The sequence below is a fragment of the Streptomyces sp. NPDC006487 genome, assembly GCF_042870555.1.
Lineage (GTDB): Bacteria > Actinomycetota > Actinomycetes > Streptomycetales > Streptomycetaceae > Streptomyces.
The window spans coordinates 111,745-165,336 of the sequence record NZ_JBIAHN010000002.1 but is presented as its reverse complement, the minus strand read 5'-3'; the positions used below and the strand labels follow the sequence as shown (position 1 = coordinate 165,336).

Here is a 53,592-nt window from a genome sequence, read left to right as displayed (position 1 = left end):
AACGGCCTGTCACCGTGATGGCCTTGTCCCTGCAGGCCATCCACCTGCTCAGCGAACCACCCGGCCCGGCCACACTGGTGCTGCCCGGCGGACTGCCCCGCGCCGCCGAGGGAGCCCTCGTCGGGCCCCTCACCCTCGCCTCCCTGGCAGCCCTGCGCTTCGACACCGCCGTCATCGGCTGCTGTGGACTGAGCGCGGCCGACGGCCTGACCGCCTACGACCTCGACGACGCCGCAGTGAAAAAGGCGAGCATCGCGGTGGCCCGCCGCACCATCGTCGCCGCGGACGGCGGCAAGATCGGCCGCACCGCCTTCGCCTACGTCGGCCCCTCCACGCTCCTGCACACCCTCGTCACCGACACCACCGCACCCGCCGGCGAGGCGACCGCACTCGAAGACGCCGGCATCATCGTCAAAACTGCCTAAACACGTGTATGTGCAACAACTGGGCCAGTCAAAGCGGTCGGGGGCGGTGGCGTATTCCTCCGTGAGGGAGAGGGTCGGGCCGCCGCCTCGAGGGCAGCCCGACCCGTTCCGTGACTGTCTGTCAGTCCTTGTGCCCGAGCCGTACGTCCCGCTCGGTGCGCCCGCCGCCCGCGACTTGGAGGACCGTCGCCACCGGCGGATAGCCGGCCGCGATGACCGTGTACTCGCCCGACGGCAGGTCGATGAACCGGAAGGTCCCGTCCGAACCGGTGGTCAGGGTGTCCACCACGTTGCCGTCCGCGTCGAGCAGAGTGACCCTGGCATCTTCGACCGGCCTTCCCGCGCCGGCACGCACCGTGCCGCGCAGGACCGCGCCTCCCGCGAGCTCCACGTCCTGGCGGGTCTCGCGGGAGGCCTGCACGCTCACCGGCAGTGCGGCCGGCCGGAACGCCGGGGCGCTCGCGGCCAGGGTGTACTCTCCCGCCACCAGCTCCGAGATGACGTACCTGCCCTCCTGGCCGGTCCGGGTGGAGGAAACCACCTCGCCCCGGACGTCGGTGAGGGTGACGGCCGCGTCGCGGACCGGGGTGCCGTCGGCCGTGAGGACCGCCCCGGACAGCCGCCCGGCGCCGCCGAGCACCACGTCCAGCTCGACCGGCCGCTCGCCCACGGTCACGCTGACCGCCTGCGGCTGATGGCCGCCGGCCGCCGCGATCAGGACGTACGAACCGGGGCCGCGCACGCTCAGCGCATAGCGTCCGTCGGTTCCGCTGGCGCCCCGGCCGACTTGGTGGCCGCTCACGTCGATCAGAGTTAGGGCGGCGCTGGGGACGGCGCTGCCGTCGGGGTGCTGGACGGTTCCGCAGACCGGCAGCCCGCCGGGCTGGGAGGCGTCCGCCGAGGTCCGCGCGGCGGGGACCTCACCGGGGAGCGGCTGCGGGAGGGCCTCGGAGAGCGGCGAATCGGCTGCGGGGGCGTTGTGGGACACCAGCGGTTTCTCCTTGAGGAAGCAGGCGATGAGCAGGCCGAGGGCGAGCACCGGCACGAGGTAGAGGAAGATCCGGGGCATCGCCTCGGCGTAGGCCGCGACGTACGCGTCCCTGACGGTCGGGGGCAGTGAGTGCACCAGCTGCGGGGTGATGGCGGAGGGGTCCGGGAGCCCGTCGCCGGCGGGCAGCCGGTCGGCGAGGGCATCGGTCAGCCGGCCGGCGAAGACCGTGCCGAAGACGGCGGCGCCGACGCTGCCGCCCATCTGCCGGAAGTAGTTGTTGGCGCTGGTGGCGGTGCCGAGGTCAGTGGGCCGCACCGAGTTCTGCACGGCGAGGACCAGCACCGGCAGCACCAGCCCGATGCCGACGCCGAGGACGGCCATCCACAGGCTGTACGCGAGCTGGGTGGTCCCGGTCTCCAGCCGGGACAGCAGCCCCATGCCGAGGGTGGACAGCGCCCCGCCGAGGACCGGGTAGACCTTGTAGCGGCCGGTCCTGCTGATCAGTTGGCCGGAGACGATGGAGGCGACGACGACCCCGCCCATCATCGGCAGCATCAGCAGCCCGGACTCGGTGGCGGTGGCGCCCTCGACCATCTGGAGGTAAGTAGGGAGATAACTGGCGGCGCCGAACAGCGCGATGCCGACGACAGCGCCGACCAGAGCGGTTACCGCGAAGACCGGGTCGCGGAACAGCCGCAGCGGGATGATCGGTTCGGCCGCGTGGTGCTCGGCGACCACGAAGAGGAGGGACGTTCCGGCAGCGCCGACGGCGAGCCCCAGGATCATCCGGGAGCCCCACGCGTACTCGGTGCCGCCCCAGCTGGTCAGCAGTACCAGGCAGGTCGAGGCCGCGGCGAGGAGCACGGCGCCGATCACGTCGAGCCGGGGCCGGACCGCGGGCTTGGGGAGCTTCAGCACGACGGCGATGACAGCCATGGTGATCAGCCCGAACGGGACGTTGATGTAGAAGCACCAGCGCCACGATGCGTGGTCCGTGAAGAACCCGCCGAGCAGGGGTCCGGCGACGGATGCGAGGCCGAAGGCCGCGCCGATCAGCCCCATGAAGCGGCCGCGCTGCCGGGGCGGCACGATGTCCGCGATGATCGCCTGAACACCGATCATGAGTCCGCCGGCGCCGATGCCCTGGACCGCGCGGAAGGCGATGAGCTCGTTCATGGTGCGCGACCAGCCGGCCAGTGCGGAACCGATGATGAAGACCACGATGGCGAACTGGAAGACGCTCTTGCGGCCGAAGAGGTCGCCGAGTTTGCCGTAGAGCGGCAGGCCGATGGTGGAGGTGAGCAGATAGGCCGTGATGGCCCATGACATGCGGTCCAGGCCCTGGAGTTCCCCGACGATCTTCGGCAGGGCCGTGGCGACGATCATCTGTTCCAGCGCGGCGAGCAGCAGCGCCAGCATCAGCCCGAAGAACACCAGCCGCACCCGGCGCGGGCTGAACTCTTCGACAGTCGCACCTACTTCGGCGGTGGGTGGTGGCCCGCTCGAGGTGCCCCGGCCGGCCGGCGCGGGACGGCTCTCTTTCTCGAAGCGGACCGGAGCCGGCCGCGGGGCGGCCTGCTCGTCCGTCACCAGAGTGATACCGCCCACGTACTGCTCCCTTCGTTGCCCCAGGCAATCGCACCTGTGCCGCCCTTTTCTCGCATTCGGCAACAACGGGAGCAAACGCGCGGATTGACGTGCCGGACCTGCCCGACGGGCATACGGGCCGGTGAGAGGGGGCGTGGGGAACAATCGGCCGGCACGGAGAACCACTCGAACCGGTGAGGGTGCGGACCGGCCCGTGACCGGGCCCTCGCGGCCCGATCCCGGCGAGCCGGCCACGCACCCGACATGCGTGCCACGGCGGCTGCCGGCCCGTGCGGAACAGACGCTGTCCTTCAACCGACTTGAGCTGTTCTGAGCCCCCGCCGGCGTCAGAGCGGTGGGACCAGACGGTTGTCGTGGGCGAAGACCACGGCCTGGATCCGGTCGCGGAGTTCGAGCTTGGTCAGGATCCGCCCGAGATGGGACTTCACGGTCGCCTCCGCGAGGTACAGCGCGGCCGCGATCTCGGCGTTGGACAGGCCGCGGCCGACCTCGACGAGCACCTCGCGCTCCCGGGCGCTCAGCCGGTCCATCCGCTCGTCGCGGACGGTGGTGCCCCCGTCGGCCAGGTGCGGACGGAAGGTCTCCAGCAGGCGCCGGGTGATCCGCGGGGAGAGCACCGCATCGCCCGTCGCGACGTTGCGGATCGCCGTGAGCAGCTCCTCGGGCCGGGTGTTCTTCAACAGGAAGCCCGAGGCCCCGGCGCCGAGACCGGCGAAGGCGTATGCGTCCAGGTCGAAGGTGGTCAGGATCAGCACTCTGCTCTGCGGGGAGCACTCGACGACTTGACGGGTCGCCTCGATCCCGTCCGTCCCGGGCATCCGGACGTCCATCAGTACGACGTCGGGCCGCAGCTCACGGGAGAGGCGGACCGCCTGGGCCCCGTCCGCGGCCTCGCCGACCGGCACCATGTCGGGCTGGGCCTCCAGGAACGTGCCAAAGGCCATCCGGAGCAGCGCCTCGTCGTCGGCGATCAGGATGCGGATGGTCATGGGGCGCTCGTCTCGCCGCTGTTGAGCAGGAGCCGGGTCCGCACACCCCAGCCGCCGCTCGGAAGCGGTCCGGCCTGAAGCGTCCCCCCGTAGGCGGCTGCGCGCTCGCGCATGCCGGGGATGCCGTGGCCGGACGGGGCGGCGGCGGGAAGCGCAGGCCGGGGGCCGCTGTCGGTGACCTCCACGCCGACGCTTCCGGCCGAACACTCGACCAGGACCGTCGCGCGGGTGCCGGCGGGGGTGTGCTTGAGGGTGTTGGTCAATGCTTCCTGCACCAAGCGGTAGACGGTGAGTTGTGCGGTGGCCGGCACAGGGGCATCGCCGCCGCGGACCTCCAGGCCGGTCGGCAGCCCGGCGGCGGCCATCTGGTCGGCGAGCGCCTCCAGCTGGGCGATGCCGGGCAGTGGGTGGCGCTCGGCGTCCGGCTCGTCGGACCGCAGGACGCCCAGCGAGCGCCGCATGTCGGTGAGGGCCTGCCGGCCCGTCTCGGAGATCTGCAGCATCGCGGCGGTGGCCCGGTCCGGCGACCTGTGCTGTGCGTAGACGGCGGCGTCGGTGAGCGCGACCATGACGGACAGGTTGTGGGTGACGATGTCGTGCATCTCGCGGGTGATCCGGGCCCGCTCCTCGGCGACGGCCAGCCGTGCCTGCTGCTCCTGGTGCAGCGCCAGCCGTTCGGCCCGTTCCCGTACGGAGGCGAGGTAGGCCCGGCTGGTCCGCACGTTCACCCCGAGGACGGCGGCGGCGACGACCGTCGCGGACAGCGCGACGAACGGGGTCGGGAACGCGCCGTCCGGTACCCAGCGCAGGCAGGCCAGCACGGCTCCGGCCTCCACGACGGCACCGGCGAGGAGCGTGCCGCGGCGGCCTGTGTGCGTGGCCGCCGTGTAGAGGGCCACCAGCAGGGCGATGTCCGCGAGCAGTTGGACGTCCATCAGCCACTGGACGAAGGCCGCGGCCGCCACGGCGCCGAACACCGCGAGCGGGGCCCGGCGCCGCCACAGCAGGGGGAGCACCAGGGCGGCGGTGAGCCCCGCGGCCACGGGCAGCTCCCGCGCCGGGTAGGCGGTCACGACGTTGAGGAGGAGGAGGACCGGCAGCGCCGCGTCCCACACCAAGGGCGGTATCCGGTCCCGGTGGCGCACCGTCACACCCACCCGTCGATCGGTCGTCGTGGCGGTCCGACCGGGACCGTCAGCGCGTACAGCCGGAGCCTAGGCCGCGGGGGCGGCGGCGCGCATGGGCCCACGGTCGGACCGCATCCTGCCGAGGTACGACCGGGGGAGGAGGCCACCCCCTCCCACGGTCGCAGAGCGGCCGCGTGTGGGGCGTGAGGGGTTGCCACTCCGGTCGCACCGAGGCCCGCCCGGGTTGCCACCGGAGTGGCAACCGGCGGCTACCCGGGACCGATGCGGCGGCGCCGACCCGGCGTCGAGCATGACCGGGTGACCGAAACCATCACGGGGCTGTCGATGTCCCTTCCGGAAGTCCTCGTCCTGCTGGGTGCCCTCGCGCTGGTGGCGGCGCGCTGGATCCCCTCGGCCGCCCGCCGGCCCGTCACCATCGGGGCGGGGGCGGTGCTCCTGGCGTCCGCGACCGCGCTGGGCGTGGTGGGGATCCGCTGGCAGCTGCTGCCGGTTCTGGCCGGCGCCGCCCTGGCGTCGGCGTTCGCCGTCCCGCCCCTGCTGCGACGCCGTACCGGCCGACCGGCGTGGCGGGCCCGCTGGTGGCTGGCCCTGCCGGGATCGCTGGCCTGCGCCGGCCTGATCGCCATCGGACCGGTGGCGGCCTGGGCCCTGCCCGTGCCCGAGTTCCCCGAGCCGTCGGGCGACTTCGCGGTCGGCACCCGGGTGGTGCAGTGGACCGACCCGCTCCGCCCCGAAAGCTTCACCGCCGATCCGGACGACCGGCGCACGGTCGTTGCCCAGCTCTGGTACCCCGCGCAGAAGAGCCCCTCCGGCACGCAGAGGGCCCAGTATCTGGGACGCACGGAGCAGGAGGCGCGCACCGTCGCCGAGGCCCTCGCCGGCGGGGTCGGCCTGCCCGGCTTCCTGGTCGACGGCGTCCCGCGGGCTCGCAGCCATGCGGTCGTCGACGCCCCGGTGGCCGGTGGGGGAGAACGGTTCCCGGTCGTCCTGTTCTCCCCGGGGTCGGGCGGGGTGCGGACCCAGAACACCGCCTGGGCGGAGGAGCTGGCCAGCCACGGCTACCTGGTCGCCGCCCTCGATCACCCGTACGACTCCGCCGTCGTCGTCCTCGCGGACGGCAGCACGATCCGTGCCACGACCGCCTCCAGCGGGGACCGGGACCGTGACGAGGAGCTGGCGGCGGGCTGGACCGCCGTCCGAGCCGCCGACCTCGGCTTCGCTCTCACCCGGCTGGAACGTCTGGACCGGGTCGAGACGGCCGACCCGCTGACCGGAGGCCTGGACACCGGCCGCGTCGCGGTGGCCGGCCACTCCCTGGGCGGTGCCGCCGCCCTGCAGGCGGCCCGGCAGGACCGCCGGTTCGGCGCCGTCGTCGACCTGGACGGCTACCCCCACGGCCCCACCGCGCCCGCCCTCGAGCAGCCGGTGCTCGCCCTCACCCAGGAGATCACCGCCGGCACCGACCCGCGCTACCTGCCCCGCCTCACGGACGCCCTCGAGCACAGCACCACGACGAGCTACCGGCTTGCCGTCCCCGGCGCCGGGCACCTCACCTTCATGGACGGGCCGCTCTACCTGCCACCGGTGCCCTCGATCGTCGGCACCCTGGGCCGCACCGACAGCCCGCGCGTCGTCGCCGGAGCCACCCTCGCCTTCCTGGACGCCGTCCTGCGAGGCCATCCCGGCGACCCGACCGAAACCCTCCGGGCCTACGGGACGGTCTTCACCGTCTCACCACCAGGGGCTCGGGGAACTGCGGGGCCGACCCCGTGATGGGCCGAGCAGGCGCGTAAGAAGGTGTTGGGTCATCGGGTGATCACTCACCCCAGCGCTGGAGCCCCGGCAGCATCGAAGGCGCCGTGAACCGCATCAAGAAGATCAGAAGGCAGTTCTACGGTCGAGCCGGGTTCGCGCTCCCACGCAAGATGATCCTGCGTCAGTAACGCGGCACTCGCATACGTAGACGTTGATGCCGCAGGTGTCCAGACGTGTGGGGTTGAACGCCTCGGATTCCCATAGCCGGTGGGGCTCGGTGTTCTCGGTGGTCCGGTCTTCTTCGGGAAGCCACGACCGTGCTGCTGACAGGCTGGGATGTGTCAAGGGGGGTGGCTGCCCGTCCGTTCGGGGGCTGGGCGCAATGATCTTGGGTCGGTGTCCTGGCAAAGTCGTTGTCAAGCGACTGACCGGCTCACACCGGTCGGGCCACGACCAGGGGGAAATCACATGTACCGCAAGCGCATCGCCGCCGCAGTCCTGCTCGCCGCGACGACCATCGGGGCGTTCGTACCCGTGGCGGCGGCCCGGCCACTCGACCCGGTCCAGCGGCAGCTGAACCTCCTCGTGGACAGTGACAAGGTACCGGGCGCCCTGGCGTACGACGGCAGGACGACGCGTACCGCCGGTGTCGCGGACCTCGAGTCGGGCCGGCCCATGCCCGACGAGCAGGGGCGGATCCGGTTGGCCAGCAACACCAAGGCGTTCACCGCGGCAGCGGTGATGCGCCTGGTGGCGGACGGTCGGATACGACTGGACGACCGCGCCGGCCGCCATGTCCCGCAACTCGCGGCACACACCATCACCATCCGACAGCTGCTCAAGCAGACCAGCGGACTACCGGAGTACGCCACACTGGTCGACTGGACCCGCCCGGGCACCCCCGAGGACTACCTGGCCCTCGCACTGGGGGAGAAGCCGGCCTTCGCACCCGGCACCGGCTGGGGGTACTCCAACACCAACTACCTCGCGCTCGGCATGGTCATCGACAAGGCTTCGGGTATCGGGTTCCGCACGTACATCGAGCGCACGATCCTGCGCCCCCTCCACTTGAACGACACCTACTGGCCCGCACCCGGCGAGCTGGCCCTGCGCGGACCGCACGCCCGCAACTACGGCATCCACCCCGCCGCCCCGGAGGCCGGCCGGATGGATCTGACCGAGCTCCCCGGGTATGAGTTCGGGGCGTCCGGTGGCCTCGTCTCCACGCCCAAGGACCTCAACACCTTCTGGGACGCACTGTTCGGCGGCCGCCTCCTGCCCGACTGGGCCTTGCGGCAGATGACCCGGGACACCACCGCGGTCGGTGGTCGCGACGTCTACCCGGCGGGTAGCCGCTACGGCTACGGCATCGCCTCGATCCCCCTCAGCTGCGGCGGCGTCTACTGGGGCCACGGCGGCGACCTCCCCGGCAACTCGGTGGGCGGGGGACGCGCCACGGCAGGCCGCGGCACGGTGACCGTCTACACCACGACCTGGGCGGCCGAGGGCGGAAGTCTGCGTCACCTCCAAGGGGCGGTGGACGCGGCCCTGTGCGCCAAGCGCCCCTGACCGCCGGCCGAATCCACGGCCGCCGCTCTCCACCGGATCCGTGGGAGAGCGGCGGGCTCGGCGTCGGCCGGCGGTCAGGCAGGGCGATGCAGGTGGCATCGGTGCCGGGCAGGGTCAGGGATATCGCCGCGCAGAGGTCTACGTCGCCCACACTCTCGGTCATGGCGGCCGCCCGCGTCGACCTTCGACGTACGGACGCCGCGGCCGCCCGCCGAGCCTCCGCAGCCGACGGACACCCCGGCCCGGTCGCGGGGGCGCGCAAAGCGTCTGAGGGCGATAGCACGGGGTAGTCGCCGAAAGACGGCACCACCAAAGGAGGACGAGATGACGGCCCACGAGCATTCCGCCGTCGGCCGGCCGGGATTCCATGAGCCAGCACCAACGAAACGGAGTGATCGCCGATGCGCACCACAGCGGCACGGGTGATGGGCGTGGCCACCCTCGGGTACGGCGTGGCGGTCGCCTGCCGACCCAAAGTGCTGGCCCGCCCCTGCGGCCTGGCCGAACAGGGCTCCTCCGCACTGCTGATCCGCGCCCTCGGCGTCCGCGACGCCGTCATCGGCGCGGCCATGGTCGCGGTCCCCGCAGGCAGCGCGCTGCGCACGGCCGTACTGTGCCGGGTCGCCATCGACGCGGGGGACGCACTGCTCTTCGGTACCTTCCTGCCCCACCGGACCGAGCGCGCCAAGGCGGCCTCGGCCGCGCTGGCCTGGGCGGCCCTCTGCGGCTGGACCCTGACCGGCGGCGGAGGTCCGGCGGCGCCGCTCGTACAGGACGCGGCCAACGTCGCCGTACGCGCCGCCCAGTCCGCCACGCGCGCCGAACTCTGACAGGGGCGAATGAGAAACCGATCTGACCGACTACGAGGTCGAGGCCACCGACGGCCATATCGGCAAGGCCGACAAGCACTCCGGCGAGGTCACGGAACCGGTGGCCCCTTCGGAACCGGTGGCCCCTTCGGCGGCCGCATGGTCGGACCGGAACTCGCCGCCTGACCCGGCATCCGAACGGTCCCCGACTCGACGAGTCGGGGACCATTCCCATTCCGGTACGGGGGCGGCAGCCAAGGACCGCGCATCTTTCGGTCGTCGCGGGCCAGAAGGCATCCATGAGACGAAGCTGCGGTTCCTCCGTGCGCGGTGTCAGACCGCTCCTGCTCCTTCCCGTGCAGGCGGCCCTGATGGTCGGGCTGGGACGGCTGGTCACCGGGCCGGCGGCCGGACACTGGCCGCTGTCGGCGGAGGCCTCGATCGGCAGGGACCTGGTGGAGGGCCGGGACCCGGCCACGTCCGGAGTCGCGGAGTTGTTCTCCGTACTCGCAGGCACGCAGGCCGTCGTCGGCGCGACCCTGATCTGCATCGTCGCCCTGCTCGTCCTCCCGCGCGCCGCACTGCGCACCGAGGCGCTGTTCCTCGGCGTCGCGGTGGCCGCGCAGTCGGCGGTGTTCGTGGTGGTGACGGCCTTCGTGGACCGCCCGCGGCCCGCGGTTCCCCACGAGGACGCCGCGCCGCCCACGTCGAGCTTCCCTTCCGGTCACGTCGGCGCTTCCCTCGCGCTCTACGGGGGACTGGCGGTGATCGCCGCGCTGCGCATGCGCGGCCCGTGGCGCCGCGCGGTGACGGGCATCCTGCTGCTGATCCCGCCGGCCGTAGGACTGTCGCGGATGTACCGCGGCATGCACTACCCCAGCGATGTGGCGGGCGGCCTGCTCAACGGCACTTTGACCCTGCTGATCACCGGGTTCGCGCTGTTGTACGGGCGACAGTCCGCCGCGGAGCCCGAAGGCACGGAGCGGCCCGCCCGGGAGGTGCCCGCCCCGCGCGGCACCGGTGGTGCGGTCCTCGTCGTGCGCCACCCGCACGGCTGCCCGGATGAGCTCGCGGACCGGCTGGCCGCCGTCCTGCGCGAACACGGCCACCGGGAGCTCCGGTGGATCCTGACCTCCGCCGAGCTCCCCTGCGGCACCCTGGCGGAGGAGCTGCGCACCGTACGCCCCGCCCTCGTGGTGGTCTGCGGAGGCGACGGCACCCTGCGCGCCTGCGCCGAGATCCTGGCGGGCACCCGGATCCCGCTGGCCGTCGCACCCTGCGGCACCGGAAACCTCCTCGCCCGCAACCTCGGCCTTTCGACGGATCCGGCCGCCGCCCTGGCCGAGTCCCTGTCCGGCGAGAGCTTCGGCATCGACGTCGGCCGGGTCTGCGGCGATGGGCTCGAGCCGATGAGGTTCACGGTCATGGCAGGCGCCGGATTCGACGCCGCGATGGTCAGGGACGCCTCCCCGCGGCTCAAGTCACGGATGGGCTGGGCCGCGTACGTCCTTTCGGCCCTGCGGCACCTGCGCGATCCCGGCGTGCGCCTCACCGTCCGCGTCGACGGGGGCCGCCGGCTGCGGCGCCGGGCCCGGATGGTCGTCATCGGGAACGTCGGGACGCTGCAGGGCGGCCTGCCCCTCCTGCCGGCGGCGCGGCCGGACAGCGGACGCCTGGAAGTGGTGCTCTTCGACCCGCGCGGTCCCGCCGGATGGCTCACCGCCGCCGGGCACCTGGCGTCCCGCCTGCTGCGCCGGCATCCGCCGGCAGGCCCCGGTCCGGCCGCCCCCGACGGGCGCAGCGAGGCCGGGGGAGCGCTGGAGTACTTCAGCGCCACCCGCATCGACGTCCGCTGCGCCGTACCGCAGCCGCGCGAGCTCGACGGCGATGCCGTGAGCGATGGTGTCCGCCTCACCGCCGAGATCGAACCGGGAGCCCTGCGGGTGTACCTGCCCCGCGCGCCGGGGGCGCCGCAGTCCCCACCCGCCGAGCAGCTTCCGGCGGCGGCCCCCGGCGCCCCGTCATGAGCTTCGCCGGGACGCGCCCTGCGGCGACACCTGCCGACCGCAAGCCTCGAGGGTCCGCGGGCTCCGCGCGTTGCGCAGGTTCCACGAGACGAAACACCACCAGAAGGCAGGAACACGATGGGTACTGCGAGACGCGTACCGCAACGCCACGACGTGAGCGGCGAGGAGCTGTCCGCCGACGAGGCATGGACCGCACTGCGCCGCTACGGCGGCTGGAGCCTGGCCCGCGACTCCTTCGTGCGCTTCCGCTACGCCGACGGCTTCAGCCACGCCCGCGCGCTCGCCCTGCAGACCGTCCTGTCGATCGTCCCGCTGGCCATCGCCGCCGTCGGCCTGTCCGTGGTGCTGCACACCGAGGAAGCCGGCCGGGTTGCCGAGCTCACCATCCGAGGGCTCACCAGCGGTCCGGGACAGGCCGTCGTCGACGAGGCGCTCAGTGAGAGCAGACGCCACGCCGGCGACGGCGGCCAGGCCGCGCTGTGGCTGGGCCTGCTGTTCTCCCTGGCCAACGTCACCACCGCCCTCTGCCAGGTCGAGCGAGGAGCCAACCGCATATACGGCAACGAGCGGGACCGGCCCTTCCTCGCCAAGTACGGCCGGGGCCTGATGATGGCCGCCCTCGCGGGACTCCCGCTGGGACTCAGCTTCATCCTCACCGTGCTGGGCACCCACCTGACCCGTGCACTGGCCGAGGTGTACCGGCTCTCGCCCGACACCGTACGGGCCTGGGAACTCCTGCGCTGGCCGCTGGGCATCCTGCTCGCCGTCCTCGCCACCAGCGCGATCTTCCGCCTCTCCCCGCGCCGGCGCCAACCCGGCTACACCTGGCTGGCCTTCGGGGCCGTCGTCCACCTGGTGCTGTGGAACCTCGCGACCTGGGGGCTGAGCCTCTACATCGGCGAGAGCAGCTCCTTCACCAGCGTGTACGGGCCCCTGAGCGCCATCGTGTCCTTGCTGCTCTGGTCCTACCTCACCTCGATGGCGCTCTTCCTCGGCCTCTCCTTCGCCGCCCAGCTGGAAGCCGTACGGGCGGGGGTGAGGGAGCCGGTCATGAACGACCCCGGGGTCTGACCGCCCCGGCCACCGGCGGCCGGAGACCCGCTGCCGCACGCACACGAGAGGGAGCCGCCCCCCCATGGCACGGCGCACGGAAAGTGCTCGACGCGTTCAGCGACATCCGCGAGGCAGCAGGCATCCGCACGGACCACGTCATCCGCACGGACCGCGTCTTCCGGGAGGTCCGCTCCGGAGCCTGCTCGCGCGGCACGCCGGACCCGACGCCACCTTCGGCGCGAGACTCGTACTCGCCGCGGCCGCGACGGCCGTGGCGGCCGTACCGTTCGCCCTCGCCCTGGTACTGGTGGAGTCCCAGTGGGCGCCACTGCACCGCCTGGACCAGGGCGCGGCCGAACGCCTCCACGCCGCCGCGCTCGCTCACCCGGACAGACTCGGCCGCCTGCGCGTGCTCTCGGACTGGGTCTGGGACCCGGTCACCATGCGCTTGCTGGTCGCCGTACTCGTGGTCTGGCTCGTGAGCCGGCGCGCCTGGCGGCTGGCGGCCTGGGCCGGCGTCACGGCGGTCGCGGGCGGCCTGATCGGGCTCCTGGTCAAGATCGCGGTGGAGCGGGCCCGGCCGCACCTGCCGGACCCCGTCGCCCACGCGCCCGGCTTCTCCTTCCCCTCCGGCCACGCCATGACGGCGACCACCTCGTGCGCCGTCCTGCTGCTGGTCCTGCTGCCGGTGATTCCGCGGGCCTGGCGTCCCTTGCCCTGGGCCCTCGCGCTGGTGACCGTGGTGGGCGTCGGCTACACGCGAGTCGCGCTCGGGGTCCACTGGTTCAGCGACGTCGTGGGTGGCTGGCTGCTGGGCCTCGGGGTGGTCACCGCGACGGCGCTGGTCTTCGAGGCCTGGCGGTCCGACACCGGACGGCGCCGCACGGCGGTGGCCGAGGGCTTGGAGCCGGAACTCACCGGACCCGAACCCGAAGCGCCCCCGGCCGACCCGCGGGCCCCCGCCCCACCGGCCGACTGTCGGCCAGGCACCGACGAGTTCGAGCCGTTGGCCCCGCGGCGCGGGCCCGGCGGGGGAGCGGCGCCCGATCGGGGGCAGGCGAATCCACCGACAGGTTCTACATCCGAAGGAGAACGGCCATGCTGATCACTGTCAGTCGCTCCGGGGGTTTCACCGGCGTGGACAAGATGCGGAAGATCGACACCTCCGTCCGGCGGGATGCCGCGGAATGGGAGGGGCTCGCGCGGCGCGCCGTGCGGCCGGTCGCCGACGGCTTCCACTACCGGATCACGATCGACGGCCAGACGGTCGACCTCGACGAGGCGAGCCTGACCGGCGAGCAGCGGGAACTGATCCGTGCGGTCCTCGGCGAAGGGGCCTGACCGGCTCACGGGCCCGGAGAAGGTCCGCGCTCCGGTGCGCAGCACGTCCCCGGCCGATCATCTCCCGGACTCCGGACTCCGGACTCCGGAGTCGGACAGCGGTTCCTCGGGCAGCGTCCTGCGGCTCGGCTACCCAGCCGTCGCCGTTGCACGAGCACGCCGCCCCCGGGGGCCGGGGGACTCATCCCTGCGGTGCCAGGATCGTGAACAGGCCCCCCTCGGGGTCCCGAAGGGTGATCGACCGGTCGGCAGCGGAGGTTTCCACCGGGGAGGCGGGGCTCCCGCCCGCGCTCGTCGCGGCTGTGACGGCGGCCTCCAGGTCGGGCACCCGGAAATGGACGTGCCACCGGGGGCGGACGTGCGGGTCGGGGTCCTCGTCCACGGCTCCGCCGCTGATCCGTGCGACCGTGTCGTTGCCGTGGCGCAGGACGACGTGGTCGTGTTCGTAGGCGGCCACGCAGGCTCCGGGTGCTTCGCCGGCCCAGTCCAGCACCTCCCCGTAGAAGATGGCGGCCGCGAAGGCGTCACGCGTACGGAGTTCCAGCCAGGCAGGAGCGGGGCCGTGGCCGACTCGCCAGTCCCTGAGGACGGCGCCCTGCCAGAGGCCGAAGACCGCCCCGGCGGGGTCGGCGGCCAGCACGGCCCGGCCCGCGCCGAAGGCCAGCGGACCGACTGCCACGGTCGCACCGCGCTCGCGGATGCGGGCGGCGGCGAGTTCGGCGTCGTCGGCGGCGAAGTACGGAGTCCAGGCGGCGGGCAGGGACAGATCGTCGGCGAGCATCCCGAAGCCGGCGACCGCAGCGCCGTCGCGATAGGCGAGCACGAACCGCTCCCCGAGGCGGGTGCCGCGGAAGGTCCAGCCCAGCACGGCGCCGTAGAACCTCCGGGCGGAATCGAGATCCCGGGTCATCAGACTCACCCAGCAGGGCGCGCCGAGGACCTCATGGCTAGACGTGGACACGGCTCCGGGCCGAATCATGGCGCTCACCTCGCAGGGGACTCCTCCACCGTAGTCCCCGGCGTCCGGCGCCAGGGCGCGCGTCGGCTCGTGTCGCGTCGGCGTGCCGGGCCGCCGTGGCAGCGTCGGCCGTCCCCCGCCCACGCCGGTCGACCAGCTGCCCGGTCCTCTCGGCCGCGTCGGCACGGGCCGCACGGCGCTGCATCCGCTCGGGGGTGCAGCTGCAGCGGGGAGCCTCATGTGCCTCCACCGCGGCGGAAGCCGTCGCCGTCGAGATCTCCACCAGGAGGTCTCCAGAGCCTGCAGTCTCGCGGTTTCCCCAACCGGTCCGGTGTGGTGGGGGCGGAGCGGGGCAGACGCGCGTAGCTGTCAGCCCACCCTGGAGGCCCAACCATGTCCTGCGTGTCCGCTCTGATCGTTGTGCACCTCAAGACGCCGGCGGGCCAGGTGTATTTCCTTGCCCGCTTCTCGTATGACGGTGGAGACCCGTACGTGGTGCAGGCGGAGTTCCTGGACGGTGCCGACGTCTTGGCACGGTGGCACTTCGACCGGCAGATGCTGGCCGAGGGGCTCCACCGTCCGGTGGGGGAGGGCGACGTCGCATTCCGCCCCGACAAGGAGTCCGGCCGCGATGAACTCCGCATCGAACTGATCGGCCGGAGCCCCGATCAGCAGGACGATGCGGTTGTCTTCCTGGATGCCCCCGTGCTGAGGGGCTTCCTGGACGAAACCTACGCGGTCGTCGCTGCCGGGGAGGAGTTCCTCGACCTCGACAAGCTTCTCGACGAGTTCCTGGCTCGCTGAAGAGCCCGTACGTCCGACCGGAACCGCCGAGTGCCGTTCCTCGTGGACGTGGCGACAGCATGAGGTGCGGTCAGGCAACCGACCGACGAGAGACCGCCGGAGTCAGGTGCCGTGCGGGGCACGGCGCGGGTCGGACCGGGCGCAGGACACACAGGTGGTCGCGGCCGGCCGGATCTCCAGGCGCTCGGGCGGAATCACAGCGCCGCACCCCATGCACTGCCCGTAGTCGCCCCCTTCGAGCCGTTCCAGCGCCTGGTCCAGCTCGTCCAGATGGTCGTGCGCCCGCGCCATCAGGGAGGCCACGTGGGCACGCTCGAAGGCCGTGCTGGCCCCTTCGGGGTCGTGCTCGTCGTCGACCGCGACCAGGGCGTTCGCCGCGACGATCCCGTCGAAGTCGCGCCCTAGTGCGGCCATCCGGTGGAGCGTGTCGTCGCGGTCAGCCGCGAGGCGTGCGCGGGCCGTCGCGAAGGAGGACGGGCCGAACTCGTCATGGCCGTACCGGAGTGCATCGCCCATGTGGGGGACAACGCCGGGCCGCGGGTCCCGATTCCCCGACTGACCGGGCGGGCCGTTCAGGAAAGGTTCAGGTGGAGGCGAACGACCGTGGCCGGGGCGCCGGTGTGGACTTCGACCAAGTCGCACAGCTGACGCACGGTCCACAGGCCGTGCCCGCGCGGCTGCCCGGGGTCCGGTGGCAGGTAGCCGAGCGTCCACCCGGCATCGGCAGGGAAGCGGGTGGGCCCGGGGTCGCTGATCTCGCAGATGACCTTGTGCCCGGTACGCCACACCGAGACTTCGCCGCGCCCTGCGCCGTGCTGAACGGCGTTGGTGGCCACTTCGTTGACGGCGAAAGTCAAACGCTCCGCCCCCCGAGGGGACATCCCCAGCTGCGCGGAATGCCGGGCGACGAACGAGCGCACATGGTGCAAGTCGGTGCCGAAGGGCATCGTGGCGCTGCTTCCCGGCGCAGGAACCGGTGACGGGTTCCGGTGCCAGGCGGCGCCCTGGGGAGGGGCGTAGCGACCGCTTGGTTCGGCGGCCGGGCCGGTCACCAGCTGCGGGTGGGTACGGCGGGCGTCGGCGACGATCTGGCCGGGGACCGTGCGTGTGTCGTAGGGGCAGACGATCCAGGCCGGGCAGTGGGCGAAGGCGAGGTTGATGACGGCCTCGTAGCGGGTCCACTCGGCGGTTTCCAACGCGTCGCGGCCGTGCCAGACGGGCTCACCGATCACGCGTACCTGGGGATGGCGCCCGGTGGCCGTGCGTTCGTCGACGTAGCGGTAGTAGGCGCCGAGGGTGCTGCCAGGCGTCTGGTACCAGTCGTCGGCCGCGATGAACTGCACTGCGCCGGCGGCACTGCCGAGTTGCTGACGCAGCAGGTCGATGTTGGCGGGCGTGGTGACGGCGAGGACCGCCTCGTCATGCTGGAGACCGTCCAGGCAGAACGGGACGGTCGCGGCCAAGAACGCCTCGTCGGACCCGTAGACCAGGCCTTGGTGCACCAACCGGGGGGCCCGGTCGGGCTGCGAGGCGGTCACGTCGATCACGCTGCTCATGCCGAGGCTCCCGGGGAGGTGACGACCAGGGCGTCCTGCTGGTCCAAGCCGGCCACGGCTATCACCTGGCACAGCAGCGGGGCGAGTTCCACCACCCGCATGTGGCGGCCCGGCTCGTACCGCTCGGCGGTGTGCGCCAGAGCGCGCAGGCCGGCCAGGTCGATGAACTCGAGCGCGCTCATGTCCACCCGCACGTCCCCGGCCCACTCGAGGGTGGCGTCCAAAACCGCGGCCAAAGCGCCGGTCGTGCGGTAGTCCACGGTGCCGATCACACGCATCGTGCGTGCCCCGGCCTCGAAGGTGGGCACGATCCGCAACCATTCGTCCTCGTAGAGCGGGGACAGTTCCACGGTGCCGGGGTGGCAGTGGTCGTAGGCCTGCAGCTGACTGGAGCGAAAGAGGCGGGCATCGTACTGGCAGACGGCCGAAGCAGGCTGTCCCTCGAAGACCGAACTGACCATGCTCTCGTATGCGGTGAGCTGGTCCGCGCCGGCGATCTCACGTAGAACCCAGCTCATTTCACCGCTGACCCGGAATCCCTTGAAACCAGAGGCCGCAGCACTTTCCATTTCCTGCCGCAGGGTGGCCGCCATCGCCGTGGCGTCGAAGCGTCCTGAAACCAGGTAGCGGTCGCTGGCAGTGACCACCCGCAGCTGTCCGCTGGACAACGCGGCGTCCGGATCCATCTGCGCCGAACGAAGCCAGTCGAGCACCACGGCAGGCTCCTGCCGGTCGGCGAAATACATCACGCGCTCACCGCGCTTCAGCCCATCGGACACGTAGGCGGTGACCACCCGGCGCTGCTCGGAATCGTCGGCGAACGCCAGACACACGTGATCCCCATGGCCGATGCTGTGGACCGGCCGCTCCCTGCTGCCCCGCGCGATCATCGTTTCCTCACCGTCCGCCCCTGGCTCGCGAGCCCGCGTGGAAATGGCTCGTCCCACCGCCTGCGGGCGGTGTTCCAAGCCGCCGGTAACAATACCCGGTCCAGGCATGCCGTCCGACGCCGGATTCCCTGCTGCGGGAGGGCGGAACTCGGTACGTGAAAAGCCATTTGGAGGGCGGGGTGGGGTGCGGAGCGCGGGTCGTGATCGGTTTCGTCGCCCGCCCGAAGGGCAGCAGCGGCCGGTGGTTATAGCGAGCGGTGTAGCGGGCGAAACACGGGGCAAGCGATGGGTGGGCCGGAACGAGAGTTCCGCCGTGAAGGCAGTAGGGAAGGATGCGGTAGGGATTTCTATTTCCTTCCGCCTCCATGACCGGAGGAGTTGTTCTTCGTATGACTGAGAATTTCTGGGGTTACCGCGAGACCGCCGGCCGTCTGGGTGGGTCGGATCTGACGGGGTACAAGGTCGAGGCGAGCGACGGTTCCATCGGCAAGGTCGACAAGCACTCGGATGAAGTCGGCTCCTCGTACATCGTGGTCGACACCGGTCCGTGGATCTTCGGCAAGGAAGTCCTGTTGCCTGCGGGCACGATCAGCCGGATCGATCCGAACGACGAGAAGATCTACGTCGACCGGACGAAGGAGCAGATCAAGAACGCTCCGGAGTTCGACAAGGACAAGCACCTCGGTGATGCCGACTACCAGCGCCAGGTCGGCGGCTACTACGACGGACCGCACCGTCTGTAGCACGCGCGGACACCAAGCAGTGCAGGGCGGGGACGACAGCAACAAGCTGTCGTCCCCGCCCTGTTGCTCCGGCCCTCCGAGTGAGTGCGGGACTGGATGAGTGCGGTGCACCCGTTGAGCGGGTCACCGTGCCGTGACGGGAGGGATGCCCCGGCCGCTCTGTGTTTCCCGGAGACGGTGTGCCAGCCGGCGGGCAGTGTGCACACTGCGTCGCGCCAGGCAGAGCTCGCCCGCCGAGACGTGGCAGGTCGGGCACGGCTCGGCGAACGCGCCGTGCCGGAAACGGCGGTGCGTCTCGTAGGCGGCGTCCAGCATGGCGTCGAGCGCCGAATGCGGGAGACCCACGGCTATACGGGCGGCTGCGTGCACCGACCGGCGAGAGGTGACTTCCAGGACCGGGGTGGTGCTCATGAAGGGATCTCCTCGTGCACGGGGGGAGGGCGCACGCCGTGCCTACCCACGGCGTGCGGGCGACCGGGTGGCGCGAGCCCCCGGCAGGGCCAGGGCGCGGCTCACGCTGCTGTGGCTACGGGGGGCGAGGCAGCCGAAAGCACGGTGGCGGCCAGGGCGCGGGTGGGTTGGACGGCCGGCCCCTCGGTCCCCGTCTGTGCCTCGAGCGCCCGGCGCGTTTCGGCGGTCGCCGCGAGGACGGCCAGCGGCGCTCCTGCGGAGCGGCACATGCGGTGGGTTCGCAGGATCGTGCTCACCGCGGCGCTACTCAGCGGCGCGTCCGAGAGTTCCAGCATGACGGGTGCGGAGCGGTGGGCGGCGAGGTATCCGTCGATCGCCCAGGCGGCTGAGGCCCGGCCGGCGATGTCCAGATCGGCCCGCAACCGGATGATCAGCACGCCACTCTCGGTCACGTTGATGGGCAGCACAGACACTCCTCGTCCTCACGATCACCTCGGCTCGTTGTCGTGCGGATGCCCGCGTCTGGGAGCGGTATGCGCGACCTTCACGGTCGGGATCATCAGCGGCGGTGGAGAACGGCGGGCGTCCAACCTTCCTGCGGCGCCGGTTCGACAAGGACAGGCCGTTGAAAACGACCGAAGCGGTCACCGACGATCCAAGCGGTCACCAACGATCCAGGGATGCCCCCGGGCGGCGGGCACATGAACGGGGCAGATACCTTGCGCTTTCCACGCGCCGCGCGCGAGCGGTGGTGGAGGGGGAACCGTCGGCGGGTCGAACAGACCGGCCGGGGGAGGTGAGGCAGGTGTCCTGGCGGGTTGAGTGGACCAGAAGGGGAAGAAGCGAGTCATGAAGGGAGAGGCGATGCCGGATACGCCACGTCGCACGGCCGGGCTGAGATGTGAGGACGCCCGGTCGATCGCCCGCGATGTCCTGGCGGCGAACGGCGTGGGAGAGGACCTGGTGAACGACGTGCTGCTGGTCGTTTCCGAGCTGGTTTCCAACGCGGACCGCCACGCCGGCGGCGTCAGCGACTTCCGCGTCGTGGCTCTCGCGGGATGCGTGGCGGTCGAAGTGTCGGACGGATCCCCGTCGTTTCCTCGCACGCCGGGAACACCCCTTGACGTACCGGGAGGATTCGGCTGGCTGCTGGTCAACCAGATCGCCGACCATACGGAGATCCGGCCGCATGGAAACGGCAAGACGATCACAGCGTTCATCCTGCTCCCCGCCACCCCCTGAACCACTGTCCGGCCGTCCTGCCCGACACCGGCCCGGTCACACGGTGCGCCACGGCCTGGTCCTCACCTCACACGGATGGTCCTGGCCTGCGGCAGTGCGGACTTGATCGTCATCCTGCTCGGTCAGCTCGAATTCTCCACGCGTGCGAGCCACTCGACGAGGAGGGCGCGCAGGAGTTCGGGTTTCTCGTGAGGAAGGGCGTGTCCCGCGTTGTCGACCACGGCGAGCGTGGCGTGTGGGTAGTGGTGGACGAGGTCGGCGGCGGTGGCATATCCGACCGTGGAGTCCAGCCGCCCCGCGACGATCAGGGCCGGACCCTCATATGCCCGTGTGTGGATGTGCGTGAGCGCCCACCGTTCGCCGATTCGTTCGAGCGCCGCCTCGTCGACGAGCGCTGCGGCCGGGGCGACGTAGCGCTCGTACCGGTCGAGCATCTCCGGGGTCTGGATCACGAAGTAGCTCCGGAAGACCTCGTCGCCGATCTCACCCGATCCGACTGCGACGCGCTGTCCGGGCACGTCGCGCGGTCCCGGCAGCAACGGACATACGAGCGCCAGACCGGCGACCAGCGCCGGGCGCCTCGCGGCCATCGCCTGCGCGAAGTACGCGCCCGCCGAGTGACCGATGAGGAGGAAGGGAGTCCCGTGGGTGACGGCTTCCGCGAAGGTGAGCAGAGTGTCGAGAACGTCGTCGGCGCTGCGCAGCGATGCGGGAGCGATGGTCCGGCCCATGCCGGGGAGGTCCGGATAGATCCGCCGTAGCCCCGCCACGCCGTGAAACGCCTGCTCGAAGCAGGCCTCGGCCTCGCGGTGGTCCACGCCGGCCCCGTGGAGCATCAGCACCGGTCGACCGGTTCCGTGCTCCACGTAGTGGACCACGGCTCTTCCCGCATGGATCTCCATCCGCGCAGGCTAACGGTCTCGGCGACGTGACGAGGGAAACCCGACCGGGTCGGTCGGCTGAAGCGGAGCGACCAGGTACCGCTGGCATCAACGTGACCCGCACTGTGTGCGATTGCGCTGCTTCCAGCCGCATGGAACGTGCGGCGCCGGACACACGCGTGTCAACTGGCCCGAAGGCACGAGCATTCGGGCCGCTGTCGCTACGCACCAAGGAAGCGAGAGGTCATGCCCCTGACATTCCGCAAGAGCTTCAGGATCCTGCCGGGTGTCCGGCTCAACATCAACCGCAAGTCGTGGTCGATCACGACAGGTGGCAAGCGAGGCCCCCGCCGCACACACAGCAGCACGGGACGCCGGACCACGTCCTGGGATCTGCCCGGTCCCTTCGGCTGGCGCAAGACCAAGACCCGTCGAGGCTGATCCGCGAGGTACGGACACGACCCGCGCCAGGGTGGCATCGGACTCACAGCGCACCGCGAGAATCCCCTCGTCGTCGGCGTGTTCCACAGAGCGCCTCTGCTGATGACCCCGTCTCACGGGAAACGATCAGGACCCGGGACGTTTGGAAATCTCCGCACGGTGCAGACGCTCGCTATTACCCGCTCTATCAACCGAGGCAGGAGACGCATCATGGGCATTCTGGCCTGGATTCTCATAGGGTTGCTCGCAGGCATCATTGCCAAGGCGCTCATGCCGGGCAGGGACCCGGGCGGCATCATCATCACCATGCTCATCGGCATCGCGGGCGGCCTGCTCGGCGGCTGGCTCGGCAAGGTCATCTTCGGCGTCGACTCCATCGACGGCTTCTTCGACCTCTCCACCTGGATCGCCGCCATCGTCGGCTCCCTCATCCTCCTTGTGGTCTACCGGCTGGTCACCGGCAACAGGCGCCACGCCTGACCGGCGCGCCCCCTCCGTACGGAAACGGCTCCCCCTCTCCGGAGGGCGGAGCCGTTCCGGGTCTACTGAAGGCTGATCCGTGGGATCCCCCGGCTGACCGGCCGTGCGAAGGCCGCGATGCGGTAACCGGTCGTCCGGGCAACGGGAGGCGGACCGGCGAGATCCGCCTCGCACACATCCGGTCGATGCGATGGGCCGAGCTCGGAGCGGGTATGACAGCTGCATGCAGATGTCTCTGGCAGGAGGCGCGGACCTGCGGACGCGGCTCGGCTCGGTGCTGTTCAGCCGGGTGGCCGGGCCGTCGGGCCCCGCCAATCGTGCCCGGATCCACAACACGCCCGGACCTCGCTGGTTCGGCCCGGAGCGGCCCATCCGTACGGTCCACGGCGACGCCTCGATGTTCATCGGGGGCCTGAGCGCACTCCTGCTCCAGTCCCTGCACCCGCTCGCCATGGCAGCCGTCGCGGCGCACTCCGGCTTCCGCGGGGACCCGTGGGGCAGGCTCCAGCGCACCAGCACCTTCCTGGCCGTCACCACCTTCGGTACCGCACAGGACGCGCAGGAAGCCGTGGACCGGGTCCGGGCAGTCCACGAACGGGTGACGGGTGCAACCGCGGCGGGGGAGCCGTACCGCGCGGCCGATCCCCACCTCCTGGGCTGGGTGCACGCGGCCGAGGTCGACAGCTTCCTGCGGGCCCACCAATCCTTCGGCGCGCACCCGCTGGACGCGGCCGGCTGCGATGCCTACGTCGCGGACACCGCGCGCGTGGCGACGGCCCTGGGGGTGGTGGAGCCGCCCCGTGACCGGGAGGCGCTGGCATCCCTGCTGACGGCGTACCGGCCGGAACTGCGGGCCACGTCCGAGGCACTCGACGCGGCCCGTTTCATCCTCCGCGACCCACCGCTGCCCCGGGCCGCCCGCGCCCCGTACTCACTGCTCGCCGCGAACGCGGTCAGCCTGCTCCCACCGTGGGCTCCCGGTATTCTCGGCCTGCACCCCGCGACGGGCCCGAGGGCAACCGGCGTACGCCTGTCCGGACACGTTCTGACCCGCACGATCCGGTGGGCCATGGCCCCGCCGCCCCCGGCCACGCGCTGAGCCGGCACCCGGATCCGGCTCAGGTTTCGGCGGTGATCTCTGCGCAGCGCGTGGCCACGGCGCCGAGCGTGCCCTCCGTACGCAGCAGCGCGCGCTGTACGTGCGCCCCGTTGCCTTGCTCGAGGAGCCGGGTGATGCCCTCCCGGACGCGTTCGTCGTCGCCGTGGGCGGCCAGGGCTTCGCGTACGTGGGCGTGGAGCGCTTCGACGGCCACGGCGGGCGACGTCTCGCGCATCGTCCGGGGGTCGATGAGCGGGCCGTCCAGCCCGGAGCGGCCGGCGCGCCAGGCTGCCAGCCGTAGCAGGCCCGTATTGATACGGGCCGGGGGCTGTCCGTCCTGCCAGGCGCGGGCGGCGGTCTCGACCAGTCCGCGTACCAGGGCCGCCAAGAGGACCGGGGTCGACGCTTCCAGGCAGACGTCCGCGACCCTGACCTCCACGGTCGGGTAGGCGGCGGACAGCCGGGCATCGAAGTACATCATCCCCTTGTCGCGCAGCACGCCGGTGTCGAGCATGGCGCGCACCTGCTCGTGGTAACGGTCGGCGGACCCGAAGATGTCCGTGGGCCCGGCCGACGGCAGGCGGTTCCAGACCCGGCTGCGGTAGCTGGCGTACCCGCTGTCCTCACCCTGCCAGAACGGAGAGTTCGCACTCATCGCGGTGAGTACGGGCAGCCAGGGGCGGATCCGGTCCAGGACGGCGACGCCTTCCTCGTCGGACTCGACCGACACGTGGACGTGGCATCCGCAGGTCAGCTGCTCCTGCGCCGTCAGGCCGAACTGTTCGCCGACCCACTCGTACCGCTTGCCCGTGCTCAACGATGGCCGGACCGGCAGGGGAGAGGTGCCGAGGGCCGCGACGAGCGCCCCGGCGGACGCGGCGTGCCGGGCGGCTTCTCCCCGCCAGCGGGTGATCTCCTTCAGGAGCTCGCCCATCTCGGTCAGCGGTTTGGTGGCGAACTCCAGCTGTTCCTCCTGCAGTTCCTTCTCAAAGGTGTGCCCCCGCGGTTCGTCGCCCTCCGGCTGACGTTCGACGGACCGGTCCGCAGCCGCCAGCACGGCCCCCGACAGGGCCAGCGGCTCACCGCTGCGGGCGTCCACCAGCAGCAGCTCTTCCTCTACGCCTACGCTTCGCATGCCGCCGCCCATCGATCCGCTCTTCGCATCGCCCTGCACCTGCCCTGTCCCATCCCGACCATGCGGGCGCAGACCAGGGGACGGTCCGCCTGCGCGTTTGCGGGCCGCGATCCGGGTCAGACGAGGACGGGCAAGGAGTTCCCCGTCCCTCAGGGAGTGATCAGCTGTGGCGAACGACGAGAAGAGCCGGGCCAAGACCGAGCAGGCCAAGGGCAAGCTCAAGGAAACGGCCGGCCGCCTGGTGGGCAACAAGCGGCTGACGACCGAGGGCCGTGCCGAACAGGCGAAGGGCGACGCCCGCCAGGCGAAGGAAAAGATCAAGGACGTCTTCAAGCACTGAGCCGCACGCCCGGCGTCCACCGCCGCGGTCCCGGACCTCGAGGGGTCCGGGACCGCGGCGCGTCCGAATCGATCGAGGGAGGGCTCCCGCATGACGTTGCCGGGGGAAGACAGAAGGAAGGGCGGGGGCGGTTCCGCGCCGTTCGGACGCGATGTGATGCTGGCCGTGGGGCTCGCGGGGATCTGTGTCGGCGGCCTGGCCGTCTTCCTCAAGACCGCCGCGGGGGCCGGGGCGGGGGTTTGGGCCGTACCCGTCGCCACCGCGGTGGTCCTCGCGGTCGGGGTGGCACTGGCCAAGTGGAGCGTCTCGCCCGTCCGGCGGCGTTCCACCGTCCCTCCGGAGCCCGGCCCGCCCCCGCACACGGATCCGTACCCGATCGAGGCCACGGCGGCACTGGACGTGCCCGCGGTCGGAGGGGTGCCGGACGTGGGTCCCGGTGCGCTGGACCACGCCGCGGCCGACGCGGACGGCTTCGAGCACGCGATAGCCGCGCTGTGTGCGCGTGACGGGTGCACGCCCGTGGAAGTGGTGGGCGGTGCCGGCGACCTGGGAGCTGACGTCATCGCCACGACCCCGGACGGACTGCGTGTCGTCGTTCAGTGCAAGCGCTACGCCGACACCAACCGCGTCGGCTCGCAGGACCTGCAGCGCTTCGGCGGTACCTGCTTCGCCGTGCACGACGCCGATGTGGCGATCGTCGTCACCACGAGCACCTACACCACCCCCGCCCTGGAGTACGCCGCCGCGTGCGGCATCGTCTGCGTCGACGGTGAAGCCCTGGCCGCCTGGACCGACTCGGCCGTGGCCCCGCCCTGGGAATCGGGCAGCCGCGATGCCGCCGCGCAGGTAGCCACCGCCTGACGAGCTGGACCGCCTCGTCTTGCGACCTGGAGGATCGGCATCCTGGTGGCCATGGCCAGCTCATCCGTGGGCTGCCCGGCAGCGGCAGGGCACCGGCCGCAAGTGGGCCAAGGCCGTCGTCCGCGACTTCGACCACCTTGCCGTCGAGGACTTCAAGCCGAAGTTCCTCGCCAAGTCCCGGAACATGTCCCGCAAGGCAAAGTGAGCCAGGAATCCCCGTCCTTTGGGGCGGGGAGGATGTCACATATGACTCTCCGCCCCATCGCCCTGTACGGCATATGGCGGACGGAACTTGTGGAGCGGCCACCTGCTCAGCAGGCTTGCCCCATGCTCTCACCCGCCCCCGGACCGGTCCGCTCATCCGTGGCAGAGGCCCGGCGGGCCGGTTCCCGTCGGGCACTGCTCGGCGGCTGCGTCGGCAACTTCATCGAGTGGTACGAGTTCGGCGTCTACGGCTACCTCGCCACCGTCATCGCGGCCCATTTCTTCACTCCCGAGGGCGGTAGCGAGGTGGAGGGGCTCGTCAAGACGTACGCCTCCTTCGCCCTCGCGTTCTTCTTCCGTCCCGTCGGGGCGGCGGTGTTCGGGCGGCTCGGTGACCGGATCGGCCGGCGGCCGACGCTCGTCCTGGTCATCTGCCTGATGACCGGCGCAACGGCGCTCATCGGCGTGCTCCCGACCTACGCGAGCATCGGCGCCGCCGCGCCGTGGCTGCTGACGCTGCTGCGGATCGTGCAAGGGCTTTCGGCGGGCGGGGAGTTCGGCGGAGCGGTGTCGGTCATGACGGAGAGCGCGCCGCCGGGCCGCCGGGGGCGGTACGGGGCGTGGCAGTCGTTCACGGTCTCCCTCGGCCTGCTCGCGGGCGCCGGTACGACGGCGCTCCTGGCGACCGTACTGACCCTCTCGGAGCTGAACGCCTGGGGCTGGCGGGTGCCCTTCCTGCTGACGCTGCCGCTCGGGCTCGCCGCACTGTGGCTGCGCGTGCGCCTGGACGAGACGCCCGCCTTCGTCTCGGCCGTCTCCCCGGCGGCCGGACCCCCGCGCAGACCGCCCGCAGGGGAGACGGTCAGGGCCGTCGCGCTGGGCGCCGGGCGGGTCATGGGCTGGTCGGCGGCCGGGTACACCTTCCTGGTGGTTCTGCCCTCCTACCTCCAGCACACGCTGAACGCGACGTTCCAGCAGGCCCTCGTGGCGACCGTGCTGGCGAACCTGGGGTTCGCGGCAAGCATCCTGCCCGCCGGCGCGGTGAGTGACCGGCTCGGGCGGCGGACGGTGATGCTGGCCGGAGCGCTCCTGGTGGCCGTGCTCGCCCTGCCGCTGCTGAACCTGGTCCAGGACCCGGGCGCGCCGGTGTACGCGAAGGGGGCCGCGCTCTTCGCCGCGGGGGCCGCCGTCGGGCTGATGGCCGGACCCGGTCCTGCGATGCTGTCCGAGATGTTCCCGACCACGGTGCGCTACACGGGCTTGGGTCTGGCGTACGCGCTGTCCAACGCCGTGTTCTCGGGATGCGCGGGGCTGATCATCACCCGGGCCGTCGCGTGGACCGGGGACGCCGACATTCCCGCGTACTACGCCGCGGCCGCCTGCGCGGTCAGCGTCGCCGCGCTGCTGACCCTGCGCGGCGACGACCACGAGCGGCCGCTCCGGTGAGCGGCACGTCGGCGGGCGTCCGCAGGACGGGCGCCCTGCGCGTGGTGGGGCTGATGTCGGGCACCTCGTACGACGCCATCGACGCGGCCGCCGCCGACCTCGCGCTGGAGGGGGACACACTGGTGCTCACGCCGCTCGGCATGATCAGTACCGTGTACGAGAAGGGTCTGCGGGCGGAGCTGGCCGGGGCGCTGCCACCCGCCGCGACGGACCTGGCCACGGTGTGCAGGCTCGACACGCACATCGGACAGGCCTTCGCCGAGGCGGCCGTACGGGCCGACCGTGAACTGTGCGACGGGCAGGCTGACTTGATCGCCTCGCACGGGCAGACCGTCTATCACTGGGCCGAAGCCGGCCGGGTGCACGGCACGCTCCAGATCGGGGAGCCGGCCTGGATCGCCGAAGCGACCGGCCGGCCCGTCGTCTCCGGCTTCCGCACGCGGGACGTGGCCGCCGGGGGACAGGGCGCGCCCCTGGTGAGCATCTTCGACGTCATGTGGCTGCGCGGGCGGCCGGGCGTCCCCGTGGCGCTCAACCTGGGCGGCATCGCGAACGTGACGGTGGTCGCGGACGGGGCGGGCGGCGGCACACCGCTGGCCTTCGACACCGGACCCGCCAACGCGCTGATCGACGCGGCGGTGCGGGCGCTCGCAGAGCCGGGCGCCCCGGGCGGGGAGCGGACCATGGACGTGGACGGCGTTCTTGCCGCACGCGGAACCGTGGACCCGGGGCTACTGCGCAAACTGCTGGACGAGCCGTACTACGCCCTGCCCGCACCGAAGACGACGGGCAAGGAACTGTTCCACCTGCCCTATCTGCGCGCGGTGCTGGACACCTGCGGACCGCTGTCCGCCGAGGACGTCGTCGCGACCTTGACCCGGCTCACCGCACGGACCGTCGCCGACGCCGTCCGGCCCTTCGGGGCGACGGAAGTGATCGCGTCGGGCGGAGGCACCCGCAACCCGGTGCTGATGCGGTGGCTTCGGGAGGAACTGGGCGGGGGCGACGCGGGCGTACTGCTGCGGACATCGGACGAGCTCGGACTGCCGTCCGGTACGAAGGAGGCCTACGCCTTCGCCGTCCTGGGCTGGCTCACCGCGCACGGTCTGCCCGCGACCCTCCCCTCCTGCACCGGCGCCCGGCACCCCAGCGTGCTCGGCTCACTCACACCCGGCGCGGCGGGCCGGAGCCTGCCCGCGCCGCCGGCGACGGCGCCCGACCGCCTTGTCGTGCGCGCTGTGCGCACGCCCCGGTGAGCAGGACCACCCGTCCTGCGCGGAACTCATGCGGCTCATCGCGGCCTCCGCGGTCCGAGTGGACCAGGCCTATCGGGCGACGGAGCCGTCAGTGACGCCGTCGTCTCGTCAGCATCTTCCCGATGGCTATGCACCCCCCCACGGGGTGGGCTGACCCTGTTCCCTCGCAGGGACCCCGTAGGGGGCTTCAGCACGCCTTTCCTCGTGTGATCCTCCGAAGATCGGCAGGTTTTGGGTAGGCCCCCGATGTCCGGGCAGTCGCCAGTCGTGCCATCCACCGACGCGATCCGCCCCGCGGGGATCACCGCGTCCGACCCCGGAGGTGCGCGATGCCCGACACGCTCCTGACCGGCGGGGACAATCCGGCGCGGCTGATCGCCTTGCCCGGTGTGTACCGACCGCAGTCCGATACGCGACTGCTGGCCGATGCCCTCTCCCGCGAGGAGCCGGGGTCCGCCACCGAGGTCCTGGAGATCGGCACCGGCACCGGAGCCCTCGCACTCTGCGCGGCCGCCGCCGGCGCGCGGGTGACGGCGGTCGACGTCTCCTGGCCGGCGGTGATCGCGACCCGGCTCAACGCGCTGCGCCGCCGGCTGCCGCTGCGCGTGCTCCACGGAGACTTCGCCGCGCGCACGCAGGGCCGGCGCTTCGACCTCGTACTCGCCAATCCGCCGTACGTACCGTGCCCGCGGGCCCGCCCGCGTTCGTACGGTGCCGCCCGCGCCTGGGACGCGGGCCCCGACGGCCGCGCGGTCATCGACCGGATCTGCGGGGGCGCCCCGGAGCTGCTGAGGCCGGGCGGGGTCCTGCTCATGGTGCACTCGGGCATGTGCGGGGCCGCGAGCACCGTGGACCGCTTGAGGCGCGGCGGCCTGACCGCCGGCGTGGTGTCACGGGCCGTGGTCCCCTGGGGCCCGGTCCTGCGGTCCAGGCGGGCATGGCTGCTGAGCCGGGGTCTGGCGGACGGGGACGAGTGGGAAGAGCTGGTGGTCATCCGTGCCCGGCGCCCCTGACGACCGCCCGGCGGAGCGGGACGGGACCTCCCGCGGTGAAGGCCGCGCGGCCCGCCGAGTGGTGGTGGACCCGCAGGGTCCGGTGCTGGTCGAGGGACCTGTGGAGGTCGTCCTGGACGACGGGAGCGTCGTCCGGTCCGACCGCTTCACGGTTGCCTTGTGTACCTGCCGCCGCAGCCGCACGTACCCCTGGTGCGATACCAGCCACCGCCCCCGCGAACGCCCCGCCGCCCCCGACGGCCCACAGGACAGGAGCACCGGATGACGACGACCGCCACCACGCCGGAGAGCGGACCCATCCTGGTAGGGGGCCGGGGCGCCCTGTCGGACGCCATCCTGGAAGCGCTGAACACGGGACGTCCTCCGACGAACCATGCGGTCGCCGTCCTCGCGGCCGATCCATGGGGAGAGGATCTCCAGCTGGCCCTCTACCTGCTCTACGAACTCCACTACCGGGGCTTCGCAGGGGTCGGTGACGACCGTGAATGGGACCCGGATCTGCTCCGCCTGCGACAGGCGATGGAGACCCGGTTCCTGCACGCCCTGCGCACCGAGCTGGCGGACGCTCCCCGGTCGGTCGAGGAAGCCTTCGCACCCCTCCTCGTCGAGCCGGTCGACCTCACGGACAGCGTCAGCCACCTCCTCGAAACGCAGGGCGAGCTCTGGCAGTTGCGCGAGTACGCCGCCCTGCGCTCCCTCTACCACCTCAAGGAGGCCGACCCGCACATCTGGGTCGTGCCCCGGCTGACCGGACGGGCCAAGGCCGCCATGGTCGCGATCGAATACGACGAGTTCGGCGCCGGGCGTGCGGCGGACATCCATGCGCAGCTCTTCGCCGACCTCATGGACGATCTCGGCCTGGACCACACGTACGGCAGGTACCTGGACCGCGCCCCGGCCCCGCTGCTCGCCACCGTCAACCTCATGTCACTGTTCGGCCTGCACCGCGCCCTGCGCGGCGCCCTGGTGGGTCACTTCGCCTGTGTCGAAGTGACCTCCTCACCCGGCTCGCGCCGCATGGCCAAGGCCATGCGGCGATGCGGGGCAGGTCCGGCCGCGGAGCGCTTCTACACGGAACACGTCGAGGCCGACGCCGTGCACGAGCAGGTCGTCCGGCGCGAGGTGATCGGCGGCCTGCTCGCCGACGAACCACACCTGGAGCCCGATGTCGCCTTCGGCTGCGCGGCCACGGTCCTGCTGGAGGACCGCCTCGGGGCACACGTACGGGAAGCCTGGGAGAACGGACACTCCGCGCTGCGGACGCGGCTGTCAGCCGAGCCGTGAGGCGAAATGTCGGCGCACATCGGGAAATCGAGGACGTCGGTCAAGCCGTCCAGTCCGGCTCCGGTCACGGAAAACTCCTCGGATGAGCGGTGGAATTTCCGCCGCAGAAGCGCAGGGCCGATCTACAGCTAAGGGCGAATTTCCCGGGTAGACGCGATCCAAGGCACCCCGGCGGATCAACCGTTTCGTCGAATTCCCGACATGAGAACGAGGTCACCATGATTTTCGTCGGACTCATCCTCCTGCTCATCGGATTCCTGACCGGAATCTCCATCCTGTGGACCATCGGGATCATTCTGCTCGTAGTGGGCGCGGTGCTCTGGATTCTGGGCTCTGTCGGGCACGCGGTCGGCGGACGACGCCACTACTGGTAACCGGTGCGCCCCGGCGCAGTGCAGTGGCGGCCGCCTGCCGGTCGCCGCACGATCAGCACTATCGGTCCGGCAGGGGGAGGATGAAACCGGAGGACTCATTGCGACCGCCCCGCGCCGGCACCGGCGCAGAGGGGAGAGGGTGATGGGACGAACGGATCCGGTGGCGGACGAGCCGGGAAACGAGGTAAGGCGTGCCTACGAGCTGCTCTTCCCCGGCATGATCGAGGGCGGCCCGGACGTCGTGCGGGTGACCGCCACGGACCGGACGGGGCCGGGAGGCCACCCGGTCTACGAGGACGCCACGGGCATCATCCAGGCGGAGATCAGCGAGCAGTCGGAAGTGCGCGTGCTGGCCACCGGGGCCGGTCAGGAACCGGCTCACGGGGTCACGGCCCGGCTCTTGTCCGGGTGAGCCGTCACCTGGGCGGGCGTCCGTCCCCGCAGGGGAGGGACCACGATCGGTTGGGCGTTCGGCGCGGGGCCCGGCCACGGGGCCCGCGCCCCGCGGTTCAGGGGGCCGGGACGCGCACCGCGAACAGGACGGTGTCGTCCTGGGCTTCCCGAGGCCCGATGGTGTCCAGGAGCGAGCGCAGCAACGCGTGCAGCCGGATCCCCGCAGGGGCCGTGGCGAATTCTCGGACGAGCCGCTCGACGTTCTCGTCGATGTCCGTGCCGCGTTCCTCGACCAGCCCGTCGGTGTACAGCAGCAGAGTGCTGCCCGGGGGAAGCGAACGGGTTCCGCAGGTGCGGGGCCCGGGCGGCAGGGCGTGGTGCAGAAGGACGTCGTGCGCGGTGAGGTGTTCCACCCTGCCGTCCGGGGTGAGCAGGAGCGGGGCGGGATGGCCGGCGTTGCTCCACCTCAGGTGCCAGTGCCCGTCTCCCACCGGACGGATGTGGGCGTGGACGGCGGTGCCGCTGGCCGGCAGGTTCAGGCGGCGGCAGGCCCGCTCGAGGGCGCTGAGGGCCTGTTCCGGTCCCTCGCCGGGGTGGTCGTGGTCCGCCTGGCGCAACATGCTGCGGACCTGTCCCATCAGGGCGGCGGCCCGCATGTCGTGTCCCGTGATGTCGCCGACCGTGAGGGCCAGCGCCCCTGCGCCGCCTCTGCCCGGCACGCGGGGCAACGGGTAGGCGTCGTACCAGTCGCCGCCGACCATGTCGTCCCGAGCGGCGGGCCGGTACAAGGCGGCCAGTTCCAGACCGGGTGTGTCGGGGAGGTCGGTGAGCATGGCCCGCTGGAGCTGGCTGGCCGCCGTGATGCGGTCATCGAGGTGCAGTGCGCGTTCGACCGCCTGGGCCGTGTAACCGGCGAGCGTGGTCAGCACCGCCCGTTCGTCCAAGCCGATCTCGTGCGCGGTGTCCCACCCCAGGGCGAGGGCGCCCAGTATGCCGTGGGTGCCGCGCAGGGGCAGGCAGACGGCGGTGTGCAGGTTCAGGGTGTCGAATCCAGGGCTCGCCACGGTGCCGGAGACCGCGTCGGGGTCCGCATGCGGCCCGGTGACCACGACCATCCGGTTCTCGCGCACGGCTCGCGAGACCGGCCAGTGCGAGCCGAGCGCGAACTGTTCGGGAACGTCTCCGGGGGGCGTGGCACCGTCGACGGGACTCGGCACGCGGTGGAGCATCCCCTGCCGGACCAGGAGCAGGTCGACCCGCGCGGGCTTGAGGTCCCCGCTGACCAGGTCTCCGACCCGTTGGCGTACGTCGTCCAGGCCGCGGGTGTCGGCGAGGTCCTCGGAAGCCCGCAGCAGCAGCTCCGAACGGTTGAGCAGCTCGTGCACCCGGGAGGCCTCTCCCTCGGCCGCGACGGCCGCTTCCTCGGCCGCCTCGCGGGCCTGACGCCCGATCTCGGAGCGCACCCGCATCCGGGCCTGGGCGCTGCACGCGGCGGCCAGGTCCGAGAGGTCCTGTACCTCGTCCTCGCTCCAGACACGGAGGTCGGGATCCATGACGGCGAGGACGCCGAGGAGCTCGCCGGAACTCCCGACTAGGGGGACACCGGCGAAGGAGAAGGCCGCGGTACCGTCACCGGCCCTCGACAGGAACCGGGGCCGCCCGTCCTCCGCGACGCGGCGGCAGCATTCCAGTACCGCCTGGTCGGGTCTCGCTTCCGGCGGCCAGCACTCGGGGAACGCACCGGCGGCCTCGCCGGCCGGCTCCAGGCATACGAGTCCCAGCGGTACCGCGAGCACACGGGTGGCGAGCCGGGCGAACCGATTCAACCGTTTTCCTTCCCACGCGTCCCCGGGGGCCGGGCCCGCCCCCTGACCTGCGCCCCGCAGGTCAAGGCACCATCCTAGGCCCGTGCGGCCGAGGCGGCGGCGCGCCGTTCAGGCCGTTCCCGGCCTGGTCCCGGCGGAGCTCGAACCCGCTGCGCGGACGGGCCGCGGTCCCGGCCGGTCCGGCTCTCGCCTCACTGGCCGGGTTCCGCCGGAGGTGACCGGTGCAGCAGCTCGTCGCGGAGGAGCCGGCCGGCGAGGGCGCCCCCGAACACGACCACGCCGATGCCGACGAGCCAGGTCTGGATGACGAGGACGGTTCCGAAGGGGCCGTAGGTGACGGCGCTGGACGCGATCAGCGGGGAGAAGACGAGCCGGGAGAAGACCCGCAGTCCGAGCAGCCCGAGCATGGTGGCCACCGCCCCGGGGAGCAGGGCGGTCCACGGGACCCGGCCGCCGAGGAGCAGGCGCTGGGACCACCAGAAGAAGAGTGTTCCGATCGCGAACGTGACGAAGCCGCGGGAGGGGGAGTCGCGCCACGGCGGGGCGATCGCCGAGAGGAAGAGCACCCCCACCAGCACGCCGAGCCACAGCACGTGACGCCACCGGGCCCACCAGCGGGACGGAGACAGGTCCCAGACCCGTTCGTAGCCGCTCTGCAGCATCGTGCCGAAGGACAGGCCGAACACGGCGAGCAGCGCGAGGCCGAAGGCGGTCGTGGTCCGCCAGGCCTCGCCGGGAAGGGCGAACAGCCGCTCGATCTCGGCCCTGGCGGCCGGCGATACACCGAGCCCGTCTCCCAGCCACTGCGCGAACCCCTGCCCGCCGCGGGTGTCCGCCGCGGAAACGACGATGAGCAGGGGTACCAGGGTCAGGAACCCGAGCGCCGCGAACCCGAGGGAGCGTTGCCACAGGTCGACGTTCCGGATCTGCACCCAGCGGCGTCCGGCCCGCGCGCGGCGGCCCGCACTGCGTATCCGCCCGAAGGGCGACAGCCGCCGGGTCCTACCGGACCCGGTCATCTCACCGGAGCACGCCCGGGTCCGCCGCGGCCGCCGCCCCGGCCGGCTCCGAGGCGTCCGCGCGGGGACATCGGCGGCGGGTGCGGTGACCGGGACGGGTGGGCCGGGGGTGAGGTGGTGGGCATGGACCCTCCAGGTGCTGCTTTCACGGTAGAACCCTCCCGACCGGGAATCCACCGCGGGGACGGCGTCCACGTGTCCGGGCGATCAGGCCGGGCATACGCGGACCGGGGGGCGACAGCGTCGTGACGGTCGATCCGGCCGGTCCGGGAGATCCGGAAGCTCCGGGAAGCCCGGGAAGCCCGGTTAGCCCGGGAAGTCCGAGAGGTCCGCGGACGGGGCGACCGCCCCGGACGAACACAGAGTGTCAATGGTCGGGGTGAGACGGCAGTGAAGATGACGGGAGAGGCCGAGGGCGATCCCCGGCGCGTGCGCGTGGGCGGCCCGGTCATGGGCCAGCGGCGTCGGCTCGCCCTGCGCAGTGTCCGGGGTGCGGTCGGCAAGGGCCGTGACTTCACCCGCCGGACCCTGCGGGACTGGGGATGGGACGGACGAGAGAGTGCCGAGGACGCGTTGCTCGTCGTCTCCGAGCTGGTGACCAACGCGGCCCTGCACGCGCACGGCTGCGAAGAGCTCGTACTTACCGCCGGTGAGACCCTGCGGATCGAGGTGTTCGACGGAGAGACAGAGGTGCCGCGCCCCGGGGCCGTACGCCGCCCGGGCGTCCCCGGCGGTCACGGCCTGCACCTCGTGCGGCGGCTCTCCGACCGGTGGGGCTGTTACCCCGTCGGCGCGGGCAAGGTGGTCTGGGCGGAGATCGAGTCCTCCCGCCTGGCCGCCCGGCACCGGGACCCGCATGCCCCGACCCCCGGGCCGCAGCGATTCGGGCCCGGGGCCGGGCGTCCGGCCCCGGGGCCCGTCCTGCGTTGAAACGGGCCCTGGTGAGCAGCGCCAGGCTGACGACGGGAGGAACAGGAGCAGTACCAGGAGGACGACCACCACCAGCTCCGGTCCGGCGCCGCCCGCGGCCCCTGCGCGGACCGCGCCGCGTCCGGTGGACTTCGACCCAACTCGCCGACAGGCGAGGGCCGTACGGTGTGCGTACAGGCGAAGACCCCGGGCACACGAGGGTCATGACCGTACTCAAAACAAGCGTTCTCGTCCTGGACTGCGCTGAGCCCGAACCCCTGGCCAGGTTCTACGCCGAACTGCTCGGAGCCGGGGCCGGTCCGGCCACCGGGGACGGGGAAATGATCCTCGTCACCGGCGGCTCCGGTGTGGTGCTTCTCGGGATCCGGCGCGACGCGAACCACCTGCCGCCGAGCTGGCCGGCGCCGGAGGACTCCCAGCAGGCCCATCTGCGGATCCTGGTGGCGGCCGATGACCTCGACGAAGCCGAACGGGAGGCCGTGGCCCTCGGCGCGCGCCCGCTGTCGGCAGAAGAGGACGGCACCCGGCTGGACGACCGTACGACGCTGCGCAGGTTCAGCGATCCCGCAGGACACGCGTTCGTCCTCGCGGCCTTACGCGAGGAACCCGCCGCCCACGCCGCCCACGGCGCCGACGGCGCCGACGGGTGACGGACCGGTCATCGACCGGTGGGTCTGCCGGACCTCAGCCGGGATGCCTCGATCTCCGCCCAGACCGCCTTGCCATGCTCGTGGGCGTGCGAGCCCCAGCGGTCGGACAGGCGCTCCACGATGTAGAGGCCGTGGCCGCCCGGGATGCCGCGCCGTGGGGTCGGGTGACCGCTGGGCAGTGTGGTCGAGCCGTCGTAGACCTCGATGCGCAGGGTTTCCCCGGCCGTGAGGACGAGCTCGTGACAGCCGTCCGCGTGGAGGGAGGCGTTGGTCAGCAGCTCGGACACGAGGAGCAAGGTGTCCTCGGCGGTCTCGGTCCCGTCCCAGCCCCAGTCCCGCAGGGCCTCGCGCGTGAACTCGCGGCCTTTGGCCACGGCGCCGCGGACGCCCGTCAGGGCGAGCCTGCGGCGCTGTCCTCCGGCGGGAAGGCCCGTGCTCAACGGATCACCCGTTTCAGGTCCGATGGTCTCCACCGATGTCTTTCACCCCCGCGTCGATACTGGTCTGTGCTCCCTGGCCCCGCACCGTGACAGTCTAGGCGGCCGCAGTTCTCATGCCGTTGCCATGTGCAGCCGGAGGGTGAAGCCCGTGTCCGTGGCGCGGACCTCGACGAGATCGCAGAGCTGGTGGATCATCCACAGGCCGCGGCCGCCGTTCGCCGCTGCGAGGGAGGGCCGGCGTCGCCCCGCCAGGGGGCCGGCCAGGCGGCCGCCGTCGTGGATCTCGGCGACGACTTCCGCCCGCGCACCGCTGGTGGTCCACAGCGGAAACCCCCGGCGCGTCGCTGTAGGCCGGACTCGGCAGTTCCCGGCCGTCCTCGATCAGGGTGGGGTGCGTGCGCCGTGCGTCGGCCAGCACCTCGGGCGCCAGCCACCGTACGTCGTACGGGCACATCTCCACGACCTCGCGGAGCGAGTGCGGCGGGTCGTGGAGCAGCAGACGCCGGCCCTGTCCGCCGAGGGCGGCCGCCGCCCCCACGAGGGCGGCGACCGCGGCCGGGTCGAGGAAGACCACGGCGGAGAGGTCGAGGTGGACGACGGGGCCGGGGATCGCGGCCACGGCGCCGAGCGCGGCGGACAGGCACTGCCGGGTATCGAGGTCGCAGCTGCCGCTCAGCAGCGCTCCGGGCCGGTCCCGCAGCGGCCGGGCGGTCAGCGGCCTCGTGGGCACCGCATGCGTCGCCGACCCCATTTCCTACTCCGCGAGCATGCCGGTGCGCAGCCGGGCCAGCGTGCGCGACAGAATCCGCGACACCTGCATCTGGGAGATGCCCAGCTCGGCGCCGATCTCGGCCTGGGTCTGCTCCTGGCCGAAGCGCATCCTCAGGATGAGCCGGTCGCGTTCGTCCAGCTGCTCCAGCAGGGGCGCGAGGGTGTGGAACTCCTCGAAGAGTTCCATGCCGGGATCGACGGCTCCGTGGCGTTCCGCCGCCGGCCGGGCGCTGCGGCTCGCCGAGGAGGCAGCATCGCCGTCGCTGTCGACGGCGTCGAGGGAACTGCTCGTGTAGCCGTTCGCGGCCACCAGCCCCTCGATGACCTCGTCATCGGACAACTCCAGGTGGAGGGCGATCTCCTTGACCGTCGGCGCCCTGCCCAGGACGTCGCTCAGGGCCTCCTGGGCCTTGGCGAGTTCCGTGCGCAGCTCCTGCAGGCGCCGCGGTACGTGCACGGCCCAGGTGGTGTCACGGAAATGGCGCTTGATCTCACCGATGATGTAGGGGAGGGCGAGCGTGGAGAACTCGACCTCCCGCTCGAGGTCGTAGCGGTCGATGGCCTTGATCAGGCCGATCGTTCCCACCTGGATGATGTCGTCCATGTCGAGACCGCCGCCGAGCACACGGGCACGGAAGCGCCGCGCCGCGAACTGCACGAGCGAGAGGTTCATCTCGATCAGGGTGTTGCGCGTGTACTGGTACTCGCGGGTGCCCTCTTCCAGCGTGCGCAGTCTCGCGAAGAAGTGCCGCGACAGCTCACGGGCGTCGGTCGGGGCCATCTCGCGGGCGTTCTCGACCTCGACGTGGTCCATGTCCCGCGTTGGCGCTCCCACGACGCCCCGGTCACGAGCCGGAGCTTGCGTGTCTGTAGCGCGAATGGGTCCCATGACGGTGGCCGAGCGAGGCATGGTGGCCACTCCCTCCCGATTGACTGACGGCTGCCCGGGCGCTTGTGCCCCGGCTCATCGGTCCTACACCCTTCGCAGGGCACGTCTTCCTTTCCCGGGCCACTCCGTGCGTCCCGGGGGCCGTGCCGCACCCTGCGGCGACCTCGTAGTACGAGCGACCAGGCATACTCCCTTGACGACGACGTTACAGGTGGCGAGCCGGGAGGCGGGCATGACCGGAGCAGGGGACGCGTTCCAGCCAGGTGTGGTCGGGGGCGGCTACGCGGCGGGCACTGCGTGGGTGGTGGCGGCCCGCGGAGAGCTGGACCAGGACACGCTGGCTCCGCTGGAGGAGGCTCTCGTCTCCGCCTCGGACCGGTACCCGCTGGTGGTTCTGGACGCCGGGGCCGTCACCTTCGGCGACTCCTCCTTCCTGAACCTGCTGCTGCGACTGCACCACCTCACGGCCCTGCGCGTCGCCGCTCCGGGCGATCAGCTGCGCCGGCTCTTCGCCGTGACCGGTGCCGATACGGTCCTTTCCGTACACGCGAGCGTCGAGGACGCCCTCGGGGCATGAGTACGCACCGGTCAGCCGGTGTACGGGCCGGTCGAGTTCGGACCGGCCGGTGGCCTCAGGGCGGGCTGCGCCTCGGACCGCGCGGTGCGGGCCGTGGGTCGGAATCGGGCAGGAGCCCGAGCATGTCCAACAGCAATGCCAGCTCGCCCGCGTCGGCGGCCCGTGAGGCGACAAAGCGGCGCGCTGCCGCACGGTCCGTGGTCCCGGAACATGCCAGGAATGCCGGCTCGTCACAACCAAAGGGATCCTTCACCCGGCCGATCCCACCACGCCCACCCGCTCCCTGCACGCGCAGTGGTCCGCCTGACCGACCGGCTTGACCGACCGGTGAGAGCCGGAGGCAGGGGCTGCGTGAGCGAAACCAGGAACGGGCCGGGGATGCCGATGCTCGGCCGGATCCTGCTGCGCCCCGGCTCCGGAGCGGGCCGGGCGGGGGCGGACGCGGGCACGCGGGCCGGACGTCCCGTCCGCGCCGGGTCTCCGGATGGGCCGATCGGGGGAGGACGGCGCCGGGGCGTACGGCCTAGCCTGGACCGGCAGTGGGAGACCGGGGGGCCGAGTCCGAAGGAAGAGCGCCTCCATGGGCATCACCCGCAGTTCCGTAAGCCGTCGTCGCGCGGGATCCGCCGTGGCGACCGCTGCCGTACTCGTCCTGTCGGCGGCCGCCGGCGCACCGGCCTTCGCAGCCCCGAGCGGCCAGGCCGGGACGGCCGCCGGGCAGGCCGAGCCGTCGGCGGCGGGCCGGTCATCCACTGTGAGCGCCCACGGCCCTGCCCAGGTGCCGCTGGGCATCTCCCGGCTGGCGCAGGGCCCGGGTCACGACATCGCCATCACCATCGACGACGGTCCGGACCCGCGCTGGACGCCCCAGGTCCTCGCAGTGTTGCGGGAGAACCACGTCAAGGCCACCTTCTGCATGATCGGTACCCGCGCGCAGCAGTATCCGGACCTGGTGCGCTCGGTCGCCGCCGAGGGGCACAGCCTCTGTGACCACTCGGTCGACCACGACGTGACCATGGACCACAAGCCCATCGCGTATCAGCGGCAGCAGATCCTCGACGGCAAGTCCATGATCGAGAAGGCCGTGCCGGGCGTCGCCGTCGACTACTACCGCGCCCCGGGCGGCGCCTTCACCCCGGACAGCCGGGCGATAGCCGCCGGGAGCGGGATGCGGCCGCTGGGCTGGAGTGTGGACCCCAAGGACTGGAGCAGGCCGGGCCTGCCGGCGATCGTCGCCGCCGTGGAGGGAAACCTGCCCGCACAGCCGACGGTGCTCTTCCACGACGGGGGCGGCGACCGCAGCGAGACGGTTGCAGCGCTCAAGGAGTACCTGCCGTGGCTCAAGACGCAGGGCTACACCTTCACTTTTCCGAAGCTCGCCACCCCGTAGAGCCGCAGCCACCCGCTCGACGGGCGCGGCGCACTGACGCGGGACGCCGTCCCCCTCCGACCGCCGGTTCCCCCTCCGACTCGACAGGACCGACTCGACCGTCCCGCCGTAGCGGGTGGCCGTACGGATCCACAGGGCCCTGTTCAGCCCGTGCCGGGTCGCGTGCCGGATCCCGGGTCGGCCGCGGGCTCGACGAGCTGCTCGCGCAGGTACCTCCACACAACCGCGATCAGCGCCGCGGCCGGAACCGCCAGCAGGCTGCCGACCACTCCGGCCAGACTGCCCCCCAGCGTCACCGCCAGCAGGACCACCGCCGCGTGGAGACCGAGACCGCGACTCTGGATCATCGGCTGGAAGACGTTGCCCTCCAGCTGTTGCACCACGATGATGATCACCAGCACGATCAGCGCGTCCGTCAGACCGTTCGAGACCAGCGCGATGAGCACCGCGACCAGGCCGGCGAACAGGGCGCCCACGATCGGCACGAACGCGGACACGAAGGTCAGTACCGCCAGTGGCAACACCAGGGGAACACCGACGATCCACAGCCCCAGCCCGATGAAGACGGCGTCGAGCAGACCGACGAACGCCTGGGAGCGCACGAACGAACCGAGGGTCTCCCAGCCGCGCTCGGCTACGACGGGGACGTCGGTGGCGAGCCGGCCGGGGAGTTGCCGGGTGAGCCACGGCAGGAACCGCGGGCCGTCCTTGAGGAAGAAGAACATCAGGAAGAGCGCCAGGACGGCGGTGACCAGGCCGCTGAAGATGGTGCTCACGCCGGTGACGACCGTCGAAACCGTGGTGCCGACGCTGTGCTGGACCCGGTCGACCGCGGAGTCGAACGCTGCGGTGATCTGGGCGTCGCCGATGTTCAGCGGCGGCCCGGCAGCCCATCCGCGCAGCTGCTGGATCCCCTTGACCACGCCGTCGCCCAGTTCGCCGGCCTGCGATGCCACCGGTACGGCGATCAGGGCCACGACACCGGCGGCGACCACGAGGAACAGTACGGTCACCAAGGACGCGGCCACGGCGGGAGGCCACCCGCGTCGGCGCAGGTAGGCGACCAGGGGCCACGTCAGCGTGGTGAGCAACAGGGCGACGACCAGCGGCCAGAGCACCGACCACATCCGACCCAGGAGCCACAACGTCACGGCGGTCATGGCGAGGACCAGGAGCAACTCGGCGGAGGCCCGTGCGGACGCCCGTAGCGCGGAAGCGGTCTTTCTCGAACTCAGCGTGTCAGACATGGGCTCACCCTATGGAACGTTTCCACGCCGACGGCCCCGGCCCTGGGGGTGCGGCTCACCACGGGTGGGGAACGCCCGGACTCGACAACTCCCTCGCTGCTCCTGCGGCTTCGATCTTCCCTACGAGCCGTGGCCCCGCCGGGCCTGGCATGGAGAGGGGAATGCGGGGTACTCGCGGGGCATGACGGCTGGCGGAGCGGTACGTGAGGGTGTGGAGACCGCATCGAGCGGCGGCAAGGCGCGGGGGGTGCTGGCCCGGTGCGGCCTGGTGACGCGCGGGCTCCTGTACGTGCTCATCGGTGTACTCGCGGTGCGCGTCGCCTTCGGTGTGAACGGCGGCGGGGAGGCGGACCGGACGGGCGCACTGCAGGAGCTCGCGGAGAAGCCCTTCGGCGGTGTCCTCGTATGGGCCGTCGGCATCGGCCTCGTCTGCATGGCGCTGTGGCGGCTTTCAGAGGCGGCGCTGGGTGCGGCCGGCCCCGACGGGGACAAGCCCGGCAAGCGACTGGCCGCGGTGGCCCGGGCCGTGTTCTACGGGGTCGTCGCGTTCTCCGTGCTCTCCTTCGCAGCCGGCGGGGGCGCCCGGTCCGGCGACGAGCAATCGCGCGATGTGACGGCCCGGGCGCTCGATGTGCCCGGTGGTCCGTGGTGGGTGGCGGCAGCGGGCGCGGGGATAGCCATCGGCGGTGTCGTGATCGCCGTCCAGGCGGCGCGCCGTACCTTCCGCAAGCACCTGGCGATGGAACGACAGCCCCAGGAGGTGCGCACGGCGGTCGAGATCCTCGGGGCGGTGGGCGGTCTGGCGCGCGGCGCCGTCTTCGCGGCGGCCGGCGCCTTCGCCGTGCACGCCGCCCTGAGCTACGACCCGGCGAAGGCGAAGGGGGTCGACGGCACGCTCCGTGCGTTCGCCCAGACCCCTGCGGGCCCGTGGCTTCTCATGGTGGTCGCCGCCGGGCTCGTGCTGTTCGGGTTGTTCTCCTGGGCCATGGCCTGTTGGCGCCGGGTCTGAGCATGCCGGCGGTGAGCCGGGGTGGCCGTTCGCAGGCGGCCCGGCAAGTCAGGGCGGTGTCCGGCCGTGTGTGCGGCCGTGGGTCTCAAGGTCGGCATCGGGCGCGACGTGACAGGGCCCGGCCGGGGTGACTGTGGACCGGCCGGGCTCTGGGTGCTGGGACGAGTGGCGTTCCGGTCAGAACGTCTCGTCGTGCAGGTCCTCTTCACGCAGCAGGTCGTCCTCGCGAGGACGTGAAGCCTCTTCCTCGCCCGGCTTCCGGCCCTGCTTCTGGCTCCGCTCGCGGGACGGCTTGCCCGGCTGGGGCTGCGCAGGGTCTCCGGGGCGACGGTGCTCCTGCGCCTCACGGCCCTTGCCCGGCTCCTGATGCTTGTCCTGCGTACCGCCCATGACGGCTGCTCCTCTTGATGTGTGGGGTACGGACTCCTGTGGGTTCACGCTGACACGCAGCGTGATGGTCTGCATCATGTCGACTACGAAGCGTGGCAGGCGGGTGACACCCGTCCCTCGATGTGGCGGAGTCTGGTGGGCACGCCGGGTGGGGGAACACACGACGACGTCGGGAACACGGCGGGCCGCGCGCAGCCGGCGCCGGGATTCGACCGACGTCATGGCGTCGCCGGGTGCAGCGACGCCCGGCCTCAGCACGCGATGATCAATGCCCCGGCGTCATGCTGCCGCTACGGCGACGTCCTGCGGACGAGGCTCACCACCAGGCGCCGGCGGACAGCGGGCCGACCGGCAGCCTGGCGAGGGAGCCGATGTCTGATGCGCGCGCACCGCCTTCGCTCTCCCAGGCGTCTTCCCGGCTCCGGAGGTCGGGCCTTCGGCCGATGACGGCTTCGGCGGCGATCAGTGCGCGGGCGGTCAGGACGCTGCCGGGGACGGCGGCGGCGGCCATCAGGCGGGCCGCGGCGGCGGGTGAGGTCTGGGGCGGGACGACGAGGAGGTCCCAGCGGCCGACGGTGTAGGAGAGCAGGATCAGCTTGTCGGGATCCTGTTCGGCGAACCAGCCCACGTGCACGGTGTGCTCGGCCACGGAGACTTTGTGTGGGACGACGGGCCAGCGGGTGGGGTTCACGGTGACGCGGGTGATGCGTCCCCAGGGCTCGGCCAAGGCGGCGACGAGAGCGGGGAGTTCGGTTGCGAGGTCACGGGAGCGGGGCCACCAGGCGCCGTCCAGCTGCCCGGAGAGGGCGGTCTTCGGCGTGAGCACGAGGCGAGCGGCGCGAGGAGGCGCGGCGGTGGGAGGCGGGGGTGACGTGGCGGGTGTGATGCGTTCCAGGATGACGGTCATGATGGAGACCTGTCCCCGGGCCGCCCGCGGTTCGACGGCCCGGCGTATTGATCGCCGGAAATGACACCTGAGTTGCATCCGATGCGCGAAATACTCCCGGTACCTTCACCTTACTCCGGTGCGGAGATCGAAAGGGGTTCTGACCAGGTGTTTCCGTCCGCGGCCGCGTTCTCCTCCTGGATCGGGCGGGAGGAGGCCCTCTGACCTGTGTGCCCGGCCGTCAGGTGATTGAGGGTTCCGGTGAGCTCGAGGATGCGCTCCAGGCAGATGGGTCGGTCAACGATGCGCAGGTGCACTTCTGCTGTGTCGGTGTGGCGTCGGATCATCAGCAGGGTCGACAGTCCGGTGGAGTCCACTGCGGTGACGTTGCCGCAGTGCAGGTGCAGCTCCTTCAAGCCGGTGCGGTCCGCCAGGATTTGCCTGACGGCGTTGAGCAGGTCGTCGGCGCGCTCGTAGTCGAAGTCGCCGTGCAGCTCGATCCGTACGGTGTCGTCCGTGTCGAGGTACGTCAGCCGGAGCGGGTTGGGCGGTGCGAAGGTCATACGGGAGTCCTGGCGGCGGGGAAGTGGGTGCTGGTCAGACAGGCGCGGGAAGATCTGAGGATGGCGGTGGCGCGGGGGAAGTCCTTGAGTTCCTGTCCGAGCAGGTCCAGGGCCGGGGGCAGGGAGCGGGCAGGGACCCCGCGGGCGGTGAGGATGCCGGCGGTCCACTGCAGGAACCGGGTGAAGAGGTCTGCGTCGTCCGTGTAGAGGGCGGTCGCGAGGAACTCCACGATGTGGGAGAGGTCCTCGGCCGTCCGTTCGCGCTGGTCGTTGCTGTAGCCGCGCATGGCCGGATAGGCCTGCAGCAGCCCGTCGAAGACCGTGCGCACGAGCTGGGGCCGGGTGCGGGTGACGAGGGTGTACTCCTGGTCGGCCAGGTGGGGGAGGTCGTCGATGACATGGTGGTCCGGCCGGGGGCGGGGCAGCGGACGGCGGGCGAGGTCCTGTGCGGCCGTGCGGGCGTCGGGGGCCCAGGAGTCCGCTTTGAGCAGGCGGGCGTATCTCCCGTTGGGTCCGAAGGCGGCGCCGCCGACCAGGACGGGGGTGCCGGCGGCCTGGCAGGCGGTGATCGTGGCGTGTGCGGTGGGCAGGCGGGTGGGGATCGAGCTGGACAGTGCCACGACGTCCGTGTCGGTGGAGTGGATGTGCGCGATGAGGTGCGCCATGGGGACCTGGGCGCCGAGGTAGTCCACCCGCCAGCCCCGCAGGTGCAGTACTTCGGCCAGCAGCCGGGCCGGCAGGGCGTGCCATTCGCCGTCGACGCAGGCCACAGTGATCCGCCCGTGCCGGTGCGCGGTGCGTGCCGCCGGGTGCCGGGAGACCGCGGCCACGGCTCGCTCGTTGATCGCGGTCGCCGCGTGTTCCTGGGCGACGGTGATGCGGTTGGCGGCCCATTCCTCGCCCACGCGCCCCTGAACGGGGGCGATCACGTCGAGCAGTACGCCCTCCGCGTCCAGGCCTTCGTCCAACGCCCTGCGCACCGCTGCGGTCGCGGACGCTTCGTCGCCGCACAAGGCGGCTTCCCAAAGGCGTTCCGCCAGGAGTCCGAGTGCCGAGAGCCTTGCCGTATCGATGGTCATGCCGTGAACCTGCCCCGAGTACGGCCGTCCACCGCACTGAGGTGGTTGGTGCGGGGTGCGGAAATGACCACGACGGCCATGTCGTCGTGCCGGCCGGCCCCCACCCATTGGGAGGCGAGCATCTGCACCCGCTCCACCACTGCCTCGCCCGGCATGCCCGCGCATTCTTCCAGGGCCCGGAACAGCCTCTCCTCGCCGAATTGCGTGCCGCCCATCGGGCCGCCGCGCGCCTCGCTGATCCCGTCCGTGTACAGGACGCAGGTCTCGCCCGGCGCCAACGTGACCTGCACGGTCTCGGCGGTGACCCGGGGCAGCACACCGACCAGGGTGCCCTTGGTCGCAGCCTCCTCGACCCGGCCGTCGGAGCGCAGGATCAGCGGTGCGGGGTGGCCGGCGCTGGTCAGTCGCAGTCGCACGGTGTTGCCATCCCGCATGGCGGAGGCCAGGACCAAGGTGGCGAAGCGGGTGTTGTGGGAGTTGAGGAGCGAGGTGTTCAGCAGGCTCAGGATCCGCTGGTGGTCCTGCGCTATCGGCAGCAGCGCGTGGAGCGTGTTGCGGATCTTCCCGGTCATCACGGCGGCTTCCAGCCCCTTGCCGCACACGTCTCCGAGGACGACGAGCGACGCGTCGCCCTCCACGGTGGCGGGGTGGACGTCGTAGAAGTCCCCGCCGATCCGCTCGTGGTCCATGGAGGGCCGGTAGCCGCCCGCGTACTCCACACCCGAGATCTGGTGCAGCGAGGGCGGCAGCAGTTCACGCATCAGGACATTGGTGATCGAGGTCTGCTCGGCGTAGAGGCGGGCGGCGGACATCGCGGCGCCGGCCCGCGCGGCGAACAGCCTCGCGAACACCTCCTCCTCCGCGCTGAACCCGGTCGTTCCGACACCGCGCAGCAGGACCAGTGCCCCCGCGGGCACGCCATGACCCGGCAGCGGGGTGATGACGATGGACCCCACGGCACCGAATCCGTCGGGGATCAGCCAGGCCGGAGCGGTGGCGGGGTCGATCCAGCGGGAAGGGACCGGAGGAAACCCCTGCAGCGCTTCGCCGAGTCCCGGGACCTGGTCGGGGTTGGCGGTGATACGGGCAGAGGACGGGGGTCTGCCGCGCACGCAGGTCACCACCGGCAGCTCGCGGCCGCGCGTGGGAGCGATGACCAGGGCCGCGTCCGCCAGGTGTTCCGCAGCCATGCGTGCCGTGACGTCCATGCACCGCTCCAGGTTCAGCGACGACAGCAGCAGGTTCGAGGCCTCGGTCAGGAAGGCCGTACGTTCGCGCTCCACCTGAAGTGCTTCGCGGGCGAGGCGGTGGTCGGTGTCGTCGACCAGCCACCACACCACCGTGTCGTCCTCGCGCACGGTGGGATGAGCCTCGTACGTGCGGTCGTCGACGGGGCCCTGTGCGGCGGGGATGGCGGCGCCGGGTGGCCGCGCGTGGGCTGAGGAGAGCCAGGCGGGTACCGCGTCCACCATGGCCGAGCCGGGGCGTGCGCGGGGGAAAATCAGGCCGGCTGCCTCGTTGACGAACAGCAGCACCGCCTCGGCGTCCGTCACGAGCACCGGATACGGTGCCTCACCCCACGGACTGCGCGTGAGGGCACGGTCGGAAATGGCCTCGGTGGAATTCACCAAATGCTGAAGGCCCGCTGCGCGAACCCCTCACCTCATCACATCGAAGAAGACAGTTGCCTAGTGGCAACTATCGTCCACTTGGTCACTTCCCCACAACCGCACCCCCCTCCAGCCCGCTTTCCCCACGGCATGTGCACCATGTGCACACACGTCCTGCGACGATGCCGTAGGCAGCTCCCGGCACACCTCACCGTGCCGCCGGGTTGCGAGGCCTGACGTCTGCCCGCCAGGCGGCCCCGCATGCGGCGCCACCTGACAAAAGGGCTCACGGCTGACACAGTGGTGCGATGCCCCGAGCCCTCCCCTCACACGTCGAAGAGCAGGGTGCTCTCGACACCTGTGCCGTCGCGGAGCTGCTCGAAGTCCTCTGGTCCTCGAACCAGGAAACCGCGGTGGGGCCGGTCCCGCCGTCACAGCTGCGCGCCCTGACGGTGATCGAACAACGAGCCGGCATCAATCTGCGCGATCTGGGGGAGGCGCTGGGCTCCGCACCACCTGCGGTGAGTCGCCTGTGTGACCGCCTGGAAGCGGCAGGCCTACTGCAACGCTCCCGCGGCAGGATCAACCGACGGGAAGTGGAGCTGACCCTGAGCCGGCGTGGATCCGCCGTCCTGGCGGAGACCCGGGCCCTGCGCGCGCACAAGGCTGCCGAAGTACTCCGGCGCATGTCGTCCCAGGATCGCCACGCCCTGGCCCAGGGTCTCGCCGCATTCCGTGACGCCGCCACCACCCACATCAGGCTCGGAGCGTTCCCGGACCGGGACGAGCCCCTGCCCGACACCGGCTGAGACCCTCCTGCGTCGGTGTCGGCACCTGCACAACCATGGAGGTACCCGGCGGACGGGATCCCGGGTGGAGCTGCGAGCGGCGCGGTATCCCGAGAAGCTCTAGGCGCCGGGTCGGCCGAACCAGTCCAGGCAGGTGACCAGGGCGTCGTCGTCGGCATCGGTGTCACGGTAGGTGGCCAGCTCCTCCAGGATCGCGCGCGGCACCGCGGCGGCGGGCAGGAGACCGGTGGCGTGAATGGCGCGGGCGAGTGCGCGTTCGCCATAGGCCACCCCGCCCTTGTCCGCGGCCCCGTAGACGCCGTCGCTGACGAAGACCAGACGGTCTCCCGGGAGGGCGTCGAAGGGCTGCACCGAGTAGTGGGACTCCTCGAACATGCCCAAGGGGAACTGGGCCTCGAAGTGGACCCTCTCCACGGATCTCTCCCGGTAGCGCCACAGCTGGGGTGAGCCCGCGTCCACGACCTGGCCGCGGCCCGTGGACAGTTCCAGGCACAGCAGGAGCGTTGAGACGTACTCCCGCCCCTGGTACTGCCCGAATACGGCCTGGTCCGCCAGTGCTGCCTGGTCCGCGATGCCGACCCCGGCCCTGCGGGCGTTGCGCAGCGCGTTGACGGCGAGATTCGTCAGCAGTGAGGCTTGGATGCCTTCGCCCATCCCGTTGGTGACGGTCATGGTGAGCGTCTCGGCCGTGGTGGACCAGTCGAAGTTGTCGCCGTGGATGTCATAGGCGGGCTCCAGCTGGGCGCCGATGGCGTACTCGGGACGCGCGCACGCCCGGCCGGGCAGCAACTGCCACTGCATCTCGGCGGCCAGGGTGAGCCGGGTTGCCCGGCGGGCCTGCAGGTACAGGTCGGTGTCCCGTTCCGCGACGATGATTTCGTGGCCCAGGAGCTCCGCGATGTCCGTCAGTTCCCCAACGGCTTCCGGCGTACACAGGTGATCGGGCAGACGCACCGTGAGGATTCCGAGCCTGTCACCGCGCACGGTCACCGGCAGATGCAGGTCCATGGCGTCGCCCTCGGCCGAGTACCGGCCGTACGGCTCCTGACTGCCGAAAGCGCGGCCCTCCGGCGTGGCCTGCACGGGCAGAGGCTCTGCGGTATCGGGCAGCGCGGTGACCTGCTGCAGGACGCTCAGGCTGTAGTCGGCCATCAGGAGGTCGACCTCCAGGGCCTCGTAGTGCGTCATGAGCGCGGAGCGAACCGTGCGGAGCAGATCGTGCGGTGCGGCAGTGCGCAGCGCCCGCTCCACAGCCAGGAAATTCGTCATGGAGAGCGTCATTTCTTGCGGAGCAGTCGTAGGAGGGCAGGCCGCTCGTCCGGGCGGCCTGCCCGGACGCGAGGCAATGGTTGACGGACGCGCCCAGGGGCGGCAGGAGTGAGTTCGCCTTCGTCGACCCAAGAGCACTGTTCATCGCCTGAAAGGTTGCCATCAAGCAACCGTGCCCCGACTCTACCCGTGTGGACCCAACGCGAACGAACCCCGCGGATCCCGGCGGAGCCGCCTCCGACCCGCCGTGCACCACTCGCACCTTTGATCGGCAGGGACTTCTCGGCTTGACCCCGCAACGAGGGGGTAATCGCCGGGTGATCGTTTGCTGCCACGGTGTGCCAGGAGAGTGACCACGATGACGGATGACGCCTACTTGTTCCTTGTCACGACCACGGAAGGCTGGCAGGGAACGCCGCTGGCTCTCGTCGGCGAGCTGGAGTGCCTGGGCACCTCGGCCGTGCAGGCCTGGTTCTCGGCCCAGGGAGTGAGTCCCGCGTCCCCGGCCGTCCGCGTGGTACCTCCGGAAGAGACCGCCCTCATTCCCAAGGACGCGGAGCGGCTCCCGGTGCCCCTGGGCGAGGAGGAGCTGCAACGACTCCGCCGTGCCGCCGCCACGGACCGCGTGGCGAGCGTCGAGGAGGAACTGCTCGCTTTCCGCGAGGGCGAGGACAACCGTGACACCCTGCTGCGCCGAGCACTCGCCGCCGGCGTGCCGGCCCACCGGATCATCGAACTCTCCGGTGTCGATCCGACCACATTGTCGTCTGCCTCTCAGGCATGAAACCCGGCACCCGTCGAAGGCCTTGGCACGGTGAACTGCTCCGCACCCGTACAGACCTGGCGCGCGTCAGCGCAGGAGCGCCGCACACGCCGGTCGTGCGGGTGTGTGCCCCGCCCGGCGTCTGCTACAGATAGCGGCGGATGGGGAGCACCGCGGTCTCTCGGGCGCGCTGGAGCACCGAGCGGCGCTTCCAGCGGTCCGGGCGGATCAGGTCGCTGGCCTTGAGGTCTTCGTCGTAGTGCGCGTCGAGGACAGCCGTGAACTCGCCGTCCATGACGGCCAGCATGACCTCCTCGTCGTGATCGAGGGAGCGGCGGTTGAAGTTCGTGGAGCCCACCAGGGCGACCACGCCGTCCATGGTCATGATCTTCGCGTGCATCATCGTCGGCTGGTACTGGAAGATGCGTACCCCGCACGCGGTGAGCGCCTCGTAGTGGTGCTGGCCCGCGAGTTGACACACCCGTTTGTCCGTATGGGGCCCAGGCAGGAGGATCTCGACCTGCACGCCGCGCCGGGCCGTGGCACAGAGCAGCTCGATGAAGTAGGTGTCGGGGGCGAAGTAGGCGGTCGCCAGACGAACCCGCACCTCAGCCGATTCCAGGATCACGCGCACCAGGGTCTGCATGTCCTGCCAGCCGAAACTGGCCGAGCCGCGCACCACTTGCACGATGGCGCTCCCGCTGGGCTCGTGGCTGACGAAGCGGTCGCGCTCGTCGAAGAGCTCCGTGTGGCACTCTGCCCAATTCTGAGCAAAAGCGGCGGCGACTCCGTCGACGGCCGGCCCCCGCACCTCGACGTGCGTATCCCGCCACTCGTTGGGGTTGCGCGCGTCGCCGCACCATTCCTCGGCGATGCCGACGCCTCCGGTGAAAGCCGTCCGCTCGTCGACCACGAGGACCTTGCGGTGGCAACGGTGGTTCTGCTTGAGCGGCGAGAGGAGGAGCGGCTTACGGAACCAGGCGACCTCTACCCCCGCCCCGCTCATCCGGTCCAGGAGATCCTGCTCTATCAGTCGGCTGCCGAATCCGTCCAGCAGCAGCCTCACCCTCACTCCCGCACGCGCCCGGTCGGTCAGCGCTTCCGCGAAACGATGTGCGATGTCGCCCCGCCAGTAGACGAAGGTCATCATGTCGACGGTGTGCCGGGCACTTCCGATCGCGTCCAGCATCGCGGTGAAGATCGCGTCCCCGTTGCGCAGGGGCCGTACGCTATTGCCTTCCGTGGCGGCGATGCCGATGAGCCGCTCCAGCCGCCGGCGTATCCGGCGTATCCGTTCGTCCACGAGTCCGCTGTCGCCGGTCGCCGCCGTTGGCCCACTGGGCGGCTGCGTCATGTCAGTCATTCCGGCACTCCTCGATCGGACCATTGGCGCTCAGGACCCTATCCGAGGGTGGCCCACAGCCAACCAGCCGCCGATGGCCCCGCCCCCCACGTCCGGACGTTCGCCACCGTCGTCTTCGGCAAGCGGCTCCTCTTGCTCGCGGCCGGCCGCCCCGGAAGCGGGCCCCGCGGGCGTCTTCGGTGGCCCGGCCCCGGCTACTGCTGTTCCTCCATGCCGATGACTCGCCGTAGTTCGTCGGCCGCTGTGTGGGTTGTGCCCTCGCGTTGTTCGAGCAGTGCCGCTGCGATCGCGTCCAGTTTGTGCTGCACCGCGTGCGCGTCACGCCGTTCGGTGTTGGTCAGCAGAGCGAGCAGCAGCAGGCTGCCGGCCGCTACGACGTCTCCCACGAAGATCAGCCAAGGCAGTGGCAGGTGCAGAAGGTGCATGGCGAGCATGCCGAGGAGCAGGAGCACGCACAGGGAGGAGAACAGGGGTGAACTGGTGACGTTCGATGCCCGCTCGGAGAAGGCGGCGAACAAGTCGCGCCCGGTGCCGCCCCGCTCGGCAGGATGTTCAGTGGTCATGCCTGCCATGGTCTCTGTCCGGCGCCCGCGATTACGGGATCCAGGGGCGCGCCCTAGTGACGGATCGCGGCCACCGCCGCGCGGGCGAGGTGCTCGGCCTCGGCCGCCGCGCCGGCCGACTGCCGCCGGGTATCGATGTATGCGACACGGACGATGACATTGGCGTCGCGCACCAGTACGGTCGAATTGTTCCGGTAGGCATCTGAGCCGAGACCCGGCACCGGTTCCCATCTCTGGCCATGGTTGGGGTCCACGAGGCTCTGGAGCCGGTCGCGGGCCGCCGCTTCACCGCTTTGGGGGGACTTGAGGTGTCCCCACTGCCACCGCTCATAGCCGAGCCTGAGGGTCGCCGCCTCGTTCTTGGCTTCGCACACCTCCTGCTTTACCAGCACCCGCTCCCACGGGTCCCGTGCGGGGATGACACCGGGCAGCAGCCGGCGGGCCGGTTCGTCGAGGACCCCACAAGGGTCGGGGACGGCGGCGACCTCGGTCCTGCCGGGCCACCAGGGCGCGTTCCACGGCCGGCCGGCGAGAAGGGTGCCGAGCAGCAGGAGCAGGAGCATCCCGATACCCGCGCGGATCACGGTTCGGCGTGCCCTGCGCTGTCCGTGCGAGAGCTGACCGGGCGGTTCCGGCTGTGTGGTCGGCGTCATGATGGTCCCCCGTCGGCATCTGCGGGCCGCGAACCTACCATCAGGCGGCCACTGGAGCCCGCGGTATCGGGGCACAGGGCGGCGGCCGAGGGCGCAGCGAAGCCCGTCAGGCTCTGACTGCGACCACGCCCCCAGGAAGCTGTTGGGCGCTGGCGGCCGCGCCAGTGACGGTGGTCCATAGGGCCACCGGGCAAGGGGCTGCGGGCCGATGATGCGGACGCCCACATGGGGAAGACCATGGGACCTGCCGTAGTAGGCCCGCTTGATTGTCTTGACCCTGTCGACGTGGCCTTCGACGACGCCTGAGCTCCAGTGCAGGGGGACTCCGGTGGTGACGGCGTCGAGATCCTGGCGGTGGAAGCCGGCGAATCCGCTGATGGGCTTGGGCACGTCCTGTTCGGCTGGGCGGATCCACTCGGTCAGGAGGAAGCCACGGCTGTGGGCCGCAGCCGTTCCCACTCCGCCGCACTCAGATCCGCCCGCCCATGACGGGGGGAACGATCCGGAGCCACTTGAGTCACACGATCACATAGGCCCTGGTTCTCAGTCCGTGACGAAGGGCGCATGTCCGATCGGAACCTCGCTCACCTCGAGGTCCGAGAAGAGCAGGGTCAGATCGTGAGCGTTGGTCTCGATGTGAACCTCATGGAAGTCGATCCCTGCACCGGACAGGTCCTGGCGGGCCGGCGCCTTCCCGCCCTGTTCTAAAGGACCGGTGCCAGTGCCTGGCGAAGATCTGAGGGGTCGCGGTAGAGCACGGCGGACATACCTGCCGCGCGGGCCGCATCGATGTTGGCCTGGGTGTCGTCCACGAACAGGCAGCGCTCGGCCGGAACGCCCGCTCGTTGCACGGCGATCTGGTAGATCGCAGGATCGGGTTTGGCGATGCCGACGCGGGAGCTGTTGACCACGTGGTCGGCGAGGTCGGTGAGTCCCAGCAGGGCCAAGTCCTCGTCCAGCCAAGCGGTCGCGTTGGTGACCAGTACGACGGGCATCCTGCCGCGCACCCTCCCGATCAATTCCACGGCATCTTGATCCGCGCGGAAGGGGGCGTGGGCGAAGGCGGCGGCCAGTTCGGCGGCCTGCTGGGCGGGGATCCGGTCGGCGAGTGCATCGGCGATGGAGTCGGCCCATTGGGCTCGGCCGATCTGCCCGAGCAACAGGGGCAGATCTCGCTCGGGGGCGAATCCGATCTCAGCGGTGGTGCCCTCGGTGAGCCCAGCTGCCCGCTCCAGACGCGTTACTTCGGTCAGGTCGTAGAAGCGGATCACTCCGTCAAGATCACACAGCACTGCGTCGAACACCCGGTTGCCCATGGCTCGCGATCATGCCAGACGCAGATACGCCCCCTGCCACCCCCCACGGGAGCC

General features: G+C 71.5%; 56 protein-coding genes and 3 pseudogenes (1 of these 59 only partly in view). 31 read left to right on the top strand and 28 right to left on the bottom strand.

Translation table 11 applies throughout. The features are described 5' to 3' along the window. Nucleotides 1-425, top strand: partial view of a DeoR/GlpR family DNA-binding transcription regulator gene (locus tag ACFYM0_RS03510; RefSeq protein WP_388496084.1) — the 3' portion only. 337 nt of this gene lie to the left of the window's left edge; the window shows 425 of its 762 coding nt (coding positions 338-762); its start codon lies beyond the left edge, outside the window; the stop codon is at nt 423-425. 121 nt (nt 426-546) lie between these two features. On the opposite strand, the gene ACFYM0_RS03505 is transcribed toward ACFYM0_RS03510, so the two are convergent. The 3 genes from ACFYM0_RS03505 to ACFYM0_RS03495 all read right to left on the bottom strand — a co-directional run bounded on the left by ACFYM0_RS03505 (nt 547) and on the right by ACFYM0_RS03495 (nt 5,170). Continuing rightward, the gene (locus tag ACFYM0_RS03505) at nt 547-3,024 is read right to left on the bottom strand and encodes an MFS transporter (protein WP_388496082.1); all 2,478 of its coding nucleotides are present in this window, start codon (nt 3,022-3,024) and stop codon (nt 547-549) included. Between the two features lie 326 nt (nt 3,025-3,350). Then, nucleotides 3,351-4,013, bottom strand: a complete 663-nt coding sequence (locus ACFYM0_RS03500) for a response regulator (RefSeq protein WP_388496080.1) — start codon at nt 4,011-4,013, stop codon at nt 3,351-3,353. Then, nucleotides 4,010-5,170 (bottom strand): sensor histidine kinase, encoded by a 1,161-nt coding sequence (locus ACFYM0_RS03495; protein WP_388496079.1) that lies wholly within the window; start codon nt 5,168-5,170, stop codon nt 4,010-4,012. The genes ACFYM0_RS03500 and ACFYM0_RS03495 overlap by 4 nt, the downstream gene beginning before the upstream one ends. A gap of 252 nt (nt 5,171-5,422) precedes the next feature. Between ACFYM0_RS03495 and ACFYM0_RS03490 the strand changes: the two genes are divergently transcribed. From ACFYM0_RS03490 to ACFYM0_RS03460, 7 genes and pseudogenes are all read left to right on the top strand, one after another. After that, entirely contained in the window at nt 5,423-6,934 is a 1,512-nt protein-coding gene (locus ACFYM0_RS03490; RefSeq protein ID WP_388496077.1) for an alpha/beta hydrolase family protein, read from the top strand. A gap of 450 nt (nt 6,935-7,384) precedes the next feature. Further along, nucleotides 7,385-8,485 carry a serine hydrolase domain-containing protein gene (locus tag ACFYM0_RS03485; RefSeq protein ID WP_388496075.1) on the top strand — a complete coding sequence of 367 codons (1,101 nt, stop codon included), beginning with the start codon at nt 7,385-7,387 and terminating at the stop codon, nt 8,483-8,485. Nucleotides 8,486-8,886: 401 nt separating this feature from the next. Next, nucleotides 8,887-9,315: a hypothetical protein gene (locus ACFYM0_RS03480; RefSeq protein ID WP_385370112.1), complete on the top strand. Its 429-nt coding sequence runs from the start codon at nt 8,887-8,889 to the stop codon at nt 9,313-9,315. A 278-nt stretch (nt 9,316-9,593) separates the two neighbouring features. Beyond that, a complete protein-coding gene (locus tag ACFYM0_RS03475) occupies nt 9,594-11,321 on the top strand; it encodes a diacylglycerol kinase family protein (protein WP_388496073.1) in 1,728 nt (575 codons plus the stop codon). A 117-nt stretch (nt 11,322-11,438) separates the two neighbouring features. Beyond that, the gene (locus ACFYM0_RS03470) at nt 11,439-12,392 is read left to right on the top strand and encodes a YihY/virulence factor BrkB family protein (protein ID WP_388496071.1); all 954 of its coding nucleotides are present in this window, start codon (nt 11,439-11,441) and stop codon (nt 12,390-12,392) included. 181 nt (nt 12,393-12,573) lie between these two features. After that, nucleotides 12,574-13,326 (top strand): annotated as a pseudogene (locus tag ACFYM0_RS03465) (phosphatase PAP2 family protein); the annotation flags it as partial. Between the two features lie 146 nt (nt 13,327-13,472). Continuing rightward, nucleotides 13,473-13,715 (top strand): protealysin inhibitor emfourin, encoded by a 243-nt coding sequence (locus ACFYM0_RS03460; RefSeq protein ID WP_388496070.1) that lies wholly within the window; start codon nt 13,473-13,475, stop codon nt 13,713-13,715. 181 nt (nt 13,716-13,896) lie between these two features. On the opposite strand, the gene ACFYM0_RS03455 is transcribed toward ACFYM0_RS03460, so the two are convergent. Next, complete coding sequence (locus ACFYM0_RS03455; protein ID WP_388496068.1) at nt 13,897-14,625, bottom strand: VOC family protein; 729 nt, start codon at nt 14,623-14,625, stop codon at nt 13,897-13,899. A gap of 450 nt (nt 14,626-15,075) precedes the next feature. Here ACFYM0_RS03455 and ACFYM0_RS03450 point away from each other — a divergent pair, with 450 nt between their 5' ends. Beyond that, nucleotides 15,076-15,477, top strand: coding sequence for an SsgA family sporulation/cell division regulator (locus ACFYM0_RS03450; protein WP_388496067.1), 402 nt, complete (start codon nt 15,076-15,078; stop codon nt 15,475-15,477). A 102-nt stretch (nt 15,478-15,579) separates the two neighbouring features. On the opposite strand, the gene ACFYM0_RS03445 is transcribed toward ACFYM0_RS03450, so the two are convergent. The 3 genes from ACFYM0_RS03445 to ACFYM0_RS03435 are packed head-to-tail and all read right to left on the bottom strand — an operon-like array spanning nt 15,580 to nt 17,923. After that, a complete protein-coding gene (locus ACFYM0_RS03445; protein ID WP_388496065.1) occupies nt 15,580-15,993 on the bottom strand; it encodes a TraR/DksA family transcriptional regulator in 414 nt (137 codons plus the stop codon). Between the two features lie 56 nt (nt 15,994-16,049). After that, nucleotides 16,050-17,033 carry an anti-sigma factor RsbA family regulatory protein gene (locus ACFYM0_RS03440; RefSeq protein WP_388496063.1) on the bottom strand — a complete coding sequence of 328 codons (984 nt, stop codon included), beginning with the start codon at nt 17,031-17,033 and terminating at the stop codon, nt 16,050-16,052. Further along, on the bottom strand, nt 17,030-17,923 hold the full coding sequence (locus tag ACFYM0_RS03435) for an MEDS domain-containing protein (RefSeq protein ID WP_388496062.1): 894 nt from the start codon (nt 17,921-17,923) through the stop codon (nt 17,030-17,032). Before ACFYM0_RS03435 ends, ACFYM0_RS03440 begins: the two co-directional genes overlap by 4 nt. A gap of 389 nt (nt 17,924-18,312) precedes the next feature. On the opposite strand from ACFYM0_RS03435, the gene ACFYM0_RS03430 reads away from it, so the two are divergent. Then, nucleotides 18,313-18,666 carry a PRC-barrel domain-containing protein gene (locus ACFYM0_RS03430; RefSeq protein ID WP_388496060.1) on the top strand — a complete coding sequence of 118 codons (354 nt, stop codon included), beginning with the start codon at nt 18,313-18,315 and terminating at the stop codon, nt 18,664-18,666. Between the two features lie 123 nt (nt 18,667-18,789). On the opposite strand, the gene ACFYM0_RS03425 is transcribed toward ACFYM0_RS03430, so the two are convergent. Further along, nucleotides 18,790-19,077, bottom strand: coding sequence for a hypothetical protein (locus ACFYM0_RS03425; protein WP_388496059.1), 288 nt, complete (start codon nt 19,075-19,077; stop codon nt 18,790-18,792). Nucleotides 19,078-19,178: 101 nt separating this feature from the next. After that, a complete protein-coding gene (locus tag ACFYM0_RS03420; protein ID WP_388496058.1) occupies nt 19,179-19,544 on the bottom strand; it encodes an STAS domain-containing protein in 366 nt (121 codons plus the stop codon). Nucleotides 19,545-19,926: 382 nt separating this feature from the next. On the opposite strand from ACFYM0_RS03420, the gene ACFYM0_RS03415 reads away from it, so the two are divergent. Further along, entirely contained in the window at nt 19,927-20,319 is a 393-nt protein-coding gene (locus tag ACFYM0_RS03415) for an ATP-binding protein (RefSeq protein WP_388496057.1), read from the top strand. Between the two features lie 122 nt (nt 20,320-20,441). On the opposite strand, the gene ACFYM0_RS03410 is transcribed toward ACFYM0_RS03415, so the two are convergent. Beyond that, on the bottom strand, nt 20,442-21,221 hold the full coding sequence (locus ACFYM0_RS03410) for an alpha/beta fold hydrolase (protein WP_388496056.1): 780 nt from the start codon (nt 21,219-21,221) through the stop codon (nt 20,442-20,444). A 225-nt stretch (nt 21,222-21,446) separates the two neighbouring features. Between ACFYM0_RS03410 and ACFYM0_RS03405 the strand changes: the two genes are divergently transcribed. The 3 genes from ACFYM0_RS03405 to ACFYM0_RS03395 all read left to right on the top strand — a co-directional run bounded on the left by ACFYM0_RS03405 (nt 21,447) and on the right by ACFYM0_RS03395 (nt 23,220). Then, nucleotides 21,447-21,641: a DUF4236 domain-containing protein gene (locus ACFYM0_RS03405; RefSeq protein WP_388496054.1), complete on the top strand. Its 195-nt coding sequence runs from the start codon at nt 21,447-21,449 to the stop codon at nt 21,639-21,641. Nucleotides 21,642-21,851: 210 nt separating this feature from the next. Next, on the top strand, nt 21,852-22,121 hold the full coding sequence (locus ACFYM0_RS03400) for a GlsB/YeaQ/YmgE family stress response membrane protein (RefSeq protein ID WP_351381153.1): 270 nt from the start codon (nt 21,852-21,854) through the stop codon (nt 22,119-22,121). Between the two features lie 223 nt (nt 22,122-22,344). Then, nucleotides 22,345-23,220 carry an oxygenase MpaB family protein gene (locus ACFYM0_RS03395; RefSeq protein WP_388496052.1) on the top strand — a complete coding sequence of 292 codons (876 nt, stop codon included), beginning with the start codon at nt 22,345-22,347 and terminating at the stop codon, nt 23,218-23,220. 19 nt (nt 23,221-23,239) lie between these two features. On the opposite strand, the gene ACFYM0_RS03390 is transcribed toward ACFYM0_RS03395, so the two are convergent. Beyond that, a complete protein-coding gene (locus ACFYM0_RS03390) occupies nt 23,240-24,355 on the bottom strand; it encodes a glutamate--cysteine ligase (protein WP_388496050.1) in 1,116 nt (371 codons plus the stop codon). A 166-nt stretch (nt 24,356-24,521) separates the two neighbouring features. Here ACFYM0_RS03390 and ACFYM0_RS03385 point away from each other — a divergent pair, with 166 nt between their 5' ends. The 10 genes and pseudogenes from ACFYM0_RS03385 to ACFYM0_RS03340 all read left to right on the top strand — a co-directional run bounded on the left by ACFYM0_RS03385 (nt 24,522) and on the right by ACFYM0_RS03340 (nt 31,545). Next, nucleotides 24,522-24,695 (top strand): CsbD family protein, encoded by a 174-nt coding sequence (locus tag ACFYM0_RS03385; protein WP_388496048.1) that lies wholly within the window; start codon nt 24,522-24,524, stop codon nt 24,693-24,695. A 90-nt stretch (nt 24,696-24,785) separates the two neighbouring features. Continuing rightward, entirely contained in the window at nt 24,786-25,556 is a 771-nt protein-coding gene (locus ACFYM0_RS03380) for a restriction endonuclease (RefSeq protein ID WP_388496046.1), read from the top strand. 61 nt (nt 25,557-25,617) lie between these two features. Next, a pseudogene (locus ACFYM0_RS03375) lies at nt 25,618-25,755 on the top strand (RNA-guided endonuclease TnpB family protein); the annotation flags it as partial. Between the two features lie 128 nt (nt 25,756-25,883). Further along, entirely contained in the window at nt 25,884-27,206 is a 1,323-nt protein-coding gene (locus ACFYM0_RS03370; protein ID WP_388496044.1) for an MFS transporter, read from the top strand. A 35-nt stretch (nt 27,207-27,241) separates the two neighbouring features. After that, complete coding sequence (locus ACFYM0_RS03365) at nt 27,242-28,462, top strand: anhydro-N-acetylmuramic acid kinase (RefSeq protein ID WP_388496730.1); 1,221 nt, start codon at nt 27,242-27,244, stop codon at nt 28,460-28,462. A 329-nt stretch (nt 28,463-28,791) separates the two neighbouring features. Continuing rightward, nucleotides 28,792-29,475 carry a HemK2/MTQ2 family protein methyltransferase gene (locus ACFYM0_RS03360; RefSeq protein WP_388496043.1) on the top strand — a complete coding sequence of 228 codons (684 nt, stop codon included), beginning with the start codon at nt 28,792-28,794 and terminating at the stop codon, nt 29,473-29,475. Then, nucleotides 29,459-29,740, top strand: a complete 282-nt coding sequence (locus tag ACFYM0_RS03355) for a CDGSH iron-sulfur domain-containing protein (RefSeq protein ID WP_388496041.1) — start codon at nt 29,459-29,461, stop codon at nt 29,738-29,740. The genes ACFYM0_RS03360 and ACFYM0_RS03355 overlap by 17 nt, the downstream gene beginning before the upstream one ends. After that, complete coding sequence (locus ACFYM0_RS03350; RefSeq protein WP_388496039.1) at nt 29,737-30,759, top strand: iron-containing redox enzyme family protein; 1,023 nt, start codon at nt 29,737-29,739, stop codon at nt 30,757-30,759. The genes ACFYM0_RS03355 and ACFYM0_RS03350 overlap by 4 nt, the downstream gene beginning before the upstream one ends. 218 nt (nt 30,760-30,977) lie before the next feature. Beyond that, nucleotides 30,978-31,133, top strand: a complete 156-nt coding sequence (locus ACFYM0_RS03345; protein WP_388496038.1) for a DUF6131 family protein — start codon at nt 30,978-30,980, stop codon at nt 31,131-31,133. Nucleotides 31,134-31,275: 142 nt separating this feature from the next. After that, a complete protein-coding gene (locus ACFYM0_RS03340) occupies nt 31,276-31,545 on the top strand; it encodes a DUF6296 family protein (RefSeq protein ID WP_388496037.1) in 270 nt (89 codons plus the stop codon). A gap of 97 nt (nt 31,546-31,642) precedes the next feature. On the opposite strand, the gene ACFYM0_RS03335 is transcribed toward ACFYM0_RS03340, so the two are convergent. Together ACFYM0_RS03335 and ACFYM0_RS03330 are read right to left on the bottom strand one after the other, a co-directional pair. After that, nucleotides 31,643-33,352, bottom strand: coding sequence for a SpoIIE family protein phosphatase (locus ACFYM0_RS03335; protein WP_388496035.1), 1,710 nt, complete (start codon nt 33,350-33,352; stop codon nt 31,643-31,645). Between the two features lie 191 nt (nt 33,353-33,543). Continuing rightward, nucleotides 33,544-34,371, bottom strand: coding sequence for a ribonuclease BN (locus ACFYM0_RS03330; protein ID WP_388496033.1), 828 nt, complete (start codon nt 34,369-34,371; stop codon nt 33,544-33,546). 396 nt (nt 34,372-34,767) lie between these two features. Here ACFYM0_RS03330 and ACFYM0_RS03325 point away from each other — a divergent pair, with 396 nt between their 5' ends. Next, nucleotides 34,768-35,301 (top strand): ATP-binding protein, encoded by a 534-nt coding sequence (locus tag ACFYM0_RS03325; RefSeq protein ID WP_388496729.1) that lies wholly within the window; start codon nt 34,768-34,770, stop codon nt 35,299-35,301. 203 nt (nt 35,302-35,504) lie between these two features. Then, on the top strand, nt 35,505-35,951 hold the full coding sequence (locus tag ACFYM0_RS03320; RefSeq protein ID WP_388496031.1) for a VOC family protein: 447 nt from the start codon (nt 35,505-35,507) through the stop codon (nt 35,949-35,951). Nucleotides 35,952-35,959: 8 nt separating this feature from the next. Here ACFYM0_RS03320 and ACFYM0_RS03315 read toward each other — a convergent pair whose 3' ends face one another. The 4 genes and pseudogenes from ACFYM0_RS03315 to ACFYM0_RS03300 all read right to left on the bottom strand — a co-directional run bounded on the left by ACFYM0_RS03315 (nt 35,960) and on the right by ACFYM0_RS03300 (nt 38,072). Then, a complete protein-coding gene (locus ACFYM0_RS03315) occupies nt 35,960-36,391 on the bottom strand; it encodes an ATP-binding protein (protein ID WP_388496030.1) in 432 nt (143 codons plus the stop codon). A 111-nt stretch (nt 36,392-36,502) separates the two neighbouring features. Next, complete coding sequence (locus ACFYM0_RS03310; protein WP_388496727.1) at nt 36,503-36,715, bottom strand: ATP-binding protein; 213 nt, start codon at nt 36,713-36,715, stop codon at nt 36,503-36,505. A gap of 190 nt (nt 36,716-36,905) precedes the next feature. Further along, nucleotides 36,906-37,142 (bottom strand): annotated as a pseudogene (locus ACFYM0_RS03305) (hypothetical protein); the annotation flags it as partial. A gap of 3 nt (nt 37,143-37,145) precedes the next feature. Then, nucleotides 37,146-38,072, bottom strand: a complete 927-nt coding sequence (locus ACFYM0_RS03300; protein ID WP_388496028.1) for a SigB/SigF/SigG family RNA polymerase sigma factor — start codon at nt 38,070-38,072, stop codon at nt 37,146-37,148. A 211-nt stretch (nt 38,073-38,283) separates the two neighbouring features. Here ACFYM0_RS03300 and ACFYM0_RS03295 point away from each other — a divergent pair, with 211 nt between their 5' ends. Together ACFYM0_RS03295 and ACFYM0_RS03290 are read left to right on the top strand one after the other, a co-directional pair. Further along, nucleotides 38,284-38,628 carry an STAS domain-containing protein gene (locus ACFYM0_RS03295; RefSeq protein ID WP_388496027.1) on the top strand — a complete coding sequence of 115 codons (345 nt, stop codon included), beginning with the start codon at nt 38,284-38,286 and terminating at the stop codon, nt 38,626-38,628. A 580-nt stretch (nt 38,629-39,208) separates the two neighbouring features. Beyond that, a complete protein-coding gene (locus ACFYM0_RS03290; protein ID WP_388496025.1) occupies nt 39,209-40,018 on the top strand; it encodes a polysaccharide deacetylase family protein in 810 nt (269 codons plus the stop codon). A gap of 143 nt (nt 40,019-40,161) precedes the next feature. Here the strand turns inward: ACFYM0_RS03290 and ACFYM0_RS03285 are convergent, their stop codons facing one another. Beyond that, nucleotides 40,162-41,265 (bottom strand): AI-2E family transporter, encoded by a 1,104-nt coding sequence (locus ACFYM0_RS03285; protein WP_388496023.1) that lies wholly within the window; start codon nt 41,263-41,265, stop codon nt 40,162-40,164. 181 nt (nt 41,266-41,446) lie between these two features. On the opposite strand from ACFYM0_RS03285, the gene ACFYM0_RS03280 reads away from it, so the two are divergent. Continuing rightward, nucleotides 41,447-42,274, top strand: coding sequence for a DUF1206 domain-containing protein (locus tag ACFYM0_RS03280; protein ID WP_388496021.1), 828 nt, complete (start codon nt 41,447-41,449; stop codon nt 42,272-42,274). Between the two features lie 177 nt (nt 42,275-42,451). On the opposite strand, the gene ACFYM0_RS03275 is transcribed toward ACFYM0_RS03280, so the two are convergent. The 5 genes from ACFYM0_RS03275 to ACFYM0_RS03255 all read right to left on the bottom strand — a co-directional run bounded on the left by ACFYM0_RS03275 (nt 42,452) and on the right by ACFYM0_RS03255 (nt 46,751). Then, nucleotides 42,452-42,664, bottom strand: a complete 213-nt coding sequence (locus ACFYM0_RS03275) for a hypothetical protein (RefSeq protein WP_388496019.1) — start codon at nt 42,662-42,664, stop codon at nt 42,452-42,454. A 316-nt stretch (nt 42,665-42,980) separates the two neighbouring features. Continuing rightward, nucleotides 42,981-43,571 (bottom strand): DUF5994 family protein, encoded by a 591-nt coding sequence (locus ACFYM0_RS03270; RefSeq protein ID WP_388496018.1) that lies wholly within the window; start codon nt 43,569-43,571, stop codon nt 42,981-42,983. Nucleotides 43,572-43,681: 110 nt separating this feature from the next. Further along, the gene (locus ACFYM0_RS03265) at nt 43,682-44,113 is read right to left on the bottom strand and encodes an STAS domain-containing protein (RefSeq protein WP_388496016.1); all 432 of its coding nucleotides are present in this window, start codon (nt 44,111-44,113) and stop codon (nt 43,682-43,684) included. Then, nucleotides 44,110-45,192, bottom strand: a complete 1,083-nt coding sequence (locus tag ACFYM0_RS03260) for a B12-binding domain-containing protein (RefSeq protein WP_388496015.1) — start codon at nt 45,190-45,192, stop codon at nt 44,110-44,112. The genes ACFYM0_RS03265 and ACFYM0_RS03260 overlap by 4 nt, the downstream gene beginning before the upstream one ends. Continuing rightward, nucleotides 45,189-46,751: a PP2C family protein-serine/threonine phosphatase gene (locus ACFYM0_RS03255; protein WP_388496013.1), complete on the bottom strand. Its 1,563-nt coding sequence runs from the start codon at nt 46,749-46,751 to the stop codon at nt 45,189-45,191. Before ACFYM0_RS03255 ends, ACFYM0_RS03260 begins: the two co-directional genes overlap by 4 nt. A 359-nt stretch (nt 46,752-47,110) precedes the next feature. Here ACFYM0_RS03255 and ACFYM0_RS03250 point away from each other — a divergent pair, with 359 nt between their 5' ends. Next, nucleotides 47,111-47,611: a MarR family winged helix-turn-helix transcriptional regulator gene (locus tag ACFYM0_RS03250; RefSeq protein ID WP_388496012.1), complete on the top strand. Its 501-nt coding sequence runs from the start codon at nt 47,111-47,113 to the stop codon at nt 47,609-47,611. A gap of 99 nt (nt 47,612-47,710) precedes the next feature. Here the strand turns inward: ACFYM0_RS03250 and ACFYM0_RS03245 are convergent, their stop codons facing one another. After that, the gene (locus ACFYM0_RS03245) at nt 47,711-48,880 is read right to left on the bottom strand and encodes a PP2C family protein-serine/threonine phosphatase (protein WP_388496011.1); all 1,170 of its coding nucleotides are present in this window, start codon (nt 48,878-48,880) and stop codon (nt 47,711-47,713) included. A gap of 358 nt (nt 48,881-49,238) precedes the next feature. Here ACFYM0_RS03245 and ACFYM0_RS03240 point away from each other — a divergent pair, with 358 nt between their 5' ends. Then, a complete protein-coding gene (locus tag ACFYM0_RS03240; RefSeq protein ID WP_388496010.1) occupies nt 49,239-49,664 on the top strand; it encodes a DUF6003 family protein in 426 nt (141 codons plus the stop codon). A gap of 124 nt (nt 49,665-49,788) precedes the next feature. On the opposite strand, the gene ACFYM0_RS03235 is transcribed toward ACFYM0_RS03240, so the two are convergent. The 4 genes from ACFYM0_RS03235 to ACFYM0_RS03220 all read right to left on the bottom strand — a co-directional run bounded on the left by ACFYM0_RS03235 (nt 49,789) and on the right by ACFYM0_RS03220 (nt 53,538). Continuing rightward, the gene (locus ACFYM0_RS03235) at nt 49,789-50,997 is read right to left on the bottom strand and encodes a phosphatidylserine/phosphatidylglycerophosphate/cardiolipin synthase family protein (RefSeq protein ID WP_388496726.1); all 1,209 of its coding nucleotides are present in this window, start codon (nt 50,995-50,997) and stop codon (nt 49,789-49,791) included. Between the two features lie 203 nt (nt 50,998-51,200). Then, complete coding sequence (locus tag ACFYM0_RS03230) at nt 51,201-51,569, bottom strand: hypothetical protein (protein WP_388496008.1); 369 nt, start codon at nt 51,567-51,569, stop codon at nt 51,201-51,203. Nucleotides 51,570-51,622: 53 nt separating this feature from the next. Further along, nucleotides 51,623-52,222, bottom strand: coding sequence for a hypothetical protein (locus ACFYM0_RS03225; RefSeq protein ID WP_388496006.1), 600 nt, complete (start codon nt 52,220-52,222; stop codon nt 51,623-51,625). A gap of 704 nt (nt 52,223-52,926) precedes the next feature. Then, nucleotides 52,927-53,538, bottom strand: coding sequence for an HAD-IA family hydrolase (locus ACFYM0_RS03220; RefSeq protein WP_388496004.1), 612 nt, complete (start codon nt 53,536-53,538; stop codon nt 52,927-52,929). Nucleotides 53,539-53,592 lie beyond the last annotated feature (54 nt).

What these genes read in the sequence shown, in the direction of transcription:
- ACFYM0_RS03390 (WP_388496050.1), bottom strand. Translation starts at nt 24,355, where the DNA reads ATGCGAAGCGTAGGCGTAGAGGAAGAGCTGCTGCTGGTGGACGCCCGC.
- ACFYM0_RS03320 (WP_388496031.1), top strand. Translation starts at nt 35,505, where the DNA reads ATGACCGTACTCAAAACAAGCGTTCTCGTCCTGGACTGCGCTGAGCCC.
- ACFYM0_RS03225 (WP_388496006.1), bottom strand. Translation starts at nt 52,222, where the DNA reads ATGACGCCGACCACACAGCCGGAACCGCCCGGTCAGCTCTCGCACGGA.
- ACFYM0_RS03430 (WP_388496060.1), top strand. Translation starts at nt 18,313, where the DNA reads ATGACTGAGAATTTCTGGGGTTACCGCGAGACCGCCGGCCGTCTGGGT.
- ACFYM0_RS03425 (WP_388496059.1), bottom strand. Translation starts at nt 19,077, where the DNA reads ATGAGCACCACCCCGGTCCTGGAAGTCACCTCTCGCCGGTCGGTGCAC.
- ACFYM0_RS03380 (WP_388496046.1), top strand. Translation starts at nt 24,786, where the DNA reads ATGACGTTGCCGGGGGAAGACAGAAGGAAGGGCGGGGGCGGTTCCGCG.
- ACFYM0_RS03350 (WP_388496039.1), top strand. Translation starts at nt 29,737, where the DNA reads ATGACGACGACCGCCACCACGCCGGAGAGCGGACCCATCCTGGTAGGG.
- ACFYM0_RS03405 (WP_388496054.1), top strand. Translation starts at nt 21,447, where the DNA reads ATGCCCCTGACATTCCGCAAGAGCTTCAGGATCCTGCCGGGTGTCCGG.
- ACFYM0_RS03220 (WP_388496004.1), bottom strand. Translation starts at nt 53,538, where the DNA reads ATGGGCAACCGGGTGTTCGACGCAGTGCTGTGTGATCTTGACGGAGTG.
- ACFYM0_RS03245 (WP_388496011.1), bottom strand. Translation starts at nt 48,880, where the DNA reads ATGACGAATTTCCTGGCTGTGGAGCGGGCGCTGCGCACTGCCGCACCG.
- ACFYM0_RS03485 (WP_388496075.1), top strand. Translation starts at nt 7,385, where the DNA reads ATGTACCGCAAGCGCATCGCCGCCGCAGTCCTGCTCGCCGCGACGACC.
- ACFYM0_RS03275 (WP_388496019.1), bottom strand. Translation starts at nt 42,664, where the DNA reads ATGGGCGGTACGCAGGACAAGCATCAGGAGCCGGGCAAGGGCCGTGAG.
- ACFYM0_RS03345 (WP_388496038.1), top strand. Translation starts at nt 30,978, where the DNA reads ATGATTTTCGTCGGACTCATCCTCCTGCTCATCGGATTCCTGACCGGA.
- ACFYM0_RS03290 (WP_388496025.1), top strand. Translation starts at nt 39,209, where the DNA reads ATGGGCATCACCCGCAGTTCCGTAAGCCGTCGTCGCGCGGGATCCGCC.
- ACFYM0_RS03455 (WP_388496068.1), bottom strand. Translation starts at nt 14,625, where the DNA reads ATGACCCGGGATCTCGATTCCGCCCGGAGGTTCTACGGCGCCGTGCTG.
- ACFYM0_RS03400 (WP_351381153.1), top strand. Translation starts at nt 21,852, where the DNA reads ATGGGCATTCTGGCCTGGATTCTCATAGGGTTGCTCGCAGGCATCATT.
- ACFYM0_RS03460 (WP_388496070.1), top strand. Translation starts at nt 13,473, where the DNA reads ATGCTGATCACTGTCAGTCGCTCCGGGGGTTTCACCGGCGTGGACAAG.
- ACFYM0_RS03240 (WP_388496010.1), top strand. Translation starts at nt 49,239, where the DNA reads ATGACGGATGACGCCTACTTGTTCCTTGTCACGACCACGGAAGGCTGG.
- ACFYM0_RS03325 (WP_388496729.1), top strand. Translation starts at nt 34,768, where the DNA reads ATGACGGGAGAGGCCGAGGGCGATCCCCGGCGCGTGCGCGTGGGCGGC.
- ACFYM0_RS03445 (WP_388496065.1), bottom strand. Translation starts at nt 15,993, where the DNA reads ATGGGCGATGCACTCCGGTACGGCCATGACGAGTTCGGCCCGTCCTCC.
- ACFYM0_RS03230 (WP_388496008.1), bottom strand. Translation starts at nt 51,569, where the DNA reads ATGACCACTGAACATCCTGCCGAGCGGGGCGGCACCGGGCGCGACTTG.
- ACFYM0_RS03370 (WP_388496044.1), top strand. Translation starts at nt 25,884, where the DNA reads ATGCTCTCACCCGCCCCCGGACCGGTCCGCTCATCCGTGGCAGAGGCC.
- ACFYM0_RS03295 (WP_388496027.1), top strand. Translation starts at nt 38,284, where the DNA reads ATGACCGGAGCAGGGGACGCGTTCCAGCCAGGTGTGGTCGGGGGCGGC.
- ACFYM0_RS03395 (WP_388496052.1), top strand. Translation starts at nt 22,345, where the DNA reads ATGCAGATGTCTCTGGCAGGAGGCGCGGACCTGCGGACGCGGCTCGGC.
- ACFYM0_RS03300 (WP_388496028.1), bottom strand. Translation starts at nt 38,072, where the DNA reads ATGCCTCGCTCGGCCACCGTCATGGGACCCATTCGCGCTACAGACACG.
- ACFYM0_RS03360 (WP_388496043.1), top strand. Translation starts at nt 28,792, where the DNA reads ATGCCCGACACGCTCCTGACCGGCGGGGACAATCCGGCGCGGCTGATC.
- ACFYM0_RS03330 (WP_388496033.1), bottom strand. Translation starts at nt 34,371, where the DNA reads ATGACCGGGTCCGGTAGGACCCGGCGGCTGTCGCCCTTCGGGCGGATA.
- ACFYM0_RS03470 (WP_388496071.1), top strand. Translation starts at nt 11,439, where the DNA reads ATGGGTACTGCGAGACGCGTACCGCAACGCCACGACGTGAGCGGCGAG.
- ACFYM0_RS03280 (WP_388496021.1), top strand. Translation starts at nt 41,447, where the DNA reads ATGACGGCTGGCGGAGCGGTACGTGAGGGTGTGGAGACCGCATCGAGC.
- ACFYM0_RS03480 (WP_385370112.1), top strand. Translation starts at nt 8,887, where the DNA reads ATGCGCACCACAGCGGCACGGGTGATGGGCGTGGCCACCCTCGGGTAC.
- ACFYM0_RS03435 (WP_388496062.1), bottom strand. Translation starts at nt 17,923, where the DNA reads ATGATCGCGCGGGGCAGCAGGGAGCGGCCGGTCCACAGCATCGGCCAT.
- ACFYM0_RS03490 (WP_388496077.1), top strand. Translation starts at nt 5,423, where the DNA reads ATGCGGCGGCGCCGACCCGGCGTCGAGCATGACCGGGTGACCGAAACC.
- ACFYM0_RS03500 (WP_388496080.1), bottom strand. Translation starts at nt 4,013, where the DNA reads ATGACCATCCGCATCCTGATCGCCGACGACGAGGCGCTGCTCCGGATG.
- ACFYM0_RS03270 (WP_388496018.1), bottom strand. Translation starts at nt 43,571, where the DNA reads ATGACCGTCATCCTGGAACGCATCACACCCGCCACGTCACCCCCGCCT.
- ACFYM0_RS03475 (WP_388496073.1), top strand. Translation starts at nt 9,594, where the DNA reads ATGAGACGAAGCTGCGGTTCCTCCGTGCGCGGTGTCAGACCGCTCCTG.
- ACFYM0_RS03410 (WP_388496056.1), bottom strand. Translation starts at nt 21,221, where the DNA reads ATGGAGATCCATGCGGGAAGAGCCGTGGTCCACTACGTGGAGCACGGA.
- ACFYM0_RS03235 (WP_388496726.1), bottom strand. Translation starts at nt 50,997, where the DNA reads ATGACGCAGCCGCCCAGTGGGCCAACGGCGGCGACCGGCGACAGCGGA.
- ACFYM0_RS03260 (WP_388496015.1), bottom strand. Translation starts at nt 45,192, where the DNA reads ATGACCATCGATACGGCAAGGCTCTCGGCACTCGGACTCCTGGCGGAA.
- ACFYM0_RS03250 (WP_388496012.1), top strand. Translation starts at nt 47,111, where the DNA reads ATGCCCCGAGCCCTCCCCTCACACGTCGAAGAGCAGGGTGCTCTCGAC.
- ACFYM0_RS03340 (WP_388496037.1), top strand. Translation starts at nt 31,276, where the DNA reads ATGGGACGAACGGATCCGGTGGCGGACGAGCCGGGAAACGAGGTAAGG.
- ACFYM0_RS03415 (WP_388496057.1), top strand. Translation starts at nt 19,927, where the DNA reads ATGAAGGGAGAGGCGATGCCGGATACGCCACGTCGCACGGCCGGGCTG.
- ACFYM0_RS03285 (WP_388496023.1), bottom strand. Translation starts at nt 41,265, where the DNA reads ATGTCTGACACGCTGAGTTCGAGAAAGACCGCTTCCGCGCTACGGGCG.
- ACFYM0_RS03440 (WP_388496063.1), bottom strand. Translation starts at nt 17,033, where the DNA reads ATGAGCAGCGTGATCGACGTGACCGCCTCGCAGCCCGACCGGGCCCCC.
- ACFYM0_RS03265 (WP_388496016.1), bottom strand. Translation starts at nt 44,113, where the DNA reads ATGACCTTCGCACCGCCCAACCCGCTCCGGCTGACGTACCTCGACACG.